The sequence below is a fragment of the Pseudidiomarina sp. WS423 genome, assembly GCF_050750165.1.
GTDB lineage: Bacteria > Pseudomonadota > Gammaproteobacteria > Enterobacterales > Alteromonadaceae > Pseudidiomarina > Pseudidiomarina fusca.
Genome location: NZ_JBOJLN010000002.1, coordinates 173,015 through 230,685 on the forward strand (window position 1 = coordinate 173,015; position 57,671 = coordinate 230,685).

The 57,671-nt window shown below is 48.9% G+C and carries 52 protein-coding genes and 2 tRNA genes (2 of these 54 running past the window's edge); 27 read left to right on the forward strand and 27 right to left on the reverse strand.

Annotated elements, in window-relative coordinates:
- The 5 genes from ACQ661_RS03820 to nadK form a co-directional block, all read right to left on the reverse strand.
- Positions 1-2,125 carry the 5' portion of an EAL domain-containing protein gene (locus ACQ661_RS03820; RefSeq protein ID WP_431667677.1) on the reverse strand. 536 nt of this gene lie to the left of the window's left edge, so only the first 2,125 of its 2,661 coding nucleotides appear in the window; it begins with the start codon at positions 2,123-2,125; its stop codon lies off the left edge, out of view.
- Between the two features lie 73 nt (positions 2,126-2,198).
- Positions 2,199-4,985 carry an insulinase family protein gene (locus tag ACQ661_RS03825; protein WP_431667678.1) on the reverse strand — a complete coding sequence of 929 codons (2,787 nt, stop codon included), beginning with the start codon at positions 4,983-4,985 and terminating at the stop codon, positions 2,199-2,201.
- A 57-nt stretch (positions 4,986-5,042) separates the two neighbouring features.
- Positions 5,043-5,390 (reverse strand): outer membrane protein assembly factor BamE, encoded by a 348-nt coding sequence (locus tag ACQ661_RS03830; RefSeq protein ID WP_110074814.1) that lies wholly within the window; start codon positions 5,388-5,390, stop codon positions 5,043-5,045.
- A 45-nt stretch (positions 5,391-5,435) separates the two neighbouring features.
- The gene (gene recN / locus ACQ661_RS03835; RefSeq protein ID WP_153825793.1) at positions 5,436-7,130 is read right to left on the reverse strand and encodes a DNA repair protein RecN; all 1,695 of its coding nucleotides are present in this window, start codon (positions 7,128-7,130) and stop codon (positions 5,436-5,438) included.
- Between the two features lie 102 nt (positions 7,131-7,232).
- Positions 7,233-8,123, reverse strand: coding sequence for an NAD(+) kinase (nadK, locus tag ACQ661_RS03840; protein WP_431667679.1), 891 nt, complete (start codon positions 8,121-8,123; stop codon positions 7,233-7,235).
- 174 nt (positions 8,124-8,297) lie between these two features.
- On the opposite strand from nadK, the gene grpE reads away from it, so the two are divergent.
- The 9 genes from grpE to greA all read left to right on the forward strand — a co-directional run bounded on the left by grpE (position 8,298) and on the right by greA (position 20,414).
- Positions 8,298-8,909: a nucleotide exchange factor GrpE gene (gene grpE, locus ACQ661_RS03845; protein WP_431667680.1), complete on the forward strand. Its 612-nt coding sequence runs from the start codon at positions 8,298-8,300 to the stop codon at positions 8,907-8,909.
- Between the two features lie 94 nt (positions 8,910-9,003).
- Positions 9,004-10,920, forward strand: coding sequence for a molecular chaperone DnaK (gene dnaK, locus ACQ661_RS03850; RefSeq protein ID WP_110074810.1), 1,917 nt, complete (start codon positions 9,004-9,006; stop codon positions 10,918-10,920).
- Between the two features lie 111 nt (positions 10,921-11,031).
- On the forward strand, positions 11,032-12,171 hold the full coding sequence (gene dnaJ, locus ACQ661_RS03855) for a molecular chaperone DnaJ (protein WP_110074809.1): 1,140 nt from the start codon (positions 11,032-11,034) through the stop codon (positions 12,169-12,171).
- Between the two features lie 70 nt (positions 12,172-12,241).
- The gene (locus ACQ661_RS03860) at positions 12,242-13,039 is read left to right on the forward strand and encodes a M48 family metallopeptidase (RefSeq protein ID WP_110074808.1); all 798 of its coding nucleotides are present in this window, start codon (positions 12,242-12,244) and stop codon (positions 13,037-13,039) included.
- 194 nt (positions 13,040-13,233) lie between these two features.
- Positions 13,234-14,460, forward strand: a complete 1,227-nt coding sequence (locus tag ACQ661_RS03865) for a dicarboxylate/amino acid:cation symporter (RefSeq protein WP_110074807.1) — start codon at positions 13,234-13,236, stop codon at positions 14,458-14,460.
- A gap of 95 nt (positions 14,461-14,555) precedes the next feature.
- Entirely contained in the window at positions 14,556-15,365 is an 810-nt protein-coding gene (gene dapB, locus ACQ661_RS03870; protein ID WP_153825788.1) for a 4-hydroxy-tetrahydrodipicolinate reductase, read from the forward strand.
- Between the two features lie 209 nt (positions 15,366-15,574).
- A complete protein-coding gene (carA, locus tag ACQ661_RS03875) occupies positions 15,575-16,714 on the forward strand; it encodes a glutamine-hydrolyzing carbamoyl-phosphate synthase small subunit (RefSeq protein ID WP_431667681.1) in 1,140 nt (379 codons plus the stop codon).
- Positions 16,715-16,716: 2 nt separating this feature from the next.
- The gene (carB, locus tag ACQ661_RS03880) at positions 16,717-19,941 is read left to right on the forward strand and encodes a carbamoyl-phosphate synthase large subunit (RefSeq protein WP_153825787.1); all 3,225 of its coding nucleotides are present in this window, start codon (positions 16,717-16,719) and stop codon (positions 19,939-19,941) included.
- Positions 19,938-20,414, forward strand: coding sequence for a transcription elongation factor GreA (greA, locus tag ACQ661_RS03885; protein ID WP_110074803.1), 477 nt, complete (start codon positions 19,938-19,940; stop codon positions 20,412-20,414). The genes carB and greA overlap by 4 nt, the downstream gene beginning before the upstream one ends.
- A gap of 81 nt (positions 20,415-20,495) precedes the next feature.
- Here greA and ACQ661_RS03890 read toward each other — a convergent pair whose 3' ends face one another.
- A complete protein-coding gene (locus tag ACQ661_RS03890; RefSeq protein WP_162014444.1) occupies positions 20,496-20,765 on the reverse strand; it encodes a helix-turn-helix domain-containing protein in 270 nt (89 codons plus the stop codon).
- Between the two features lie 109 nt (positions 20,766-20,874).
- On the opposite strand from ACQ661_RS03890, the gene ACQ661_RS03895 reads away from it, so the two are divergent.
- Positions 20,875-21,411 carry a hypothetical protein gene (locus ACQ661_RS03895; protein WP_431667682.1) on the forward strand — a complete coding sequence of 179 codons (537 nt, stop codon included), beginning with the start codon at positions 20,875-20,877 and terminating at the stop codon, positions 21,409-21,411.
- Here ACQ661_RS03895 and yhbY read toward each other — a convergent pair.
- Positions 21,408-21,716 (reverse strand): ribosome assembly RNA-binding protein YhbY, encoded by a 309-nt coding sequence (gene yhbY, locus ACQ661_RS03900; RefSeq protein WP_153825784.1) that lies wholly within the window; start codon positions 21,714-21,716, stop codon positions 21,408-21,410. The two genes, ACQ661_RS03895 and yhbY, sit on opposite strands and share 4 nt — an antisense overlap.
- 82 nt (positions 21,717-21,798) lie before the next feature.
- On the opposite strand from yhbY, the gene rlmE reads away from it, so the two are divergent.
- The 17 genes from rlmE to ACQ661_RS03985 all read left to right on the forward strand — a co-directional run bounded on the left by rlmE (position 21,799) and on the right by ACQ661_RS03985 (position 39,252).
- Complete coding sequence (gene rlmE / locus ACQ661_RS03905; RefSeq protein ID WP_153825783.1) at positions 21,799-22,425, forward strand: 23S rRNA (uridine(2552)-2'-O)-methyltransferase RlmE; 627 nt, start codon at positions 21,799-21,801, stop codon at positions 22,423-22,425.
- Between the two features lie 45 nt (positions 22,426-22,470).
- Positions 22,471-24,393: an ATP-dependent zinc metalloprotease FtsH gene (ftsH, locus tag ACQ661_RS03910; protein ID WP_110074798.1), complete on the forward strand. Its 1,923-nt coding sequence runs from the start codon at positions 22,471-22,473 to the stop codon at positions 24,391-24,393.
- A gap of 75 nt (positions 24,394-24,468) precedes the next feature.
- Complete coding sequence (gene folP / locus ACQ661_RS03915; RefSeq protein WP_313932436.1) at positions 24,469-25,278, forward strand: dihydropteroate synthase; 810 nt, start codon at positions 24,469-24,471, stop codon at positions 25,276-25,278.
- A complete protein-coding gene (glmM, locus tag ACQ661_RS03920) occupies positions 25,275-26,615 on the forward strand; it encodes a phosphoglucosamine mutase (protein WP_153825781.1) in 1,341 nt (446 codons plus the stop codon). The genes folP and glmM overlap by 4 nt, the downstream gene beginning before the upstream one ends.
- 90 nt (positions 26,616-26,705) lie before the next feature.
- The gene (gene tpiA / locus ACQ661_RS03925; RefSeq protein ID WP_431667683.1) at positions 26,706-27,464 is read left to right on the forward strand and encodes a triose-phosphate isomerase; all 759 of its coding nucleotides are present in this window, start codon (positions 26,706-26,708) and stop codon (positions 27,462-27,464) included.
- A gap of 3 nt (positions 27,465-27,467) precedes the next feature.
- A complete protein-coding gene (gene secG, locus ACQ661_RS03930) occupies positions 27,468-27,794 on the forward strand; it encodes a preprotein translocase subunit SecG (RefSeq protein WP_110074795.1) in 327 nt (108 codons plus the stop codon).
- Between the two features lie 47 nt (positions 27,795-27,841).
- Positions 27,842-27,926 (forward strand) — tRNA-Leu (locus tag ACQ661_RS03935).
- Positions 27,927-27,989: 63 nt separating this feature from the next.
- Positions 27,990-28,066 (forward strand) — tRNA-Met (locus ACQ661_RS03940).
- A 182-nt stretch (positions 28,067-28,248) separates the two neighbouring features.
- Positions 28,249-28,707, forward strand: coding sequence for a ribosome maturation factor RimP (rimP, locus tag ACQ661_RS03945; RefSeq protein ID WP_110074794.1), 459 nt, complete (start codon positions 28,249-28,251; stop codon positions 28,705-28,707).
- 24 nt (positions 28,708-28,731) lie between these two features.
- Positions 28,732-30,231, forward strand: coding sequence for a transcription termination factor NusA (nusA, locus tag ACQ661_RS03950; protein ID WP_110074793.1), 1,500 nt, complete (start codon positions 28,732-28,734; stop codon positions 30,229-30,231).
- 23 nt (positions 30,232-30,254) lie between these two features.
- Positions 30,255-32,930, forward strand: a complete 2,676-nt coding sequence (infB, locus tag ACQ661_RS03955; RefSeq protein WP_153825779.1) for a translation initiation factor IF-2 — start codon at positions 30,255-30,257, stop codon at positions 32,928-32,930.
- Positions 32,931-32,936: 6 nt separating this feature from the next.
- Positions 32,937-33,365 (forward strand): 30S ribosome-binding factor RbfA, encoded by a 429-nt coding sequence (rbfA, locus tag ACQ661_RS03960; RefSeq protein ID WP_110074791.1) that lies wholly within the window; start codon positions 32,937-32,939, stop codon positions 33,363-33,365.
- A complete protein-coding gene (gene truB, locus ACQ661_RS03965) occupies positions 33,365-34,345 on the forward strand; it encodes a tRNA pseudouridine(55) synthase TruB (protein ID WP_431667684.1) in 981 nt (326 codons plus the stop codon). The genes rbfA and truB overlap by 1 nt, the downstream gene beginning before the upstream one ends.
- Positions 34,346-34,442: 97 nt before the next feature.
- Positions 34,443-34,712 (forward strand): 30S ribosomal protein S15, encoded by a 270-nt coding sequence (rpsO, locus tag ACQ661_RS03970; RefSeq protein WP_431667685.1) that lies wholly within the window; start codon positions 34,443-34,445, stop codon positions 34,710-34,712.
- Positions 34,713-34,908: 196 nt separating this feature from the next.
- Positions 34,909-37,038 carry a polyribonucleotide nucleotidyltransferase gene (gene pnp, locus ACQ661_RS03975; RefSeq protein ID WP_431667686.1) on the forward strand — a complete coding sequence of 710 codons (2,130 nt, stop codon included), beginning with the start codon at positions 34,909-34,911 and terminating at the stop codon, positions 37,036-37,038.
- 233 nt (positions 37,039-37,271) lie between these two features.
- On the forward strand, positions 37,272-38,183 hold the full coding sequence (gene nlpI / locus ACQ661_RS03980) for a lipoprotein NlpI (protein ID WP_153825777.1): 912 nt from the start codon (positions 37,272-37,274) through the stop codon (positions 38,181-38,183).
- Positions 38,170-39,252, forward strand: coding sequence for a hypothetical protein (locus ACQ661_RS03985; protein ID WP_153825776.1), 1,083 nt, complete (start codon positions 38,170-38,172; stop codon positions 39,250-39,252). The genes nlpI and ACQ661_RS03985 overlap by 14 nt, the downstream gene beginning before the upstream one ends.
- A gap of 47 nt (positions 39,253-39,299) precedes the next feature.
- Here ACQ661_RS03985 and ACQ661_RS03990 read toward each other — a convergent pair whose 3' ends face one another.
- From ACQ661_RS03990 to ACQ661_RS04085, 20 genes are all read right to left on the reverse strand, one after another.
- Positions 39,300-39,701 carry an MAPEG family protein gene (locus tag ACQ661_RS03990; protein WP_153825775.1) on the reverse strand — a complete coding sequence of 134 codons (402 nt, stop codon included), beginning with the start codon at positions 39,699-39,701 and terminating at the stop codon, positions 39,300-39,302.
- Positions 39,698-40,663 carry a lipoyl synthase gene (gene lipA / locus ACQ661_RS03995; RefSeq protein WP_153825774.1) on the reverse strand — a complete coding sequence of 322 codons (966 nt, stop codon included), beginning with the start codon at positions 40,661-40,663 and terminating at the stop codon, positions 39,698-39,700. The genes ACQ661_RS03990 and lipA overlap by 4 nt, the downstream gene beginning before the upstream one ends.
- A 3-nt stretch (positions 40,664-40,666) precedes the next feature.
- A complete protein-coding gene (lipB, locus tag ACQ661_RS04000) occupies positions 40,667-41,338 on the reverse strand; it encodes a lipoyl(octanoyl) transferase LipB (RefSeq protein ID WP_431667687.1) in 672 nt (223 codons plus the stop codon).
- Positions 41,328-41,594, reverse strand: a complete 267-nt coding sequence (gene ybeD / locus ACQ661_RS04005; protein WP_153825772.1) for a DUF493 family protein YbeD — start codon at positions 41,592-41,594, stop codon at positions 41,328-41,330. The genes lipB and ybeD overlap by 11 nt, the downstream gene beginning before the upstream one ends.
- A gap of 250 nt (positions 41,595-41,844) precedes the next feature.
- A complete protein-coding gene (locus ACQ661_RS04010) occupies positions 41,845-43,008 on the reverse strand; it encodes a D-alanyl-D-alanine carboxypeptidase family protein (protein ID WP_110074781.1) in 1,164 nt (387 codons plus the stop codon).
- A gap of 73 nt (positions 43,009-43,081) precedes the next feature.
- A complete protein-coding gene (locus ACQ661_RS04015; protein ID WP_431667688.1) occupies positions 43,082-43,888 on the reverse strand; it encodes a septal ring lytic transglycosylase RlpA family protein in 807 nt (268 codons plus the stop codon).
- A gap of 4 nt (positions 43,889-43,892) precedes the next feature.
- Positions 43,893-44,909 (reverse strand): lytic murein transglycosylase B, encoded by a 1,017-nt coding sequence (gene mltB / locus ACQ661_RS04020; RefSeq protein ID WP_431667690.1) that lies wholly within the window; start codon positions 44,907-44,909, stop codon positions 43,893-43,895.
- 39 nt (positions 44,910-44,948) lie between these two features.
- Positions 44,949-46,064: a rod shape-determining protein RodA gene (rodA, locus tag ACQ661_RS04025; protein WP_431667691.1), complete on the reverse strand. Its 1,116-nt coding sequence runs from the start codon at positions 46,062-46,064 to the stop codon at positions 44,949-44,951.
- Positions 46,054-47,967, reverse strand: a complete 1,914-nt coding sequence (gene mrdA, locus ACQ661_RS04030; protein WP_431667692.1) for a penicillin-binding protein 2 — start codon at positions 47,965-47,967, stop codon at positions 46,054-46,056. Before mrdA ends, rodA begins: the two co-directional genes overlap by 11 nt.
- A gap of 2 nt (positions 47,968-47,969) precedes the next feature.
- Positions 47,970-48,440, reverse strand: a complete 471-nt coding sequence (gene rlmH / locus ACQ661_RS04035) for a 23S rRNA (pseudouridine(1915)-N(3))-methyltransferase RlmH (RefSeq protein ID WP_431667694.1) — start codon at positions 48,438-48,440, stop codon at positions 47,970-47,972.
- The gene (gene rsfS / locus ACQ661_RS04040; protein WP_110074775.1) at positions 48,440-48,763 is read right to left on the reverse strand and encodes a ribosome silencing factor; all 324 of its coding nucleotides are present in this window, start codon (positions 48,761-48,763) and stop codon (positions 48,440-48,442) included. Before rsfS ends, rlmH begins: the two co-directional genes overlap by 1 nt.
- A gap of 106 nt (positions 48,764-48,869) precedes the next feature.
- Positions 48,870-49,496, reverse strand: coding sequence for a nicotinate-nucleotide adenylyltransferase (nadD, locus tag ACQ661_RS04045; RefSeq protein ID WP_431667695.1), 627 nt, complete (start codon positions 49,494-49,496; stop codon positions 48,870-48,872).
- Positions 49,493-50,524 (reverse strand): DNA polymerase III subunit delta, encoded by a 1,032-nt coding sequence (gene holA / locus ACQ661_RS04050; protein WP_431667696.1) that lies wholly within the window; start codon positions 50,522-50,524, stop codon positions 49,493-49,495. The genes nadD and holA overlap by 4 nt, the downstream gene beginning before the upstream one ends.
- 2 nt (positions 50,525-50,526) lie before the next feature.
- Entirely contained in the window at positions 50,527-50,985 is a 459-nt protein-coding gene (lptE, locus tag ACQ661_RS04055) for an LPS assembly lipoprotein LptE (protein WP_431667697.1), read from the reverse strand.
- A gap of 32 nt (positions 50,986-51,017) precedes the next feature.
- Positions 51,018-53,603 carry a leucine--tRNA ligase gene (gene leuS / locus ACQ661_RS04060; protein WP_431667715.1) on the reverse strand — a complete coding sequence of 862 codons (2,586 nt, stop codon included), beginning with the start codon at positions 53,601-53,603 and terminating at the stop codon, positions 51,018-51,020.
- A gap of 88 nt (positions 53,604-53,691) precedes the next feature.
- Positions 53,692-53,886: a hypothetical protein gene (locus ACQ661_RS04065; RefSeq protein ID WP_153825763.1), complete on the reverse strand. Its 195-nt coding sequence runs from the start codon at positions 53,884-53,886 to the stop codon at positions 53,692-53,694.
- A gap of 71 nt (positions 53,887-53,957) precedes the next feature.
- Entirely contained in the window at positions 53,958-55,469 is a 1,512-nt protein-coding gene (gene lnt, locus ACQ661_RS04070) for an apolipoprotein N-acyltransferase (protein WP_431667698.1), read from the reverse strand.
- Positions 55,470-56,348, reverse strand: coding sequence for a CNNM family magnesium/cobalt transport protein CorC (gene corC, locus ACQ661_RS04075; protein WP_153825761.1), 879 nt, complete (start codon positions 56,346-56,348; stop codon positions 55,470-55,472).
- 102 nt (positions 56,349-56,450) lie between these two features.
- Positions 56,451-56,921, reverse strand: coding sequence for an rRNA maturation RNase YbeY (gene ybeY / locus ACQ661_RS04080; RefSeq protein ID WP_431667699.1), 471 nt, complete (start codon positions 56,919-56,921; stop codon positions 56,451-56,453).
- Positions 56,918-57,671, reverse strand: partial view of a PhoH family protein gene (locus ACQ661_RS04085; protein ID WP_313932424.1) — the 3' portion only. The gene runs 251 nt beyond the window's last position; 754 of the gene's 1,005 nt are visible here — the last part of the coding sequence; its start codon lies off the right edge, out of view — the gene reads right to left on this strand; it ends in the stop codon at positions 56,918-56,920. Before ACQ661_RS04085 ends, ybeY begins: the two co-directional genes overlap by 4 nt.

A 57,671-nucleotide genomic window follows, 5' to 3' on the forward strand; every position in this document is an offset into this window, starting at 1 on the left:
GTCGCATATCACGACAGGTTTGTCGCAGCACTTGCTCACCCATCTCAATGATAAGGCCGGTTTCTTCGGCTAACGGAATGAACTCGCTAGGGCTAAGGGGACCATGGCCAGGGATGTTCATGCGGACTAAGGCTTCTAATCCTACAAATTGATAATCCACTAACGACACTTTAGGCTGATACAGCACTTGCAAATGCTTATGGCGCAGCGCAAACCGCAGTTGGTTTTCTACTTGCAGACGCCGAACCGCAGTTTTGTTCATGGATTCGTTAAAGAACTGATAGTTATGGCCGCCGCGACTCTTGGCATGGTACATGGCGGTATCGGCATTCTGTAGTAACTCTTGCGAGGAGTTACCATCGCTTGGATAAACCACAATACCAATGGACGTGCCCACCACGATATCTTGCTGTTGAATATGAAAGGGCTGGCTCATGGCATGCAGGATCTGATTGGCGATATCGGTGGTGGTGCTCATGTTCCAGGTGTCTTCTAGCAATAGCACAAATTCGTCACCACCGAGGCGATAGAAAGTATCTTGCGGGCGTCCCACTTGCGCTATGCGCTCAGCTACTTGCAGCAGCAGTTCGTCACCTAGATCGTGACCTAGCGAATCGTTAATCTTCTTAAAATCATCGAGATCGAAAAGCACTAAAGCGTGACCAATACGTTTACGCACTAAATTGGCATGGCTGACTTGAAAATAGGAGCGATTAGGCAGCCCGGTGAGGGTATCGGTGTTAGACAGCCGGCGCAACTCGCGCTCGGTTTGTTTGCGTTCGCTGATGTCTGCAAAGGTCGCCACGTAATGGGAAATCTGACTGCTATCGTCGTAGATGGCATCAATAGTTAATTCAATCTGATACAAACTGCCGTCACTGCGCAGATCTTCAACTTCACCGTGCCAACTACCATACTGTTGCAAGGTGCGTTTTATTTGGTTGACGTAATCGTCGCTATAGAGCTGCAGTTGTAGTGGTCGGCCGAGCATTTGTTGGCGACTAAAGCCGGTGATCTTGGTCACCGATTGGTTGGCCTCAACGACGGCAAAGGTATGATCATAAATACACACGCCATCGGAAATATTGGTGATGGAGGTGGCTAGCATTTTTAAGCGTTCTTCAGCTAGTACTAACGGGGTGATATCTTTCATGGTACCGGTCATCCGCAGAGCCTGCTGATGCTCATCGCGCTCCACCACTTTACCTCGATCTAGTACGGACACCCAGCCATCTTCAGCCTGAACTCGGTAAGTGACTTCAAAAAATTGGGTGTGTCCATCTAAGTGCTGATTCAACGCCTGCTGTAAATTTGCGAGGTCTTGTGGATGAATATTGCTGGGGCTGCCCGGTTCACCGGTACGAATATAATCAATCGGGAACGCACTGACTTGGCGCCAGGTGTTATGTCGATGAATCACTCCAGCTGCAATATCCCAGTCCCATAATTGATCACCGCTACCCCACAAACTTAACTTCAGCCGTTCTTCACTTTGTTGCAGTTGGCGCATAGCACGATGGCGCGCCCGCACGATGAAGAATAGGGTGATAATACCGGCACCACCTAACAGCGCATACATGCTTAGCGCCCAGGGTGAAAGCCAAGCCGGGGCGGCAACTTCAACCGCTAACTGGCGCTGCCCCAGCCAGGTGCTGCCATCGTAGGAGGCCTCAATCATAAACAGATAATGACCAAAGGCTAGATTGGTGTAGGTGGCACGACGATATTGATGGTCGGTGTAAATCCAGTCAAGATCGGCTCCTTGCATTTTATAGCGGTAATACAATTGCCGAGCATTAGGTGCATAGGGCGCCCCAAACTCAATGCTGATGGGGCTCTCGAGCACAGGTAGGAATAGCGTTTGGGTATTGTAAAGTTGAGCGCGGTTACGACTATCTAATTGTTCAGCTTGAATGGGTTGATTGGCAATGCGCAGGCTGATGAGCTCAACTTGCCAATCACTGCTGGTCGGTGACTGGGCTGCATAAGTTGCTATATAAGTTGCTGCATGAGTTTTGGCAAATAATGACGGTAGCATCAGCAGCGCAGCCGTACAGGTTAACGTTATAACAAACGCTAACAGAGCATTGCCACCAGTAGCACCACCTTGACCCCGAAAATGCACGTTATTCCCCAATGGGTTGGCTGTTTTATAAAGCAGCTCTTCTTGTTCTTAAGAGATAAACAAATTAAACAATTTATGCCGAGCTGTCAAAGCTCTGTGGATGGCTAACTAGAAACATCTGTTGTGTTGGATTGTTGATTAACTGTTGGTATTCCGCGTGGATGTCATTCAAGGTCAAGCTCGCTAAACTCGTTGCTATGACTTGTAATCTCGAGAAATTTTCATCTTGTTGAGTAATAGAGCTCCACAACCTTTGACTCCGCGCACGCAGAGATGCGTCATTCTCAGTAAGTTGTTGGGTAATAGCCCGCTGCGCCTTGCTGAATTCAGTGCTATCAATGTGTGCTAATTGCTCAGCAAACACCTTTAAGTAATCATTCATGGCTTGTTGTAAGTGCTGATGCGGATACTTGGTGGATTGTACGTAGAGCATCAAATGCGGTACCTGTTGCAGCGGCATGTAACTGCTGCCCACCAGATAACCTAGCTGTTGCTCGGTACGCAAGGCACTAAACAAGCGCGGGTTCAGAAAATACTGCAACAGCATAAAGCTGGCTTGAGCTTGGGTGGTGTTTGAGCTACTTTGCAGCACCGCCAGCAGCGCATGGTCTTGATGCTGAGTGACTAGCGCTGGCGCGGGGTCTAGCTGGGCAAACCGGTAGGGCGTTAAATTTGCGCGCTGCATCTGTGCCGCTAGGGGGAGCTGTTGCAATTGTTGCAGTACCGCTTGCAATTGGTCAGGACGCAGATCACCATGACTAAAGAGTTCGACGCTGGCTTGGCTAAACATTTGCTGGCCGGCATCGATGAAGGTCGCAAAATCGCTAGCTTCTAATTGTTTGGCTAGATCTTGCACCGAAAAAGTATGGGGCTGTAACTGCACGTTCAGATGGGTGAAGAGTAAATTCAGTGGTTTATGCAGCAAGGCTTGGCGCCAGTTGGTGATTAGACGTTGGCGCAAATTAGCCCAGCGTTGCGGCACGAGTAATTGTGCATTCGAGCTGCTGGTTGCTTGGTGCAAATACCCTAGAATATCCTGCAGTAATTGAGGCACGTACTGTGCGGGCCCTGATACATGCAAGGTTAACCCTTGCTGTTGCGGGTATAAATTAAAATTAAGCCCAGCAATTTCCGCATCGTAGCATTCTTCATTGAGCACATCGAGCATCAGCTCACACCATAAGCGGGCGTTCGCAAAATGCTGCGCAGACTGAATCACTTGGGGCAGATAAAAGCCACAATAAACATGAGCTTTGGGTTGCTTAAAACTGGTATCGGTTAAATGCCAATGCTGCAATGCCGACGTAACTTGCTTACAATCAGGCTGCAGCGGCCGCTTAGAGTCGGTCTCAGTTGGAGGATGTTGTAACTGCCAAGGCGTGCTCAAATAGGGATTCGCTTGCGGTAATTGCGCTGCTATCGGCGCCGGCTGAGCGAAGCGTTGATGTTGTGCGGGCGTCAACGCAGAGACGCGGTAATGAGTTCCGTAAATAGGTTCAACCTGATCGGTCTCAAGCTGCTGATGAATCAAGGTTACCCGCATGTTGTGCGAGTTCATCAAGGCCAGAAAGCTGCGGATTTTCGGTAAAAACAAACCATCCATGCGGTAGTCACCAAAAATAATATCTTCAGCGCAGTAGTGATGTAGATTAATGGCTAGCTGAGGTGCAATATCGCTTAACTTCGCTGGCTCTTGGTAATTGAAGGCGTTCATGACGCTCACTCGGCGTTCGTTGTAGCGCCAAGCTTGTAATCCGTCGTTGGCAATCAGCTGCAGATAACTGAACACAGCTGCAATAATATCATCAATGTGGGTTAACCCTTGGTTGGTTAGCTGCATGTTGATATTAAAATCTTTGAAATTACCGCCACTAATCCCACCGCCGGCGGCTAACGTGTTCACCCAATTGTGTTCGCGCAAATAACTCAGCAGACTTTGTTGCCCTTCATAGCCCAGTAGATGAGCCAAAAAGCTGGTGGTTTTATTAGCATAATCGTCATCGATACCCGGCAGGGCAAAGGTTAAAATCAGCCGTTGGGCTTCTTTAAGTGGTTTCACTTGAACCATCAGCCCCAGCTGTTCTGCTTCATAGAGCGGCTCGTCTAGTAATAAGGCATCGGCGCACCCACTTGGAATGCGGCTACCGTGAAGCTCAGCAAGCTGTTGTAATTCAGCTAAGGATTGTGGCCCACACAGCACTAGGGTCATACGTTTGGCACAATACCAGCGTTTAAAAAATTGCTGCAAAGCAGCGCTGAGCGGCCGCTCTTTGGTGTTGGTAAGGGTACTTAGGTTGCCTACTGAAAATTTGGTAAAAGGATGCTTAGGGTTGGCCGTGGCTTTGTGCACTTGATACAAACGGCGCAATTCATCGTTTCGTTTTAGGTGAAATTCAGCTTCAATCGATTGCAGTTCTTTTTCGACCCAATCTTGCTGTAACAAGGGTTCATAGAAAAAGCGGATGAAACGATCTAACGCGGGGGCAAAATACTGCTGATTGATGCTGAAGTAATAATTGCTGTATTCGGTGCCAGTCCAAGCATTATGGCTACCGCCGTGAGCGCTGATATAGGACTGAAAACCTTGGGCATCAGGATAGCCCTCAGTCCCTAAAAATAACATGTGCTCAAGTAAGTGGGCTAGGCCTTGCGTGGCCTGAGGATCGTGAAAATGACCTACCCCTACGGCTAGTGCCGCACTGCTTTGGTTGGCTGTCTGATCGTGCACCAACACACAACGTAATTGGTTGGGTAGTTCAATGATCTGATAGCTACGAGTATCTGCCGGACTTTTGATGATAGCACTATCATCTAAAATAAGGCGTGTCTCAGTGGTTGTAGGCTGCAATGGTGTTGTCATCCCTCACCTTAAATTGTCGGCCCAGTGTTGCTTGATAACCCTGGGCCCACAGAGGGTCTATTGTTCCAGCGGCGTATCGAAGTCTTTCGGGCGGTCATAATCGCCTTCATAAGATACCAACAGGTTATCTTCGAAGCGTAAAATCATTTTTTGTTGATAACTGGTTCCGTTACCTGCATTCATATCAAAGACGTAAAACCACACATCGTTATTGTAGGGGTTATCTGCTACTGGTTTGCCAACCACGTAAACCACTTGTTCTTTCGACATCCCCACGCGAAGCTGGTCAATGTCTCGTTGTTCTAAGTAATTACCCTGTGGAATGTCAATTCGATAAACCAATTTATCTAATACTGAACAGCCACTTAAAAAGATTATAGTCCCTGCAATAATTAATGCTTTCATAACACCTGCTATTAAAATTTTAGTCTAGGGCGATAATAAACAAAGCTAGCTGCCAACCGCAAGTAATTCAGCTGCATTAGCTTTCGTTGCTGCGGTTATTTCATCACCACCAAGTAAGCGTGCTAGTTCAATGACACGCGCTTCAGAGTCTAATCGTACCATGTGTGTCTCGGTACTGGCACCATCTGTTACCTTATCTACCCGTAATTGTTGGTGAGCTTTTGCGGCCACCTGAGGTAAATGTGTGACACAGATAACCTGATTTGATTCCCCTAACTGGCGTAATAATTTACCTACCGTGGCTGCGGTAGCGCCGCTAACACCTACATCCACTTCGTCGAACATCAAGGTCGGGGTGGTTAGTTGGCTGGCAGTAATTACCTGAATAGCTAAGCTAATTCGCGATAATTCACCGCCTGAAGCAATTTTTGCTAGGGCTTGTAACGGTTGGCCTGGGTTCGTGGTCACCATAAAGCAAACCTCATCGGTACCTAGTTTTGTTGCTGGCGCTTGCGCCTGATGAGTCACTTGAATGACGAATCGACCATGGGGCATATTAAGTTGCTGCATGCTGGTGGCGATACGCTGACTAAGTTCAGTGGCGGCTTGCTCACGGCTTGCCGACAAAGTGGCAGCCGCTTGTCGGTAGCTTTTAGCTGCTTGCTCCACTTGCTCATCGATGTGTTCAGATGCGCTCTGCATGGACTCGAGATCGGCTAACTCTTGCGCTAATTGTTGATGGTGCTGATAAAGTTGAGTTGGGTCGAGCTGATGCTTGCGAGCCAACTGTAGCGTTTGGGTAACCCGTTGTTCAGCGTTAGCTAATTGCTCATCGTCAAGTTCAATGTGGTCTTGATAATCACGCAGTTCACGTGCTGCTTCTTCCACTTGCACACTGGCATCGCGGAGCAAACGTACCGCTTGTTGCAAATTAGCATCGGTCTCTAGTTGTTGCTCTAACCGGGTTAGGGCGTTTTGCAACAAACTGTAGGCGTTATTATGTTCACCATCAAAGATGGCATTGAGGGCGAAGCCAGAATCTTCAATGAGGCTGGCACTATTGGCCAAACGCTTATGTTGCGCCTCTAGTTCTGCGTATTCGTCTTCGCCTAGAGCAAACTCGTTCAGCTCACTGACTTGGTAGCGCAACAGCTGACTGCGTGCGGCAATATCTTGTTGCTGCTGTTGTAGCTGCTTTTGTTGTTTGCGCAGTTGGTACCACTGCTGATAGGCCTGCTGCACCGCATCTAGATGTTGTTGGTGACGGGCGTAAGCATCAAGCAATTGCAACTGATGCTCCGGTCGGGTCAATAATTGGTGTTCGTGCTGACCATGAATGTTGACTAACAGTGGCGCCAGTTGCTTGAGTTGGCCCACGGTAGCAGGGCGGCCGTTGATCCAAGCTTTGGAGCGGCCCTCGCGGGTAATCACGCGGCGAATGACACAACTTATGTGGCTGGCATCGGCATCAGCTTCTTCGTTTAGCTCTTGTTCTGCTAGCCACTGGATGGCAGGGCTAGCGCTGGCACCGAGTTGAAAGCTTGCACTTACTTCAGCTTTATCAGCGCTTGTGCGAATGAGTTCAACGTCAGCACGGTCGCCCAAACATAAACCTAAGGCATCGAGGGCAATGGATTTTCCGGCGCCAGTTTCGCCAGTAATGGCAGACATGCCAGCAGCAAAGTCTATGTCTAAATGACGTACAACAGCTAAATTACGAATATGCAAATGGAGCAACATAGGTCACCTCAGATACTGTGATAATATACAGTAGTTATACAGTATTTATACAGTAATGCAAGTGCTGCCTAAAAATTCTGCAGCAGCGCCTAAGCCAAGCCACTAGAACAGTCGGCTACCCCAGCCTAGCTTGTTGCGCAACACTCTAAAATAACTGTGGTCGTGCGGGTGCACTAAGCATAATTTATGGGGGTGCTGCTGAATAATGACTTCGTCGCCGGCAGCAACTTTCATGCGCACATGGCCGTCGCAGGATAATTGTAGATCATCATTATCTGTCGCTGCCCGCAGCTTGATGGTACTGGTAGCATCGACCACAATCGGGCGACTGCTTAAGGTATGTGGAAACATCGGCACTAAACTAACGGCATGGAGGTTAGGAACGACGATAGGGCCGCCGCCAGATAACGAATAGGCAGTAGAGCCGGTGGGGGTGCTAATAATCAAACCATCCGAGCGTTGTGAATAGACAAACTGATTATCCACGTACACTTCAAATTCGATCATGTGAGCCACTTTGTCTGAGTGCAGTACTACTTCGTTAATAGCGCGTCCTACGGCCTTAGTTTGGCCATGGTGGATGACTTCGGTTTGTAGCAAAAAGCGCTGTTCAGTTTGGTAGTCGCCAGCTAATACTGCTTTGAGTTGCTCAAGCACGTGGTCAGGATCAAGGTCCGTTAGAAAACCTAAGTTGCCGCGATTTACGCCAATCACCCCGATATCGAAATCACAAAGAATCCGTGCCGCACCAAGCATGTTGCCATCCCCCCCCACAACAATTGCTAGATCAGCGTGTTGGCCCAGCTCTAACAGCGACATCACGCGCGCTTGAGTACCACTTAGCTGCTCGGCAGTGCGACTCTCAATAATCACTTGATAACCCAGCTTGAGTAGGCTTTGTTCTAGAGTGAATAAGGTGGTACGAGTAGCTTCGTGATTAACTTTGCCCAGCAAGGCGATGGTTTGAAACGGTTGATGGTCACGCTGCGACATAAATTTCCCTGTAATTCTGCGGTTTTTTGTAACGCAACTCTTGAATCGAGGTTAGATGCCCCCATTAACAGCTGCAAGTTAAGTTATATCACACCAACTAACATTTTGGTTGTGAATTGATGATAGTGCCACGTAAGTGTCACGCAAGTGCCATGACAGTGAGAGTAGCCAAACATGACTAAAAATGATGCAGCACAGAACCCACAGCAGCCAGAGCTAGAGCAAGAGCAAGAGCAAGAGCTAGAGCAAGCGGCTGAACAGGAGCAAGACGTGGAGCAAGAGCAAGCCGCAGATGCCACGAGCAACGCTAGCGATCGGCTCGGTGAGTTGGAGCTGGCCTTGAGCCAAGCTGAGCAACGTGTGACTGATGCCAATGATCGTGCCGTGCGTGCGGTAGCTGAGATGGAGAATATTCGGCGCCGGGCAGCCCAAGATGTTGAGAAGGCGCATAAGTTTGCTCTGGAAAAGTTTGCCAACGAAATCATTACCACGGTAGACAACTTAGAGCGCGCTCTCGAGATTGCAGCCCAGGCAGAAAGTATTAATCAAAACTTTTTAGAAGGGATTGAGTTAACCCACAAGGGGCTACTCAGCACTTTAAACAAATTTGGGGTAGAAGCGGTGGGTGTAATTGGCGAAGCTTTTAACCCTGAACTGCACCAAGCCATGGCGATGCAGCCATCGGCAGACCAAGACAACAACACCATTTTGGCGGTGATGCAAAAAGGCTACACCCTAAGTGGCCGCTTACTGCGTCCAGCCATGGTGATGGTGGTAAAAAATTAACAATAAGCTTTTTAGGGGTATTGAAAAGGCTTAAAGCCGCCCCATATTAAAGTTATCAAACCTGTTTTTTAAGATTTAGTTGGAGAAGAAAATTATGGGTAAAATTATCGGCATCGATTTAGGTACTACTAACTCTTGTGTTGCAGTACTTGATGGTGACAAAGCACGCGTCATTGAAAACGCGGAAGGCGATCGTACCACGCCATCAGTAGTAGCTTTTACTGATGATGGTGAAGTGTTAGTAGGTGCGCCGGCAAAACGCCAAGCGGTCACTAATGCGAACAAAACCTTATTCGCAATTAAGCGCCTGATTGGTCGTCGTTTTAAAGACGAAGAAGTACAACGTGATATCGGCATCATGCCATTCAAAATCGTTGAAGCAGAAAACGGCGATGCGTGGGTACAAATTAACGACGACAAAAAAGCGCCACCACAAATCTCAGCAGAAATTCTGAAGAAGATGAAGAAAACTGCCGAAGATTTCTTGGGTGAGAAAGTAACCGAAGCAGTTATTACCGTGCCGGCTTACTTTAACGATGCACAGCGTCAAGCAACCAAAGATGCTGGTCGTATCGCGGGCTTAGAAGTGAAGCGTATTATCAACGAGCCAACCGCAGCAGCATTAGCCTACGGTATGGACAAGAAGCAAGGCGATAACGTTATCGCAGTGTACGACTTAGGTGGTGGTACTTTCGATATCTCAATCATTGAGATTGACCAAGTAGAAGGCGAAATGACCTTTGAAGTATTAGCGACCAATGGTGATACCCACCTTGGTGGTGAAGACTTTGATAACCGTTTGATCAACTACTTGGTTGAGCAGTTCAACAAAGATCAAGGCATTGATTTACGTAAAGATCCGCTGGCGATGCAGCGTCTTAAAGAAGCTGCTGAAAAAGCTAAAATTGAGTTGTCATCAGCACAGCAAACGGAAGTTAACTTGCCGTACATTACTGCTGATGCCACTGGGCCTAAGCACTTAGCCATTAAAGTAACTCGCGCTAAATTGGAATCTTTGGTTGAAGACATGATTGCCAAGTCGTTAGAGCCAGTGAAACAAGCGCTAAAAGATGCTGATTTGTCAGTAAGCGACATCAACGACATTATTTTGGTGGGCGGTCAAACCCGGATGCCAAAAGTACAGCAAGCAGTGACCGACTTCTTTGGTAAAGAGCCGCGTCGTGATGTCAACCCTGACGAAGCGGTAGCCGTAGGTGCTGCGGTACAAGCGGGCGTATTGCAAGGCGATGTGAAAGATGTGTTGTTGTTAGACGTAACGCCATTATCACTGGGTATTGAAACCATGGGTGGTGTGATGACTAAGCTGATTGAGAAGAACACCACGATTCCGACCAAGCAATCACAGACCTTCTCAACGGCTGAAGATAATCAGCAGGCAGTAACGATTCATGTGTTGCAGGGTGAGCGTAAGCGTGCGGCTGACAACAAATCGTTGGGGCAATTTAATCTGGAAGGTATTCGTGCAGCGATGCGCGGCCAGCCACAGATTGAAGTCACCTTTGATATTGATGCGGACGGTATCCTGCATGTGTCAGCGAAAGATAAAGACACAGGTAAAGAGCAGAAAATCACCATCAAAGCTTCTTCTGGCTTAAGTGATGAAGAAGTAGAAAAAATGGTACGTGACGCTGAAGCTAACGCTGAAGAAGATCGTAAATTTGAAGAAATGGTGCAGGTTCGTAACCAAGCTGATGCGCTGGTACATGCTACCCGTAAGCAGTTAGAAGAAGTTGGTGCGGAGTTGGCTGCGGCAGATAAAGAAGCGGTTGAAACTGCCTTGAGCGAGCTGGAAACAGCCATCAAAGGTACCGACAAAGCTGAGATTGAAGCCAAGCAGCAAGCTTTGATTGAAGCTTCTGGTAAGTTGATGGAAGCAGCACAAGCGAAAGCTCAGCAGCAAGGTGGCGATGCCGACGCTGGTAACAGCCAGAAAGATGCTGATGATGTTGTCGACGCTGAATTTGAAGAAGTGAAAGACGACAAGAAATAATAACCCGCCCACCGGGTGTTGGTGATAGAAAGCACACGGGGGTTGCCGCTAGGTGGCCTCCGTGTACTTGTATCAGGCAGGATATAAAAGGAACGTGGAAATCACACCATTATGTCGAAAATAGATTTATATGAAGTGCTGGAAGTAAGTAAAGATGCCAGCGAACGCGACATCAAAAAGGCCTATAAGCGGTTAGCGATGAAGTATCACCCGGATCGTACCAAAGGTGATAAAGACCTCGAAACCAAGTTTAAAGAAGTTAAAGCGGCCTACGAAATTCTCAGTGATCCGCAAAAGCGCGCGGCTTACGATCAGTATGGTCATGCAGCTTTTGAACAAGGTCAAGGTGGCTTTGGCGGCGGCGGTGGCGGTGCTGATTTTGGGGATATTTTTGGTGATGTGTTCGGTGACATTTTTGGCGGTGGTGGTCGACGTGGCCATGCGCAACCGCAACGGGGAGCCGACTTACGCTACAACCTAGAGCTAAGCTTAGAAGAGGCGGTACGCGGTAAAGAAGTTGAGCTGAAAATTCCTAAATTAAGTACCTGTGACGACTGTCATGGTAGCGGCGCGCGAGCTGGCTCTAGCGCTGAAACCTGTGGTCATTGCCATGGCAGTGGCCATATTCAAATGCGCCAAGGCTTTTTTGCCGTGCAACAACCTTGTCCCCATTGTCGTGGCCGCGGTAAGGTGATTAAAGATCCATGCCGCACCTGTCATGGTGAAGGCCGAGTGGAACGCACCAAGACCTTGTCGGTGAAAATTCCAGCTGGCGTTGATACCGGTGACCGGATCCGCTTAAGTGGTGAGGGTGAAGCCGGCGAAATGGGCGCTCCGGCGGGTGATTTGTACGTGCAAGTGCATGTGCGTGAACACAAGATTTTTGCGCGTGACGGCAATAATCTGTACTGCGAAGTGCCGATTAGCTTTACTCGAGCTGCCTTAGGTGGTGACATCGAGGTGCCGACGCTAGAAGGCAAAGTAAAACTGAAAGTACCGGCCGAAACCCAAACAGGTAAGTTATTACGCCTGCGTGGTAAGGGCGTTAAGTCCGTGCGCACCGGTGCTGTTGGCGATTTGATTTGTAAGGTGGTTATCGAAACCCCAGTGAATTTGTCAGAGCGTCAACGTGAGTTACTAGCCGAGTTAGAAGAGTCGATGGGTAGTGGCGACGAAGCTGCTAAGTATCGTCCCAAAGAAAAAGGCTTTTTTGACGGCGTGCGTAAATTCTTTGATGACTTGCGCGGCTAGTACAACTGCGGTTAAGCTGATGCTAGCAGCAGATTTCTGAGCCATTCAGAATAGTCAGGGAGCACCTCTTATGCGCTGGATGAAAATAGCACTAAGCTTAACCGTAGTGATTAGTTTGTTGGTTGCCTGCACGCAATCGCCGACCGGACGTAAGCAATTGATTATGTTCTCGAGCGGCGAAATTGCCTCGTTAGGCGACCAAAGTTATGCCGAGCTGAAACAACAGCAGCCACTTAGCACGAACACCCGTGAGGTTAATTACGTACGCTGTGTGGCTAATGACTTGTTGGCCGTGCTACCTGAACCTTGGCGCAGTAAAACCTGGGAAGTGAATCTATTTGCCAGTGATGATGTGAATGCGTTTGCCCTACCGGGCGAAAACATTGGCGTATACACGGGCTTACTGAAAGTTGCCGAAACTCCAGATCAATTGGCGGCGGTGATCGGGCACGAAATTGCGCACGTGATCGCTGACCATGGTAACGAGCGCATGTCGAATCAGTTTGCCGTGGGGCTAGGCTTGCAAATAGGTGCCGTGGTAGCGTCAACTAAGCTAGAAGACAAAGATGCTGCTTTAGTGATGGCGGCCTTAGGTATTGGCACCCAGCTAGGGGTGCTGTTGCCTTACTCACGGGTACATGAAAGCGAAGCCGACCAGTTGGGCCTGGATTACATGGCTGCAGCTGGCTACAATCCCGCAGCGGCGGCGGATCTATGGCGAAACATGGCGCGTGTAAGCGGCGCCGGCGGGCCTGAATTTTTATCGACACACCCTTCACCCCAATCTCGCATTGATGCTATTGAAGCCTATGCTCCTGAGGTGATGGGCGTCTATCAAAGTGCCCCTAAAGCCAACTGCAAACTCTAATTCTAGTAGCCACGGAAGGCTCATCGTCTAACGGCATTCTCTTAACCTTATCTCGGTACATCTCATTTCGGTTATATGTAAGTCGAGATTGGACTAAAGCTTTGCTCACAGCGTTAGTAGAATATCAGCATGCAAAGTACTTTTTGGCGGCGGCTGGCTGGTTGCTGGTAGCTGCGATGAACTAATGAGGTGTTATGATTAAGGCTTGGTTTGCAATTCCCTTCTGGCAACGCGTGCTGGGTGCTTTTGCACTGGGCGTGCTGATTGGTGTGATTCATCCTGACATTGCGCAAGCGTTGCGGCCGCTGGGAACGCTCTTTATCAATGCGTTAAAGATGTTGGTGGCGCCACTGATTTTCTTTGCCATTGTGAGTGCTATTTTACAGTTAGGTAGTGGCGAAAAGGCTGGTAAAATTGGGATGCAAACCATAGGTTTGTTCTTACTTACAGCTGTTATTGCCAGTGTCATTGGGCTATCGGTAGCACAGTTATTGGATATTACTCCGTCACCTGATTTAGTCGCCGATAGTAACTATGAACCGAAAGTAGTGCCTGGGCCCATTGAGGTACTGTTGAGTTTTATTCCGACCAATCCGTTTGCTGCTTTGGCTGAGGGTAACGTGATTCAAATCGTGGTGTTTGCCGCGTTGGTGGGGGTAGCCATCAATCAGTTGGGTGAGGTCGCTAAGCCGGTAGCCGCGGTGATGAGCGCCGGTGCACAGGTGATGTATCGGATCACCAAAATGGTGTTAGAACTGACCCCGTTTGGGGTCTTAGGGTTAATGGCGTGGGTGGTGGGCCACTACGGATTAGCCAGCTTAACCCCTTTGGCCGCTTTTATTGGAGCCATTTATCTCGCCTGTTTACTGCATATTCTGTTGGTGTACGGCACCATGGTACGGTTAGCAGGGATGTCGCCTTGGTTCTTTTTTAAATCGGTGTTTTCGGCGCAATTGGTGGCCTTCACAACCTGTAGTAGTTTTGGCACGATTCCGGCCGCACACCAAGCTATCACTGAAAAACTAGGTGTCCAAAAAGAGTATGCAAGTTTTGTGTTACCTCTTGGTGCCACCATTAACATGGACGGTTGTGGCGGGATTTATCCGGCCATTGCTGCGGTCTTTATCGCACAGATTTATGGCATTCCGTTGGATTGGGCAGACTATATGCTGATCACCTTAACTGCCACGCTTGCGTCGGTAGGAACGGCTGGTGTACCAGGTACGGCGATGGTGATGTTAACCGTCACCCTCAATGCGATTGGGTTGCCGTTAGAGGGGATTGCATTTATCGCGGCCATCGACAGAATCATAGATATGGCGCGTACCGCAACCAATGTGACCGGTGATATGGCGGTGGCAGTGGTGTTGGGGCGCAAGCAACAGAGCGCAGATGATGACGCTAAGGCCCAACTAGGCTAGTATTGATGGCATTTAGTCTAAGCTCGGCAAGTTAAGCTAAGCAAGTTAAGCTCAGCAAGTTAAGGCTGTGGCGACAGCGCATGAAGGATTATCGGATGGGTTTGAAAGTAGGTATTTTAGGTGCCAGTGGGCGCATGGGGCAGGCGGTGATCGTGGCGGCAAAACGTCTCGAGGTCGCCGTAACCGCCGCTGTGGTAAGTCAGCAGTCGTCCCGTTATGGACAACCTATTCGCGCTAATGATGCTGATGGCGGTGTCTGCTTTCAGCACGCCGATGAACTGCAAGCCGGCCAAGTTGAGGTGCTTATTGACTTCTCTTTACCGCAAGCGCTGTCGGCTAATTTAGCGTTAGCGCAGCGATTACAAGTTCCCATTGTGGTGTGTACGACGGGTTTGGGCGAATCCCATCAGCAGGCGCTCGATCAAGCAGCGACAAAGATTCCGGTATTGTATGCAGCTAACACCAGTGTTGGTATCACGTTACTGCGACAGCTGGTGCAGCTCGCTGCGGCAGCTCTGCCGCACACGGATATTGAAATCATTGAAGCGCATCATAGTGCCAAGCGCGATGGTCCGTCGGGTACCGCACTGGCCTTAGGTGCTAGTGCAGCTGCAGGGCGCGGGGTGGAGCTAACTGATGTTAGTGCTGGTGTACGTGGCGATGGCTTACGTCAACCTGGGTCGATTGGTTTTGCGGTGGTACGAGCGGCCGATATTATTGGTGAGCACACGGTCTTATTTGCGCAGCCGGGCGAGCGCTTAGAGCTAACTCACCGGGTTGGTGACCGGCATATTTTTGCCCAAGGTGCAGTGCAAGCAGCACAGTGGCTGCAGCAGCAGTCGGCCGGCCGTTATAGCATGGCGGATATGTTGCAATTAAAAGCCTTATTACAAGACCTTCTGTAAGCTTACTGAAAGAGTAATTTCTGGTTTACGTTAAGCTAATATTTCTGTAGAATACCGCCAATTTGCCAGTAAGTTTTCGGGCAAGCTGAAACGCGCACTCCAGAGGTGTTTGGCTGGTTAAAAATCCAAATACCAGACGCTGGTGCAAGGTAATCAACGGGGAAGTCAAATTATTGATTCACCCGTTTTTTTATGTACGGAGGTTAACCTTGAGTATTCTAGCGAGCCACTCAGCAAGTAAAGCCATTTTGGTACTTGCCGATGGAACTGTTTTTCACGGCACGGCAATAGGAGCCGGCGGAACCGCGGTTGGTGAAGTTGTTTTTAATACCGCCATGACCGGTTATCAAGAAATCCTTACTGACCCCTCTTATTCTGAACAAATTGTTACCCTCACTTATCCCCACATCGGCAATTACGGCACTAATCACGAAGACGAAGAATCCAATCGAGTTTGGGCTAAAGGCCTAGTTATCCGAGATTTATCGCTTAAAGCCAGTAATTTCCGTCGCGAGCAATCGTTAGCTGATTATCTACGGCAACGCAATGTGGTGGGTATTGCTGATATCGATACGCGCAAACTAACTCGTATCCTCCGTGAGAAAGGTGCGCAAAATGGCTGCATCATGGCTGGCGATATCAACGTAGCCAAGGCGTTAGAACTAGCACAAGGTTTTGCTGGATTAAAAGGCTTAGATTTAGCCAAAGAAGTGACCATTCGTACGCCAGTGGAGTGGACCAGCGGCAGCTGGCGCTTAGGTGAAGGTTTTAAAGAATTAACTGAGCAACGGTTTCATGTGGTCGCCTACGACTATGGCTGCAAACGCAATATTTTGCGCTTGTTAGTGGATCGTGGCTGTAAAGTGACTTTGGTACCTGCGCAAACGCCGGCGGCAGACGTGTTAGCGCTGCAACCGGACGGAGTATTTTTATCAAATGGCCCCGGCGACCCTGAGCCGTGCGATTACGCCATCAAGGCTATTCAGGAAATTATTGCGGCACAAGTGCCGATTTTTGGTATCTGTTTGGGCCATCAATTGTTGGCGTTAGCCAGTGGTGCTACCACCATTAAAATGAAGTTAGGACATCATGGTGCCAACCATCCAGTACAAGATTTAGCGACTGGTCGAGTGACGATAACCAGCCAGAACCATGGGTTTGCGGTAGATGAGGCAACCTTGCCTGCGCATCTTAAAGCGACTCACAAATCGTTGTTTGATGGCACCTTACAAGGTATTGCGCGCACCGATGTGAAAGCCTTCAGTTTTCAGGGGCATCCCGAGGCAAGTCCGGGCCCGAATGACGCCGCACCCTTGTTTGATCACTTTATCGAATTGATGAGCCAATAATTATGCCAAAACGTACCGACCTCAAAAGTATTCTGATTTTAGGCGCTGGGCCGATTGTTATTGGCCAGGCCTGCGAGTTTGATTATTCTGGCGCGCAAGCCTGTAAGGCGCTGCGTGAAGAGGGTTACCGAGTTATCCTGGTCAACTCTAATCCAGCGACTATCATGACCGATCCAGAAATGGCTGATGTCACTTACATCGAGCCGATTCATTGGGAAGTGGTTGCCAAAATCATCGAAGTAGAACGGCCAGATGCCATCTTGCCAACCATGGGCGGACAAACTGCGCTCAATTGTGCGCTAGATTTAGACAAGCACGGCGTGTTAGAGCGTTATAACGTAGAAATGATTGGCGCTAACGCAGATGCCATCGACAAAGCGGAAGACCGTGATCGTTTTGATAAAGCGATGAAAAAAATCGGCCTAGCAACGCCAAATGCTGAAATTGCGCATAACCTCCAAGAAGCCTTTGAAATTCAAGAACGGTTAGGTTTTCCGGTGATTATTCGCCCAAGCTTTACCATGGGCGGCAGCGGTGGTGGTATCGCTTATAACCGCGATGAGTTTGAAGAAATTTGTCGGCGCGGCTTAGATTTATCACCGACTAAAGAATTGCTCATTGATGAGTCATTGATTGGTTGGAAAGAATATGAAATGGAAGTGGTGCGCGACAAAAAAGACAATTGCATTATTGTCTGCGCCATCGAAAACTTCGACCCGATGGGCATCCACACTGGTGACTCTATTACCGTTGCCCCAGCGCAAACCCTGACGGACAAAGAATATCAGCTGATGCGTGATGCGGCGATGGCGGTATTGCGTGAAATTGGCGTGGAAACCGGGGGCTCAAACGTGCAGTTTGGGATCGATCCAGATACCGGACGTATGGTTATTATCGAAATGAACCCACGGGTATCGCGCTCATCTGCATTAGCCTCGAAAGCAACAGGGTTCCCGATTGCTAAAGTAGCCGCTAAATTGGCGGTAGGTTATACCCTGGATGAATTAGAAAATGAAATCACCGGCGGCGTAACGCCAGCCTCGTTTGAGCCAGCGTTGGATTACGTCGTGACTAAGATCCCACGCTTTAACTTTGAGAAATTTGCCGGTTGTAACGACCGTCTCACCACCCAGATGAAATCGGTGGGCGAAGTGATGGCGATTGGTCGTAACCAGCAAGAATCTCTACAGAAGGCGTTGCGCGGACTCGAAATTGGTGTGTCTGGCTTTGATCCTATGGTGGATGTCAACGACCCTGCGGCCCGCGGTAAAGTGATTCGTGAACTTAAAGAGCCAGGCGCCGAGCGGATTTTCTATATTGCCGATGCGTTCCGTTTAGGTATGACAGTGCGCGAAGTGTTTGAGCTGACCCGCATTGACGAATGGTATCTGATTCAGATTGAAGAGTTAGTGCTGCTGGAAGCTGAGATTCAAACGCTAGGTATGGCTGGCTTAGATGAACGCACGTTACGTTTGCTTAAGCGCAAAGGCTTTGCCGATAAGCGTATTGCAGATTTATTGGATGTTGCTGAAGCTGAAATCCGTCGCCGACGTTGGGATTTAGCAGTGCATCCGGTGTATAAGCGGGTGGATACTTGTGCGGCGGAGTTTAAGTCTGATACTGCCTACATGTATTCTAGCTACGACGAGGAATGCGAGGCAGCGCCTACCAATAACAAGAAAATCATGGTGATTGGTGGCGGCCCTAACCGTATCGGCCAAGGCATCGAGTTTGATTACTGTTGTGTGCACGCAGCGCTAGCCATGCGTGAAGATGGTTACGAAACCATTATGGTCAACTGTAATCCAGAAACCGTATCCACGGACTATGACACCTCAGATCGCTTGTATTTTGAATCTATCACCCTAGAAGACGTCCTTGAGATTGTTCGGGTAGAACAACCAGAAGGCGTGATTGTGCAGTATGGCGGTCAAACTCCGTTAAAGTTAGCGCGTGAGCTTGAGGCTAACGGCGTGCCTATTATTGGTACATCGCCAGATGCCATTGACCGTGCAGAAGACCGGGAACGGTTCCAAAACGCGGTGCGTCGATTAGGTCTGCAGCAGCCAGAAAACTCAACCGTCACCAAGGTAGACGAAGCCCTTCGCGAAGCCGATCGGATTGGTTATCCGTTGGTAGTGCGGCCGTCTTATGTGTTAGGCGGACGAGCGATGGAAATCGTTTATGATGAAACTGATTTACTGCGCTATTTAACTGACGCGGTGAAAGTCTCTAACTCTGCGCCGGTGCTGCTGGATCGCTTCCTTGATAATGCCATTGAAGTAGATGTTGATGCCATTTGTGACGGTCAAGATGTGTTAATCGGCGGCATCATGCAGCACATCGAACAAGCGGGTGTTCACTCGGGTGACTCAGCCTGTTCGTTACCGCCTTATTCGTTAAGTGACAAGATTCAAGACGAGCTGCGTGAGCAAATGCGCAAGTTGGCGTTTGAATTAGGCGTAAATGGCCTTATGAATGCCCAGTTTGCGATTAAAGACGACGAAGTTTATTTGATTGAAGTTAACCCGCGAGCAGCCCGCACGGTACCGTTTGTATCTAAAGCGACTGGCTTGCAGTTAGCAAAAATCGCAGCGCGGGTGATGGTTGGACAATCTCTGGCTAGCCAAGGTTTTACCAAAGAAGTGATTCCACCCTACTACTCGGTTAAAGAAGTGGTGATACCTTTTGCTAAGTTCCAAGGGGTAGACCCCATTCGTGGGCCAGAAATGCGCTCTACCGGCGAGGTTATGGGGGTTGGCGAAAGCTTTGAAGAAGCCTATGCCAAAGCTAACTTAGGTGCTGGCGAAGCCTTAGCTAAAGCGGGTAAAGCTTTACTTTCAGTGCGAGATAGTGATAAAAGTCGTTTGTTCGAGTTGGCGCGCGGCCTTATTGGGCTTGGGTTTTCTCTAGAAGCCACCCGCGGCACCGCCAAACTACTCAACGACGAGGGCTTAGCTTGCTCCGTTGTGAACAAGCTACAAGAGGGCCGGCCGAATATTGTCGATGCTATCAAGAACGGTGAATACAGCTACATTATTAATACCGTCGAAGGTCGCCAAGCGATTCAAGATTCGGTTTATATTCGTCGCGAAGCCCTCTTGAATAAAGTTATTTATACCACCACATTAAATGCAGCGTTTGCCACAGTTAAGGCTAATACCGCGGACGACCGCGCCCGCGTTAATTCGTTACAAGCATTGCACAAAAGGGTTTTAGCACAATGAGTCAAATACCAATGACCACCCGCGGCGCAGAGATGCTGCGGGAGGAACTACAGCGTTTAAAATCAGAAGACCGGCCACGGATCATTCAGGCGATTGCCGATGCTCGTGAACACGGTGATTTGAAAGAAAACGCTGAATATCACGCGGCGCGAGAGCAGCAGGGCTTCTGTGAGGGACGCATTCAAGAAATTGAAGCAAAACTTTCCAATGCTCAAGTGATTGATGTAACCAAGGTTCCTAACCAAGGTAAGGTGATTTTCGGGGCTACTGTGACCATCTATAACACCAGCACCGATAAAGAAGTGACCTATCGCATCGTTGGTGATGATGAAGCTGACATTAAGCAAAATTTGATTTCAGTGAACTCACCGATTGCTCGCGCCTTGATTGGCAAGCAAGTTGATGATGCCGTGATGGTCACTACGCCAAGTGGTGATGTTGAATACGAAGTTGTTGATGTGAAATACCTTTAATAGCTGAGTAAAATTTACAAAAAAACCTAGCGCGAGCTAGGTTTTTTTGTTTGGGCAAAGGTTTGCAGTCTCTCTGCCTGACTATTTATTTAGCAAGGCTTTTAATTCTTGTTGTTTCTGTTCGCGCTCAGCGGGCGTTAGTGGCTTATGGTGATAAGCCTCAACATCGGGAAATACTTCCTCAATCTCAAGTTCTAACGCTTTGGCGATGGCCAGTGCCACAGGCTGTGACTTGGCCTTGCGGGCAACCACTTTTGAAATAAGAGAAGGACTTTTATTAAGAGCTTCGGCCAGCATCGAATAATCGAAGCCGCGACGTCTTAATTCCTTTTTGATTTTTGCGCTATCCATCAGTATATTGAGTCTTTTCCTGGGCGGTGCACTTGGCGTGCGCCGCGAGTTCAAAAATAATTCATAAGAAGGTCTTTCTGTGTCAAATGACATAGATAAAAGCAATTAAATGCCAAATGACTCAAACGAAAATAGACCACAGAACCCTATTAAAAGCAACTTGGAAATACCTGATGTGGATACCGTAATGGAGCGTCTGGCGCTGATCTCTGGTGAGCGTTCAGCAAGTGGTATCATGCGCTGGCTGGGGATTAAGCCAAGCTCCATAGCTAACTGGAAGCGGCGCGGGTCGGTTAACTTCGATCCTATCATTGCAGGTTTGTTACGACACAGGGTGTCGCTAGATTGGTTATTCGCGCCTTATGAAGATTTATTTTACCCAACCGTGGGACAGTTGGGGGAACTGAATGAGTCAACCCCGCTGTATCAACAGAATCAGGCCATGAATTTAGCGATAGAAGCTATTAATCGAATTGACCCGGTGCTTGAGCGCTACAATTTACCTAAGACCGAAACCAATCGGCAATTGATGTCAGAAACTTATTTTAAGAAGCGAGGCGAGGCATTAATTTTGTCGGCTGCACTGAACCAGGTAGCGAAAGCACTGGCAACGGCGCAGCCGAACGAGGCAAGTCAAGCGGATTAAGCTTTAGGTAAGCTGATCTTTTTGGCTTGGCTTGGTTTGTACAGGGTTAAGATTTTACCAACCACCTGCACCCGATAAGCCTGGGTGTGAGCAACGATGGTGGTATAAATTTGTTCACGTACTTCGCGTTCTTCTTCTGGCACTTTAATTTTAATCAACTCGTGGTGTTCAAGGGCCAGTTCGATCTCTGCCATCACGCCTTCGGTAAGGCCATTACCACCTAATAAAACGACAGGTTTGAGTGAATGAGCTAAACTTTTCAGGTGTTGTTTTTGCTTATTGCTTAAGGTTAAAGCCGTTGCCATGTAATATATATCCTACGTATGACTTGAATTTACGCTATTCTACCGCCATCTGGGTAGAATAAGCCAGTTTGGTGGAAAAGAAATGGGTAAAAAACGTTCGGCCAGCAGTACGCGTTGGCTGCAAGAGCACTTTAGTGATCATTATGTACAAAAAGCGCAAAAGCAGGGTTTGCGCTCGCGTGCTGTGTTTAAAATAGACGAAATACAAAAACGCGATAACTTATTGCGCCAAGGTATGACGGTAGTAGACTTAGGAGCGGCCCCTGGGGGCTGGTCACAATATGTCGTGGATACCCTGCAAGGTAACTGTCAAGTTATTGCTTGTGATATTTTACCGATGGACGCAATCGCCGGAGTCGACTTTTTAGAGGGTGACTTTCGTGAAGAAGCAGTTTTAAATGCGTTATTGGACCGAATCGGCGGTAAGAACGTAGATGTAGTATTGTCGGATATGGCGCCTAACATGAGCGGCAACGACAACGTGGACCAGCCGCGCGCCATCTATTTGGTAGAGTTGGCCTTAGAAATGTGCCATCAAGTACTCAAACCAAATGGTAGCTTTGTGGTCAAAGTTTTTCATGGGCAAGGCTTTGAAGAATATCTAAAAGCAGTTAGAGCAGCATTTAAAGTTGTGCGCACGCGTAAACCAGATTCTTCTCGGGCACGTTCTAGAGAAGTGTATCTGGTAGCGACAGGTTATAAACTGTAGTACCCTGTAGGGCGTGCTACAAATGCAAACAAGAGGTAGTCGGCTTTGAGCGATATGGCAAAAAATCTGATTTTATGGCTGGTAATCGCCGTCGTACTTATGACGGTATTTAACAGTTTTAGTCCTGGTGGCGCAAGTAACTCGAATGTTGCTTACAGCCAATTTATCACGCAAGTGCATAACGGTGGGGTGCGCAAAGTTGACATCGACGGCCGCGTTATCAAAGCGCAGTCGCGTACGGGTGAAAATTTTACCACGGTCATCCCAACCGCATCGGATCCTGACTTATTGAATGACTTGTTGGATAACAACGTAGAAGTTAACGGCAAGCTACCTGAAGAGCCAAGCATTTTGGCTTCGATCTTCATTTCATGGTTCCCGATGTTATTGCTGATTGGCGTGTGGATTTTCTTCATGCGACAAATGCAAGGTGGCGGTGGCAAGGGCGCTATGTCGTTTGGCAAAAGCAAAGCGCGCTTGATGAGTGAAGACCAGATTAAAACGACCTTTGCAGACGTGGCCGGTTGTGACGAAGCCAAAGAAGAAGTCAGCGAGCTGGTGGATTATTTGAAAGATCCGACTCGGTTCCAACACCTAGGTGGCAAAATTCCTAAAGGCGTGTTGATGGTGGGGCCACCAGGTACAGGTAAAACCTTGCTAGCCAAAGCTATTGCCGGTGAAGCACGGGTGCCTTTCTTCTCTATCTCAGGTTCTGATTTCGTAGAAATGTTCGTTGGTGTGGGTGCCTCGCGGGTACGTGACATGTTCGAACAAGCGAAGAAGTCAGCACCTTGCATCATCTTTATCGATGAGATTGATGCGGTAGGTCGCCAGCGTGGCGCCGGCTTAGGTGGTGGTCATGACGAGCGTGAACAGACTCTTAACCAAATGCTGGTAGAGATGGACGGTTTTGAAGGCAACGAAGGTATTATCGTGATTGCCGCAACCAACCGCCCTGATGTCTTGGACCCGGCGCTGTTACGTCCAGGTCGGTTCGACCGCCAAGTAGTGGTTGGTTTACCGGATGTGCGCGGACGCGAGCAGATATTGAAAGTACACATGCGTAAAGTACCACTGGGCAAAGATGTAGATGCCTCGTTAATTGCGCGCGGTACGCCAGGATTTTCTGGTGCAGATTTAGCTAACTTAGTGAACGAAGCAGCGTTATTTGCTGCCCGTACCAACAAGAAAGTTGTTGCTATGGAAGAGTTTGAAAAGGCTAAAGACAAGATCATGATGGGGGCAGAGCGCCGCTCGATGGTGATGACCGAAGATGAGAAGGCTATGACGGCCTATCATGAAGCGGGTCACGCGATTGTCGGACGTTTGGTGCCAGAGCATGATCCTGTTTATAAGGTGTCGATTATCCCGCGTGGACGAGCGCTTGGGGTGACCATGTACCTGCCCGAACAAGATCGCGTAAGTCACTCTAAGCAGTACCTAGAAAGTATGATTTCTAGTTTGTTTGGGGGCCGCTTGGCAGAAGAAATCATCTATGGATTTGAGAAAGTCACGACCGGTGCTTCGAACGACATTGAGCGGGCTACACAAATTGCACGTAAGATGGTGACGCAATGGGGCTTGTCAGAAAAAATGGGGCCGTTGCTCTATGCTGATGATGAAAACGAAGTCTTTTTGGGCCGCTCGGTTACTCAGCACAAACATATGTCTGACGATACCGCACGTGCCATCGACCAAGAAGTGAAGCTGCTTATTGATCGTAACTACGATCGAGCTAAACGTATTTTGGAAGAAAACGTAGATATTCTACACACCATGAAAGACGCATTAATGAAATATGAAACCATTGATGCGGATCAAATCGATGATTTGATGAATCGCCGTGATGTGCGTGAGCCACGTGATTGGCAGCAACGCTCTAACAGCAACAAAGATGGTGACAGTTCAGCCAAAGCAGATGATGTTTCGCCTGGTGCAGAACCAGCAGATAATTCATCGGCGAGCTAAGCAGATAAAGCCCCGCAAGTCGGGGCTTTTTTTATCCAGTTTGATCTGAATGAACAGCGATAAGGAACCCAATTGATGAGTGCGCCAATCGAGGTGATGGGCATTTTAAATGTCACGCCTGACTCGTTTTCTGATGGTGGTCGTTTTAACAATTTAGATGCGGCTTTACGCCAGGCTGAGCAGATGCTTGCGGCTGGTGCCAGTTGGTTAGATATTGGCGGCGAATCTACCCGTCCTGGCAGCGCTGCGGTGGCGGTAGAGGCCGAACTGGAACGAGTCATTCCGGTAGTGACAGCGCTGCGCCAACGGTTTGACGTGAAGTTATCCGTAGACACTACTAAACCGGCGGTGATGCGCGAAGCCATCGCGGCTGGCGTGACCATGGTCAACGACGTCAATGCCTTGCGCGAAGAGGGTGCAGTGGAGCTGTTAGCACAACATCCCGCGGTATTAGTCTGCTTGATGCACATGCAAGGCCAGCCGCGAACGATGCAGCAGCAACCCCAATACGATGACGTGGTAGCTGAGGTGAGTGAGTTTTTACAGCAGCGTGTTAACCTTTGCACACAAGCTGGAATACAAAAACAAAACATTTATTTGGATCCAGGCTTTGGTTTTGGCAAGAGCCTAGGGCATAATTACCAACTGTTGCAGCGACTTGAAGCGCTGCATAAATTGCAATTGCCATTACTAATCGGTTTATCGCGTAAATCCATGTTAGGTCAGGTGACCGGACGAGCGGTAGCAGAGCGCCTAGCAGCCAGTATTGCTGGGGCAACGATAGCGGCAATGAAGGGCGCACGGATTATCCGTGTTCATGATGTCAAGGAAACGGTTGATGCAATGCAGGTGGTTGCAGCAACCTTGGCAGGAGAAAACTGTTGAGTCAGCGTAAATATTTTGGCACCGACGGGGTGCGTGGTCGAGTAGGTGATTTCCCTATCACTCCGGATTTCGCGGTGAAACTGGGTTGGGCAGCTGGTACCGTGCTGTCGGCCAGTGGCAATCAGCGTGTATTGGTAGGTAAAGATACCCGTTTATCTGGGTATATGTTGGAATCTGCCCTCGAGGCGGGGTTGTTATCAGCCGGCGTCAGTGTTGAATTTTTGGGGCCAATGCCAACGCCAGCGGTAGCCTATCTCACGCGAAATTTCCGTGCTGCTGCGGGCATTGTTATCAGTGCCTCACATAATCCTTATTACGATAACGGGATTAAATTTTTCTCCGACTCAGGTAGTAAACTGCCAGACCATGTCGAAGCAGAAATTGAGCGTCTGTTAGATGAGCCGCTTGTTTGTGTGCCGTCTGAGCACATGGGACGAGCTAGCCGCATTGATGATGCGCCTGGGCGTTATATTGAGTTTTGCAAGAGCGTGTTTCCTTCTGATTTATCGCTCAAAGGGATGCGGATTGTGGTGGACTGTGCCCATGGCGCAACCTACCACATAGCGCCCGATGTGTTGCGTGAGCTAGGTGCAGATATTTGGGAAATTGGCACTGAACCGAACGGCATCAATATTAATGAAAAATGTGGCGCCACTCATTTAGATGCACTACGCGACGAAGTGTTAGCACGTAAAGCTGACTTGGGCTTTGCGCTTGATGGCGACGGTGATCGGATCATGATGGTGACGGCTACTGGGCGCATTGTTGACGGCGATGATGTGTTATTTATTCTGGCCCGAGCGGCGCAGCAAGATGGTTTGTTGCAAGGCGGTATTGTCGGAACCTTGATGAGTAATTTCGCCCTAGAAAAATTCTTTACTGACCGTCGGATTCCGTTTGTGCGTGCCAAAGTAGGCGACCGCTACGTGATGGAAGAGTTGGTCAAACGTGATTGGCGCATTGGCGGTGAAAATTCTGGCCATATTATTAATCGCCAATTTCATAGTACCGGTGATGGTATTATTGCTGGATTGCAGGTCTTGACGGCGATGCAGCGTGAGCAACGCAGCTTGGACGAGTTGCTGGCACCCTTGGTAAAAGCGCCGCAAGCCTTGATCAACGTACGCTTTACCGCCGGTACCGATCCGTTAGCTGCGGCTAATGTGCAAGCGGTAGTAAGTGAAGTAGAGCAAGCGCTGGGTAATAACGGCCGGGTGTTATTGCGTAAGTCTGGTACCGAGCCGCTCATTCGAGTCATGGTCGAAGGTCAGGATGGCAATAAAGTGCGCGCGTATGCTGAAGAAATTGCTAGCGAAGTAGAAGCGGCTAGTAATTAATCAGTTCGTTAACAAATCGTCATTCACCGCTTGTAAGTTTCGGCGAGGTTATGTAATATCTCGCCGCTCTCAATGAAGTCAGAGGTTCCGATGCAACGCCAACCGTTAGTGATAGCTAACTGGAAAATGAACGGCAACCGCGCATTAGTTGCTGAATTAAGTGAGGCCCTGCAACAACAGCAGGCGCACTACGCGGACGTGACTGTGGTCGTCTGTCCACCTGCAGTATTATTGCCGGTGTGGCAAGCGCAACCGGGTGTGGTTGCGTTAGGTGCGCAGGATGTGAATGAACATGCTGATGGTGCGCACACTGGTGAGCATAGTTTAGCGCTAGTGCATGAAGCTGGCGCGAAATGGGTACTGATTGGTCATTCTGAACGCCGCCAGTGTTACGGTGATTCGGAAGCTCGGATCGCTCAGAAACTAGGTCAAGTGCTAGCTGATTCACGTTTTACCGCTGTGCTGTGTGTGGGTGAAAGTGCCGAACAACGTGAACAAGGGGCAACCTTTGCCGTGGTCGAGGCGCAGCTTAGTGAAGCCTTAGCGCAAGTGTCTGCATGCGAACGCCTCGTGGTAGCTTATGAGCCAGTTTGGGCGATTGGCACGGGATTAACAGCGTCGCCAGCGCAAGCGCAAGAAGTGCATGGTTTTATACGGCACTGGCTGCAAGAAAAATTTGGGTCGGCAGGCGCCGCAGTACAGCTTTTGTACGGTGGCAGCGTGAAGGCTGATAATGCTTCAGAACTGTTTGCTGAAGCTGATATTGATGGTGGTTTGATTGGCGGTGCAAGTTTACAGCCCGAACAATTCGTGGCGATTTGTACTGCAGCTCAGGCCCGGAGTAATTAAATTATGTACGAGATTTTTCTAATCGTTTATCTCATCGTAGCCTTGATGTTGATCGGCTTTGTGATGATTCAACATGGTAAAGGTGCCGATATGGGCGCTTCTTTTGGTGCCGGCGCATCAAATACTGTGTTTGGCTCAAGCGGTTCGGGTAACTTTTTAACTCGTACCACAGCTATTTTAGCGGTTATCTTTTTTGTGTTGAGTCTGGTTCTTGGTAACCTAGCCGCCGGTAATGGCGATGCAGGCAGCCAGTTTGATGACTTAGACATGATGCAAGAAGAAGTGCCGACAGTACCAAGCAACGATAGCGACGTGCCAGGGTCAAACTAAGACCTCTGAGTTGGGTTCGTTAGTGGTGCTGAGTTAGTAACAGATTTGCGGATGTGGTGGAATTGGTAGACACGCTATCTTGAGGGGGTAGTGCTTTAGGGCGTGCGGGTTCAAGTCCCGCCATCCGCACCAAATTTACAACGGCTACGGTTGCGTTTGTAGCCAAAATCTTTATAATATGGATTCGTTTTCGGACGCGGGGTGGAGCAGTCTGGTAGCTCGTCGGGCTCATAACCCGAAGGTCGTAGGTTCAAATCCTGCCCCCGCAACCAATTACAAAGGGTCCAGTGTTCTAAAAGCCCCGCAGCAGTTCGGGGCTTTTTACTATGTGACCTCTGCTGCAGCATCTGTGTTAAGCGTAAGACGTTAGTAATAAACGCCCTTAATACAATGAATTGGCAGTCAATAACACTGGGCGATGACGCCCTTTTTTTGTTTTTAGGAGTTGGCAAACTTGGCTCGAGTTGAAGATCGTTTATTTGAGATGTTAGAACCTGCAGTAGCAGCTTTAGATTTCACCCTTTGGGGCGTGGAATTTGTGCGGGCAGGTAAACATTCAACCTTACGTGTTTATATTGATCATGCCGATGGCGTGAGCGTTGATAACTGTGCGGCGGTAAGCCATCAGGTAAGCGCAATTTTAGACGTAGAAGACCCTATCAGCACGGAATACTTTTTAGAAGTGTCCTCGCCAGGTATGGAACGTCCGTTTTTCAACGCGAGTCAGTATGCAGACTACCTTGGCGAGACCGCTGCGGTAGAATTAACTGTAGCACAGCAAGGTAAACGCAAATTTAAAGGTGTAATTGCTGCTGTTGATGGCGATTACGTAGAATTTAACGTTGATGGTGAAGCCCTGAAAGTAGCGCAGTCATCCATTAAGAAAGCTCATTTAGTTCCTCAGTTTAACTAAGGATTGCGTAGGCGAGGCAGAACAATGGCAAAAGAAATTTTATTGGTTGCAGAAGCAGTTTCTAACGAAAAAGATGTATCGAAAGAAAAGATTTTCGAAGCATTAGAATCAGCACTTGCGCACGCAACAAAGAAAAAATACGAAGGCGATATCGAAGTACGCGTCAGCATTAATCGCCAAACTGGCGAATTTGATACGTTTCGCCGCTGGTTAGTGGTGGATGATAGCGAACAACCGCTAGAGCACCCTTATCGCGAAATCAGCTTAGCTGCGGCCCAGTACGAGGACGACTCAGTACAAGCCGGCGATTATGTTGAAGAGCAAATCGACTCGATTGAGTTTGATCGCATTACCACTCAAACCGCCAAGCAGGTGATCGTACAGAAAGTACGCGAAGCTGAGCGCGCTAAAGTAGTTGAAGAATATCAAGATCAAGTGGGTGAGCTGGTGACAGGTACGGTCAAACGCGCCAATCGTGAGCATGTGATTTTGGATCTTGGTAACAACGCTGAAGCGATTATTTATCGTGAAGATATGTTGCCACGCGAATCAGTTCGCGCCGGCGACCGAGTTCGTGGCGTGCTGTTTGACGTGCGTCCTGAAGCACGCGGTGCGCAATTATTTGTTAGCCGTACCCATCCGGACTTCTTAATCGAACTTTTCCGCATTGAAGTGCCAGAAATTGGCGAAGAAATGATTGAGATTCGTGGTGCCGCTCGTGACCCTGGTTCACGCGCAAAAATCGCCGTGAAGAGCAATGACCGTCGGATTGACCCTGTTGGCGCTTGTGTTGGTATGCGTGGCGCGCGGGTTCAAGCAGTTTCCGGTGAGTTAGGTGGCGAACGCGTTGATATCGTGTTGTGGGATGATAATCCAGCCCAATTCGTTATCAACGCAATGGCACCGGCCGAAGTCGCAGCGATTGTGGTTGACGAAGAAGCACACACCATGGATATCGCGGTAGAAGAAGGCAATCTTGCCCAAGCCATTGGTAAAGCTGGGCAAAACGTGCGTTTAGCCAGTCAGCTAACGGGTTGGCAGTTGAACGTGATGTCAGTTGCTGACTTTACTGAGAAGAACGAAGCTGAAGCACAGAAAGTACTTGATTTGTTCACTAAGAACCTTGGCATTGACGAAGATTTTGCCAGCGTATTAGTTGACGAAGGCTTCTCCTCGTTAGAAGAAATCGCTTATGTTCCAGTAGATGAATTACTGGAAATTGAGGGGATGGACGAAGATATTGTTGAAGAGCTACGCAGCCGCGCGAAAGCGGTACTAACAACTCGTGCATTAGCCACAGAAGAGTCGTTAGAGAGTGCAGAGCCAGATGAATCATTGCTTAACTTAGAGGGCTTAGATCGTCATTTAGCCTTTGTGTTAGCAAGCAAAGGTGTGACTAGTCTCGAGCTATTAGCCGAGCAGGGCATTGATGATTTGGCTGGAATTGAAGAGTTAAGCGAACAACGAGCCGGAGAATTGATTATGCAAGCGCGTAATATCTGCTGGTTCGGTGACGAAGAATAAGATCAACGGGGGTACAACTGACTATGGAAGAAGTAACGCTGGATAAGCTAGCCAAAGATGTCGGTACGACAGTTGATCGTTTGGTGCAACAGTTTGCCGAGGCTGGTATGAAAAAACAGCCTGGCGACGCTGTTACCGAAGACGAGAAACAAGCATTACTAACGCATTTGAACAAGGCCCATGGCGGCAACGGCCCTACTGAGCCGGCTAAAATGACGTTGAAGCGGAAAGAAAAAAGCACCTTAAGTATCGGCGGCGGCCCAGGTCGTAGTAAGTCGGTGCAAGTTGAAGTGCGGAAGAAACGTACGTACGTGAAGCGTTCGGCCTTAGAAGATCAGCAAAAAGCTGAGCAAGAGCGCCTTGAACAAGAACGTGCAGCAGCTGAAGCGAAGCGTTTAGAAGAAGAAGCGCAAGCAGCGGCCGCAGCCAAAGCTCAAGCGGAAGCAAAAGCAGCTGAAGAAAAAGCTAAGCAAGAAGCAGCTCGCAAAGAGAAAGAAAAAGCGAAAGCGAAAGCAGAAGCTGATAAGCGCGCAGCAATGACGCCAGAAGAACGTCAGAAAGCTGACGAAGCGAAAGCGGAAGCAGAGCGGTTACGTAAGGCGCAAGAAGAAGAAGCCCGTAAAAAGGCCGAAGCAGAAGCTGCGCGTCAAGCTGAAGAAGCGCGTCGTTTAGCTGAAGAAAATGAAGCTCGTTGGCAAGAAGAAGAAGCCAAGCGTAAAAAAGCTGAACAAGAAGATGTTCACTTTACCACCTCATCTACAGCGCAAGCTGCTGAAGACGAGCAAGACGTGGATGAAGAGCGTCGCAGCCGTCGTAAAGTAAGTAAGCAACGCCGTCATAAAGATGACGAACGTGATGATAGCCCGCGTCGTGAAAAACGCCGTAAAGGTGCTAAGCGTTCAACCTTGCAGCATGGTTTTAATAAACCTGCCGCGCCGGTAGAGCGTGACGTTAAGCTAGGCGAAACCATTACTGTTGGTGAGTTAGCTAACCGGATGGCGGTCAAAGCTAGCGAAGTTATCAAGACCATGATGAAAATGGGCGAAATGGTGACCATTAACCAAGTACTAGACCAAGAAACGGCCTCGTTGGTCGTTGAAGAAATGGGTCATAAAGTGGTGTTGGTTAGTGAAAACGCACTAGAGCAAGAAGTGTTGGCGGATCGTGGTGCAGATACAGCCGATGATGCCACTACACGTGCTCCGGTAGTGACTGTAATGGGGCACGTTGACCATGGTAAAACCTCGTTACTTGACTACATTCGTAAAGCGAAAGTGGCGAAAGGTGAAGCTGGCGGTATTACCCAGCATATTGGTGCGTATCACGTAGAAACGGATCATGGCATGATCACTTTCCTCGATACCCCAGGCCACGCTGCGTTTACGTCGATGCGTGCGCGTGGTGCAAGTGCGACTGATATCGTCATCTTGGTGGTAGCTGCTGATGATGGTGTGATGCCACAAACGCTTGAAGCGATTCAGCATGCTCGCGCCGCCCAAGTACCAATCGTGGTTGCCATCAACAAGATGGATAAACCAACGGCGGACCCAGATCGAGTTAAGAACGAACTAGCCCAACGCGATGTTATCCCTGAAGATTGGGGTGGCGATGTGATGTTTGTACCAGTATCGGCGCATACCGGTGACGGTATTGAACAGTTGCTAGAGTCGGTCTTGTTACAAGCTGAAGTGCTGGACCTGAAAGCTGTTGCGACCGGCATGGCCAAAGGCATAGTTATTGAATCACGGTTGGATAAAGGACGCGGTCCGGTAGCCTCGGTGTTGGTTCAAGAAGGTACCTTACGCCAAGGTGATATCGTACTTTGTGGCCTAGAATATGGCCGAGTTCGTGCGATGCGCGATGAAACAGGTAAAGAAGTGAAAGAAGCTGGTCCATCAATTCCGGTCGAGATTCTTGGCTTGTCAGGTGTGCCACAGTCTGGTGATGAAGCTACCGTAGTTAAAGACGAGCGTAAGGCCCGTGAAGTAGCTAACTATCGTCAAGGCAAATACCGTGAAGTTAAATTAGCTAAGCAGCAGAAAGCTAAGCTAGAAAACATGTTCGCGAACATGCAAGAAGGCGAAGTGCAAGAACTGAACATCGTGCTTAAATCGGATGTACAGGGTTCACTAGAAGCTATTTCTGATTCATTGCAGAAGCTTTCTACAAACGAAGTGAAAGTGAACATCATTGGTAGCGGTGTAGGCGGTATTACTGAAACCGACGCATCTTTGGCCAGTGCATCAAACGCGATTGTGATTGGTTTTAACGTGCGTGCTGATGCTTCAGCCAAGCGTTTGATTGAGCAAGACGCGGTAGATTTACGCTATTACAGTGTTATCTATGATTTGATTGACGAAGTTAAAGCAGCTATGGGCGGTATGTTAGCGCCTGAGTTCAAGCAGCAGATCATTGGCTTGGCTGAAGTTCGTGATGTATTTAAATCACCGAAGATTGGCGCTATTGCAGGTTGTATGGTTACCGAAGGTGTGGTGAAACGTTCAGCTCCAATTCGGGTACTACGTGATAACGTAGTTATCTACGAAGGCGAGTTAGAGTCATTACGCCGCTTTAAAGACGACGTACAAGAAGTTCGCAACGGTATGGAATGTGGTATCGGCGTGAAGAACTACAACGACGTTCGTGTTGGTGACCAAATTGAAGTCTTTGAAACAGTTCAAGTAGAACGGAGCTTATAAGCGCCTATGGCGAAAGATTATAGTCGGACCGACAGAGTAGGGCAGCAGTATCAGCGTGAGATAGCGATGATACTGCAGCGCGAAATAAAAGATCCGCGGGTGAGTATGGTGACGGTATCTGAAGTAGAAGTGTCACGGGATTTGGCTTACACCAAAGTATTTGTGACTTTCTTCAACGATGAGCCAGAGCAAATCAAAACCGCGCTGAAAGTACTGAATGATGCCGCAGGCTTTATTCGTTCATTACTTGGCAAGCGTATTCGGGCGCGTATTATTCCCGAACTACGATTTGTACATGACCCGTCCTTGAACGAAGGTATTCGGATGTCGCGCTTAGTTGATGAGGCCATTAAACGTGACGAAAGTCGCGGCAATGCTGCCCCCACTGCAAAGCCGGCCGATACCGCAGCCACAGACGACCACGGAGACGATTAATGGGACGAAGAAAGTCAGGTCGCGATGTCAGCGGCGTGATTTTGCTTGATAAGCCCCGTGATATCAGTTCAAACGCCGCACTCCAACAAGTGCGGCGTTTTTTAAATGCCAACAAAGCAGGCCATACTGGCGCTTTAGACCCGGCTGCAACCGGGCTACTGCCGTTGTGTTTTGGCGAAGCCACGAAAGTATCTCATTACTCCTTAGAAGCGGATAAAGCCTATCGGGTAGAAGCTTGTTTAGGGATTCGCACCACCACCAGTGACAGCGAAGGTGAGATAGTAGCGCAGGCCGATGCTGCTTTGCTTGAGCGTTTAACCCAAGCGGATATCGATCGAGTTATTAAGCAATTCACGGGCCCGCAACAGCAATCCCCATCGATGTATTCGGCGTTAAAACACGAAGGTAGGCCGTTGTATTACTATGCCCGTTTAGGCATAGAAGTGCCGCGCAAAACACGTGCTATTACCATTCGCGAGATTAACTTAGTGGAGTGGCACGGAGCGCGCTTGGTGTTAGACGTGACCTGTTCAAAAGGCACTTACATTCGTACGCTTATCGACGACATGGGCGCGGCTTTAGGATGCGGAGCTCATGTTGCTGAGTTGCACCGCAGCTGGATAGAAGGTGTGGTCGGCCCCGTCTACAGTGCTGAAGAGTTGGCAGCGGTCGCCGCACAGACGGATCCAGAACAAGGGGATTACGCTGCGATTGACGCTTTATTGCTAGCCAATGATACGGTTATCCAGCAAGTGCCTACGGTAACGGTTGAGGCCGCTGAGGCCGCCAAGTTTTTATTGGGCAATCCAGCTCAGTTAACGCAGCCACCTGAAGTTGTCGCAGATCATTATCGAGTACTGCGTAGCTCTGATGGGGTGTTTATTGGGATGGGTTTACTGCAAGCACCGGCGCTTGCAACTGGGCCAGCGGAAGCAGGCCTTTGGGTGAAACCCAAGCGGGTATTGAATTTGCGAGATTGATTGCGCTGCGGGCATAAAGTGCGTATAATTTGCAGCGATTTCGTTGGTGCTGAATTAGTGATCGGCACTGACATTTTTCACTTATCAGGAGTAATATATGTCACTAACTGCGGCACAAAAAGCTGAAATCGTTAAAGAATATGGTCAAGGCGAAAATGACACCGGTTCTACCGAAGTTCAAGTAGCACTATTGACTGCAAACATTAACGAACTGCAAGGCCACTTCAAAGAACACGCAAAAGATCACCACTCACGTCGTGGTCTATTACGGATGGTTAGCCAACGTCGTAAATTGTTGGACTACTTAAAGCGTAAAGACAATCAGCGTTATGCAACCCTGATTGAGCGCTTAGGTTTACGTCGCTAAGCATTGTTCATTGGAAGGGGCCCTGTTGTGGCCCCTTTTTTATTTATCGAAGGACAAAGGCGTTATTGGGTATTAGATATTAGATATTAGATATTAGATATTCATTAGAGCAAGAACACTGGGTTGAGTTAGTGTCTAATATCTAGTAACTAATAGCGCTTAAGAATTTAAAAGAGAAAGACAAAGGAAAAATAACGTGAATCCTATTACTAAGAAATTCCAGTATGGTCAGCATACTGTCACATTAGAAACTGGTGCAATGGCGCGCCAAGCAACTGCAGCCGTATTGGCAAGCATGGATGACACCACCGTGTTGGTGACCGTGGTGGCTAAGAAAGATGCCAAAGAAGGCCAAGATTTCTTTCCATTAACTGTAAATTATCAAGAACGTACTTACGCTGCCGGTAAAATCCCTGGTGGTTTCTTCAAGCGTGAAGGACGTCCATCAGAAAACGAAACCTTAACCTCGCGCTTAATCGACCGTCCGATTCGTCCATTATTCCCAGAAGGGTTTAATAACGAAGTGCAAGTGATTGCGACTGTGGTATCAGTAAACCCACAAATTTCTCCAGATATCGTTGCTTTGATCGGTACCTCAGCTGCTTTAGCTATTTCTGGCGTGCCTTTTGCTGGCCCAATTGGTGCAGCACGCGTAGGCGTTATCAATGATGAGTACGTGTTAAACCCAACCTTGGAAGAGTTGACCACTTCTAAGCTAGATTTAGTGGTTGCTGGTACTGCTGGTGCGGTATTGATGGTTGAGTCAGAAGCGCAACTATTGTCAGAAGATGCCATGTTAGGCGCTGTGGTCTATGGCCATGAGCAAATGCAAACTGTGATTAACGCCATCAATGAATTTGCTGCTGAAGCAGGTAAAGAAGCCTGGGATTGGCAAGCTCCTGCGAAAAATGTTGAGCTGCTAAACAAAATCAAAGCATTAGCAGAGCAAGGCATTGGCGATGCGTACCGTATCACTGAAAAAGCGGCACGTTATGAGCAAGTAGCGGCATTGAAAGCCCAAGTTACTGAGCAGTTACTGGCAGAAGATGAAACTTTAGATGCCAAAGAAATCGGCGATTTGTTCCATTCACTGGAAAGTGACGTAGTACGTAGCCGTATTATTGCCGGCGAGAAGCGTATTGATGGTCGTGAACCAGATATGGTGCGCGCCCTGCATATGGCTACTGGCGTGTTACCACGCACGCACGGTTCAGCGGTATTCACCCGTGGTGAAACGCAAGCCTTGGTTACTGCAACCTTAGGTACTGAGCGCGATGCACAAATGATCGACGACCTTACTGGTCGCAGCGACAATCGCTTTATGTTGCATTATAACTTCCCTCCATACTGTGTGGGTGAGACCGGCATGGTGGGTTCACCTAAGCGTCGCGAAATCGGCCACGGCCGTTTAGCTAAGCGCGGTGTACAAGCGGTGATGCCGTCACAAGACGAATTCCCGTACACCATCCGCGTGGTATCTGAGATCACTGAATCAAACGGTTCAAGCTCAATGGCGTCAGTATGTGGTGCATCATTAGCATTGATGGACGCAGGCGTACCAATCAAGTCATCAGTCGCTGGTATCGCCATGGGCTTGGTGAAAGAAGGTGACAAATTTGTCGTCTTGTCTGATATCTTAGGTGATGAAGATCACTTGGGCGACATGGACTTTAAAGTTGCCGGTAGCGTTGACGGCGTAACCGCCTTACAAATGGACATCAAGATTGACGGTATCACCCGTGAAATCATGGAAATTGCCTTAGCTCAAGCTAAAGCAGCTCGTTTGCACATCTTGCAAGTGATGGATCAGGCGTTAGCCGGTGCTCGTACTGAGTTATCAAACTACGCTCCGCGTTACACCACCATCAAAATCAATCCTGATAAGATCCGTGACGTGATTGGTAAAGGTGGCGCAGTTATTCGTGAATTAACTGAAAGCACCAACACCAACATCGAAATCAATGATGATGGTACTGTGCGTATCGCTGCAACTGACCAAGAATCAGCGGATGCAGCTATCGCTCGCATTGAAGAGCTGACTGCAGAAGTTGAAGTTGGTCGCATTTACCAAGGTAAAGTGGCGCGTATTGTAGACTTCGGTGCATTCGTTACTATTTTGCCAGGTAAAGATGGTTTAGTGCACATCTCACAAATCGCTGAAGAGCGTGTGAACGATGTTAACGAATATCTGAAAGTTGGTGATTTAGTGCCAGTTAAAGTGCTTGAAATTGACCGTCAAGGTCGTGTTCGTTTGAGCATGAAAGACGCTGCTGATAAAGCTGAAGCAGCAGCTCCAGCTAGCACTGACAGCAGCGATAGCGAATAAGCAAAAATAAGTCCTACCCGCAAACCCGGTCGATTATCTGACCTGCGGTGAGCAAAGCATTCATGCCAAGGTTTTGGTTAAACCCAAAGCCTTGGTGTGAATTCATCAGCTGTTTTCAGCTCCCCCGTGTTACCTTGTTAATCCTCATCAGCTTGCTCAAGCACCTGTTCAGAACTTTATTTTTGTTGCAACTAAGGTATGATGAGTTGAACCATAACGAAAGGTTGTCCTTTATGAAAAGTCGTATCGCGGTGCTGGCTTCGGTGCTGTTGCTGGGTGCTTGTGCCCAATTGCCCGATCCCTCTGAATCGGCCGTCATGAATTTATTTGTAGTAACGCCGCAAGCGCCAGACATGCGTTATCAAATTGAAATCGCCAAACTCACAGACCTCGCTAATCACCAGAATCAATTGGATGATGCCAGTATGGCGCAATTGCTGTATCGACGCGGCAGTCTCTATGATGCGCTCGGTTTGAGTGGGTTAGCTCGTATTGATTTAAATCGTGCTTTAGAGCGCGATCCACGTTTAGCCGATGCCTATAATTTTCTGGGTATCCAGTACACTGAAATTGAACAGTACAATTATGCTTATGAGATGTTCGACTCGGCCTTAGAGCTTGAGCCTGAGCACCCCTATGCCTTGCTTAATCGCGGTATGACAGCCTATTATGATGGCCGGATTGACCTCGCCAGCAAAGATTATCAACGCTATTTTGAAAGCCAACCCGACGACCCGTATCGGGTGCTGTGGCTGTATTTAGCTGAAGTAGAAACAGATGCCGAGGCGGCCCGTCGCAATCTAGCCGAACGCCGAATCAAGTACGCCAATGGCGCTTGGGGCTGGGTGCTGAATGATCTGTTGTTGGGTGTGGTGGATGAGCAAAGCTTTTTAAATGACTATGCTCCTAAACACTTAGGCGAAGATGAAACCCTAGCAGAGCGCATGTGTGAGAGTTACTTTTATTTGGGTAAGCTGAAGCAATTGGAAGGCAACAACCAAGCTGCAGCGGTGTATTTTCGACTAGCGCTCACAACCAATGTGTACCGTTTTTTAGAACACCGTTATGCTGGGATTGAGCTGCAACGCAGTCAGCAAGCACTGGAGCAGCAAGCGGATTCAACTAAGCTTGATGCGCAAGAGTGATCGACCGCGCAAACCGCCATACTGGAGCAATCGCTTGCAACGGATGGTGCAGTTAGGGATCCTGTTGATAGCGCTGGTGAGTTGTCAGCAAGTACTCGCCAATCCGCTCTCCCATCGCAGCGAGGGCAGCGAGGGCAAGTATCCGAAGGCAGTGAGTACCGCGCAGTTAGCGACCTTGCTTGATCTATTAGCCATGCCGCCTAATGGGTGGCTAATAGCCGTCCCTGTACGACCTACACGTGTTGAATTTTCTCCTCAATCACCCATGCATGTCATGCAGTCACCATCGGCTACTGCTTGCCGTTATCCCATTCAGTTGCAAGTGCCTGAGGGCAGTGGTGAACTCAAAGCGTACCAGTTATTACATCAGTGGCAGCAACAGCCACTGGCGGAGCCGATGCGCCAATTAGGCTTTTGTTGGCAGTTGCAACCTTATCCGAAAGCTGTCAACGAATGCCAGCAGGTAACTGCGCGCGGTCGCCTACAATGTCATCTCCAAGGTCCGTTAGGTGGCGGCAACCACCACGCTGATCCTACTCAGGCGCGGTATCGAGTGTTACTGGTAGAGCAGTTTGGCATAGCTTCGGCATCGCAGCAGCGACAAGATTTTAGCATGGTACTTAGTTTAGCTGCGCCGGTGGAGCTCTTAGCTCACGAACTTGGGCATTGGTTGGGGCTAGCTGATGAATACGCGATGAGCGCGCCTTTAGCTGCTGCTTTTTGTCGCGGTGATTACCAGCATCCTAGTTTAAATATTGTGGTGACTGACAGTCGCCAACTCAGTGCTGAGCAACTGCAACAGCTGTGGCAAACCTTGCCATGGCGAACTGCGGTAGAGGATTGGCGCTTGCTAGCGCAGCCTACCTCACTAACCAATAGCCAAGGAGAGCCGTTGTGGGAATTAGGGAGTGCGCCCGAGCAGATTGGTTTACATGCGGTAGATACGTGTCAAAACAGCGACTATTTTGCTTGGCGACCACTAGCTGAGATCACGGCGATGCAATATTTCGATAGTGCGCGTTGGCCATCGCTGTATCTAGAACTTATTCAGCAACAGTATGCTCATTAAGAGGAGTCACGATTAGGTAAACTCCTCCCAATGATAGCCTTACAGTGCTAAGCGGCAGCCACTGCCAACGCCGTTTGTGCCAGCATAATCACTGGGCAGGCGATTGCGAAAAACCAGACCAAGCTGCGTAGTTTGTCGTAATTAGCTAAATACAAAACATGATACGCAATGCGTAAACCAAGATAACTTACTGCTAACGTAATGTTGGTATCAGAAACGCTATTGGTGGCTAATACGGCAAGGATAGCGGTGGCATACAGTGGAAACGCCTCGTACGCATTGTAATGACCCGCCACAGCACGAGCACCAGCACCTGTTAAGCGTTGTTGCTGAGCTCGCGGATGACGGTTATCGTAACCAGCATCGCGATTCTGGAAATACACCACAGGTGCTTTGGCCGCAATCGGTAGCAACCCAGCAATCAATAAACACCAGATCAGAATACTCATTTCACTTCCTTACCGGCAGCTTGCATATCGGCATGATACGACGAGCGAACTAAGGGGCCCGAGGCTATATGGGTAAAGCCCATCTTCTCGCCCTCAGCGCGGAACATATCAAACTCATCTGGCGTCACATAACGAGTGACGGGCAAATGATGACGACTCGGCTGTAGATATTGACCAATGGTGAGCATATCAACATCGTGCGCACGCAAATCACGCATCACCTCTAGAATCTCTTCATTGGTTTCGCCTAAGCCAACCATAAGACCAGACTTAGTACGGACATCAGGTCGAGCTACTTTGTAATTTTTGAGCAGGTCTAACGACCACTGGTAATTCGCTCCAGGCCGCGCGGCTTTGTACATGCGTGGCACGGTTTCAAGATTGTGGTTGAACACATCCGGAGCCTCATCGGTTAGGATATCTAACGCGACTTGCATCCGCCCACGAAAATCAGGCACTAACACTTCTACCTGAATGCCGGGGCTTTGCGCTCGGATTTCACGAATACAGTCCGCAAAATGTTGTGCACCACCGTCACGTAAATCATCGCGGTCAACGGAAGTAACCACCACATACTTAACTTTCATGTCACGAATAGTAGCACCTAATTTGACGGCTTCTTCAGGGTCAACGGGCAGCGGACGACCGTGCGCAACGTCACAAAACGGACAACGGCGGGTACAAATGGCACCCAGAATCATGAAGGTTGCGGTACCGTGGTTGAAGCATTCTGCCAAGTTAGGGCAGGAGGCTTCTTCACAGACAGAGTGCAGCCCATGCTTACGCATGGCTTGCTTAATTTCGTCAATACGCTGAGTAGAGCTAGGTAGCTTCACTTTTAGCCACGCGGGCTTGCGCAGCATCTGCTCACGCTCAGTAGGCATGATTTTAACGGGGATCAATGCCATTTTATCGGCATCACGAAGTTTCACGCCAGGTTCAATTCTTACCGGTTTTGACATAGCCTATGCGAATCCTGTTGTTTCGGTGATTTCTTGATAACCCATCAATTCAGCGAAGATTTGGGTTACCTGCGTGGCCGCATCAGTGACATCCTGCGGCCCATTCAGTGATTTTGTTTGTACCATTTGCATGCCGGCATACCCGCAAGGATTGATTCTTGCGAACGGGCTTAAATCCATATCCACGTTCAGTGCCAGACCATGAAACGAACAGCCTTTTCTAATACGCAACCCTAGCGAGCAAAGTTTATCGCCTTGCACATAAACGCCAGGGGCATCGGCTTTGGCGGCAGCAACCACGCCATAATTGGCCATCAGCGCCACTATGGTGTCTTCAATGGTATTGACTAGTTGGCGCACGCCTACTTTGCGGCGCCTAATATCCAGTAAAAAATACACCACCAGTTGACCGGGACCATGGTAGGTGACTTGACCACCGCGGTCTACTTGGACCACTGGAATATCGCCCGGAGCCAAAATATGTTCTGCTTTACCGGCTTGGCCTTGGGTAAAGACCGGCTCATGCTCAAGCACCCAAAGTTCGTCACGGGTTTGCTCATCGCGCTTATCGGTAAAGTCTTGCATGGCTTGCCATACCGGCTGGTAGGGCTGCCTACCCAGCTGTCTGATCAGCAGTTGTTGAGCGATCTCTGCCGTGGCCAACTTAGAGCACATATTTCACTTCTTCGATTGCCGCCAGCTCACGATAGAGGGTTTCTATGTGTTGCTGGCTTTCTACTTTAATTTGAATAGATACCGAGTGGTAGGTTCCTTTGCTGCTAGGCTTTAGGGTCGGGTTATAATCGCCCGGCGCATGTTGCTGAGCAACGGCGACAACTAAATCTGCTAACTGTGGAACCGCCAAGCCCATCACTTTAAAGGTGAAGTGACAAGGAAACTCAACCAACTCATCAAAGCGTGTTTTTTGCATGCTTTACTCCCAAATGAATGGCTTAACTAACACCATTGCTTTATACCACTGCATGATGAGGGCAAAAATAACGATAACAAGGTGTCGTAACTGTTGCGGCCGATTATATCATTATTTTAGGGCAAGGTTGGAATTTGAATGTGCTTTGCGCGTTTGCACTAGGCAGAGGTTGTGGTTGTGGTTGTGGTTGAGGGGGAGAGAGCAAGGCCGCTGACTCAACGGCCTTGCTGGAACTAACATCAAGGCTGGGTTATTCTTCGCTAAAAGATTGCTTAGCCCAGTCACTTAAACGTTTAAACCAACCGCCTTGTTCAACACTATGAAGGGTAACAAGTGGGTAGCTGGCAATATCTTCGCCGTCCAGTTGCAAATACACAGTGCCTACTTGAGTGCCCTTAGCGATAGGCGCTTGCAAGTTTTGCGTTAACTCAAAGTTTGCTTTCAGGTTGCCGCGTTGGCCCTTAGGTAAAGTAATCACCACATCTTCAGTGACTCCAAGCTGCACGGTATCTTGTTCACCACCCCAAATACGGTGATCGACAAAGCTCTCGCCAGCGCTGTAGGCAGTGACGGTTTCGTAATAACGAAAGCCGTAGTTCAATAATTTTTTACTTTCTACTTTACGTGCTTGCTCGCTGTCCGTACCCATCACCACAGCAATGAGGCGGGTGTCACCTTCGGTGGCTGACGAGACTAGGCTATAACCGGCTTCTTCGGTGTGGCCGGTTTTAATCCCATCGACATTCATGCTGCGATCCCACAACAGCGAGTTACGGTTGTACTGTTTGATGTTGTTGTAGGTAAAAGATTTTTCGGCATACAACGAATATTCTTCCGGCACATCGCGAATTAATGCACGGCCTAAAACAGCCATGTCACGCGGCGAGGTGTATTGGTCTGGGTCTGGTAAACCGTGGCTGTTGGCGAAGTTAGAGTTACTTAATTGCAGCTCTGCGGCATAGGTATTCATCAGATCAGCAAAGGCGTCTTCACTGCCGGCAATGTGCTCAGCCATAGCGACACAAGCATCATTACCTGAAGAAATCACGATGCCTTTGTTGAGTTCAGCAACCGATACTTGTTTACCGACTTCAATGAACATCTTGGATGATTCAGGAAAGTTCTTGGCCCAAGCGTTCTCACTGATGGTGACCATGTCGTCATTATTGATGCGGCCGGCTTGCAGTTCACGGCCAATAATATAGCTGGTCATCATTTTGGTTAAACTAGCCGGCGCTAATTGCTCATCTTCATTACCACCGACAATGACATGGCCCGTGGTGTAATCCATCAAAATGTACCCTTTGGCATTAATGGAGGGCGCTGGCGGAACGATAGCAGCATGAGCTATGGTTACGGAGGCGGCAGCAACAATGGTTAAGCTGCGAACAAAGTGACGAAACACATTGGGCATAAGGATGATTCTCTATGTTACTAGTTCTAAAAAGGGTTCGAATAGTACCACGTTCTACCAGAAAACGCAGGCTTTAGGGCACGGCTACCCGAAACGCGTCGGGATAACCAGCTTGCCGAAGTTGTTCTAACAATTCATTGGTCTGTGGTTCGGCAAACGGACCTAACATGACTTTGTATAGACCATTATTCGGTTGAGTAGTTGCAGGGACAGCGTAGATTTGTTGAAGTTTTTCAGCTTCAAGGGCTAACCGCTGAGGATCTGCCCCAGCATGCACTTGAATATAAAACTGCGGCACAGAGGTAGGTGCGATGGGGGGGGTCACAGCGATTGCCGTATTCGGCTCCGGCGGTTGCAGTACTTCAATCCGAACCGGCGCCGTTCCGGTTTTAAGCATGCCTATTTTATAGGCGGCAACGTAGGATAAATCGATGATTCTATTGCCGTGAAAAGGCCCTCGGTCGTTAACTCGCACCACCACCGATTGCTGATTATTTAAATTAGTTACTCTCACATAGGAGGGTAATGGCAGGGTTTTGTGGGCGGCACTCATGGCATACATGTCGTAGGTTTCGCCATTTGAGGTTAAATGACCATGAAATTTTTCGCCATACCACGAGGCGGTTCCTTCTTGGGTGTAACCCTCGACATTATCTAAAATATGCCAAGTACGCCCGAACAGTTGATAAGTTCGATTGCCTTGCCGGCTGTAAGGCTCAAATGAGGGCTCGGGCTCTATCAGTTCATCGGCACTAGGTAGTCGTGCGGGGATAGAGTCATGCTTTTGGCTATAGCGAGACGGGGCTTCGGGCGCACTCGAGCACGCTACTAGCAGCAACGTAAGCAGGGCTAACCAGACTAGGTAGAGTGGCCTTAGCATGGTGCTACCTCGCTTGCCGCAACTGTTGGCTAAATTGATACACAGCCATGGCGTACAGCGGGCTGTGATTGTAGCGGGTAATCACATAAAAGTTATTGAACCCTAGCCAATACTCATGGCCCTCAGCTAACTCAAACGCAAACACTTTGGCTTTCTGATCAGCGTTGACGGTGCTGGTAAGGCTAAGGCCTTGTTCAGTGAGCTCGGCCACAGTTGCACTTGGCTTCAAGCCTTTTTCTACGAGGTTAGCTACGGAATCGCTCGCCGCTAGCAGCTGCGCAACGGGAGCATCGGCCTGCCAACCGTGGCGAGCAAAATAATGAGCGACACTGCCAATTGCATCGACTGGATTACCTAGTAAGTCACGTACGCCATCGGCATCAAAATCTACCGCGTAATGACGGTAAGAAGAGGAGATGAATTGGCCATAGCCCATGGCTCCGGCGTAGGAGCCCTTCAGCTCAGTAGCAGGTAAACCTTCTTCGTTGGCCAACAGCATAAACTGGGCGAGCTCAGAGCGGAAGAATTTAGCTCGAGGCGGATAGTGAAAGCCTAAGGTAAAGAGTGAATCTAAAACCGAATAGTTACCTAGGTATTCGCCGTAAAAGGTTTCTACGCCAATGATTGCGACAATAATTTCAGCTGGTACGCCATATTCTTGTTCGGCTTTGGCGAGCGTTTGTTGATGAGTTTGCCAAAACTTTAGGCCGGCTTGCAGGCGTTTTTCGGTCAAAAAAATGGGATAGTATTGATGCCAAGGCTTGGCTTCCCACGGGCGTTGAATGGCGTCAAATACGTCTTGATTGAAACTGGCTTGCTGCAACAGTTGTTGCACTTGGCTGGTACTAAAACCATGCTCGTTGACCATGGTTTCAATAAATTCTTGCTGCAATTGCGCTACGGTAGCAGCATCTGCTGGCTCTACTTTGGCACTAGCAGGCTGGCTGAGGACCACAGCTAAGCTCGCGGTGATTAGGAGCTTGGTACTAAGCTGGTTGAGCAGACGAATGTAGTTGCGCATGGTTATTCCTTACCGCTTGTTATTATTGTGCTGATGGCGCTAATCGTGCATAACCAAACGTTTATGCGTAGCGATAGCCATCAGTAAACCAAATCCTGTCATTAATGTCACCATAGATGTGCCACCATAACTTACTAGCGGCAAGGGTACACCAACCACGGGTAAGAGTCCTGAGACCATGCCAATATTTACCAAAACATAAACAAAAAAGGTAAGAGTTAAGCTGCCAGCTAACAATTTGTGATACACCTTTTGCGCCCGCATGGCCAGAATCATGCCACGAAAAACAATGAAACCATAAAGCAAAAATAAGCCAATCACGCCAATTAAGCCAAACTCTTCGCTAAATACCGAGAAGATAAAATCCGTGTGGCGCTCAGGGAGAAACTCCAGCTGCGACTGGGTGCCTTGTAACCAGCCTTTACCTTCAATACCGCCGGAACCGATCGCGATTTTCGATTGAATGATTTGATAACCTGATCCTAAGGGGTCGCGCTCAGGGTCAAGGAAGGTTAACACGCGCTGACGTTGATAGCCGTGCATGAGAAAGAACCAAAGCACCGGGATAAAAGCGCCTATGGCAACTCCAAAGAGGGTAATGAGACGCCAACTCATACCGGCTAAAAACAGCACAAAGATGCCGGCGCTAGCAATCAGTAATGAGGTACCTAAATCAGGCTGTTTGGCAATCATCAGAGTAGGGATGAGCAGCAGCAAAAAGGCCCCAGCCAAACGCGTTTTGGTGGGCGGTAGGCCTTGTTGTGCTATGAACCAAGCTACGGCCATCGGTACCGCTAGCTTCATGATCTCCGATGGCTGAATGGTTGCCACGCCAAGATTTAGCCAACGTTGCGCCCCTTTACTGGATTCACCAAAGAGCAACACTCCTAACAGCAACACGATGCCGACGGCAAATATCGGTAGTGACCAGCGCTCAACTAAACTTAAGGGAACTTGTGCTACGACCAACATGGCCACAAAGGCCAAGCCAATACGCACCACTTGGCGTTCGGTCATGGCGAGGTCTTGGCCACTGGCTGAATAAACCGTGACGAGACTAAGCAGGGCTAGTACCAGCAGCGCTAAAAAGAGTGGGCCATCAATATGAAATCTACTGAGCCATTTATGACGTTGGCGTTCTTGGCTAGTTTGCATCGGCTGGCTCCTCTAAAATCGCTAACACAGACTCTAAGCCTCCCGTCGGGGCCGGATCAGCAAAGTAGGCATCGAGTAATTGGCGCGCCATGGGCGCCGCAATACTACTACCGCCACCGGCGTTTTCGACGGCAATAACCACCACAACTTCCGGGTTTTCAGCGGGTGCGTAACCCACGTACATCGCATTATCACGGTATTTTTCAGCAATTTCTTCAGCGTTATATTCTTCGTCTTGGCCGATACTACGTACTTGCGCGGTTCCGGTTTTACCGGCGGAGGTGTAACTGGCCCCTTGAAACGCCCGCCGTGCGGTACCTTTGGGCGAGGTGATCACTTTGGTGAGCGCTTGGTGGGCGACTTCCCAGTTGTTGGCATTTTTCAATACCACCGGCTCACGTTGTTCCACCACAGCGGGAATCCGCACCGGGCCTTCAGCGATACTTTCTAAAAGACGTGGGACCGGGCGCTCCCCGCGGTTTGCCAGCACTGATGTGGCTACGGCGAGTTGCATCGGGGTGGTGGTCCAGAAACTTTGACCGATGCCAATCGATACCGTTTCGCCAGCATACCAAGGCTGGTTAAAACGCGCGCGTTTCCAGCCTGGTGACGGCATTACAGCGGCTGATTCTTCGGCGATATCGATGCCAGTACGCTCGCCAAAACCATAGCGAACCATATCATCATGAATGACATTGATGCCCATTTTTAAGGCAATGTCGTAATAAAAGGTATCACAACTTTCGACTATGGCGTCGGTGACGTTAACCCAGCCATGCCCCCACGCTAGCCAATCTCGATAGCGGTGATCAACCCCCTCAATCATGAACCAACCTGGGTCCCAAATACGGCTGTTTGGCGTGATGATATCCTGCTCTAACGCGGTGATGGCTAAATGTGCTTTAATGGTGGATGCTGGCGGATAGCCACCTTGGGTACTACGATTAAGGAGCGGCGAGTGGGTCGAGTTGAGTAAGCTTTGATATTGAGCGTAGCTGATGCCCTGAGCAAACCAGTTGGGATCATAGCTCGGCTTACTCACCATAGCTAATATGGCCCCATCGCGCGGGTCCATGAGAATGATAGAGCCACGATCTTGGCCGAGTAGATCGTAGGCAAATTGTTGCAGTTCAGCATCCAGTTCTAAGTGTAAATCTTGGCCGGGTACCGGCGGTTGAACGGATAGCGTGCGAATGTTACGTCCACGAATGTCAACTTCAACTTGTTGATAGCCAATACTGCCATGCAGTTGCTCTTCATAAAAACGTTCAACACCGAGTTTGCCAATCACTCGAGTGGCTGCATAATTGGCAGCTAAACCTTGTTCGGTCAGTTTATTAAGATCGGTACGGTTAATTTTAGCGACATAGCCCAGTGCATGGGTGATGGCCTCGCCGTAGGGATAATGCCGCACTAATCGTGCCTCAATACTTACCCCCGGGAAGTCATGTTGACGTACCGCTACTCGAGCTGCTTGTTGCTCGGTTAAACGGTCTAATAAAATGACCTGATTAAAACGTCGTTCGCGCCGCCTGGTCTCATGAAAATCCTCAATCACGCTAGCATCAAACTCAAGCAACTGTTGTAATCTGGCCAGGGTTGCATCCAAGTCTTCGACTTGTTCAGGAGTGATTTCTAGACTCAGAACCGGGCGGTTTTCGGCTAGTATGCGGCCATCACGGTCGTAAATAATGCCACGATTAGGGGCTAGTGGGACTACTTTAATGCGGTTATCGTTTGAGCGGGTTTGAAACTGTTGATGCTCAACCACTTGTAAATGATACATGTTGAGCAACAGCACCCCAAAGGTGACCACGACCACCAGCAAACTAACAAAAACGCGCCGGGCAAATAGCGCAGCTTCAGCGTAATTGTCTCGGATGGTAATGCGTTTGTGCTTCATGCTTACTCACGGTGGTAGGGGTGGTTATTGGTGACACTCCAAGCGCGATACAAGGCTTCGGCGATAATCACCCGTACCAGTGGATGCGGTAAGGTGAGGGCCGATAAAGACCAGCGTTCATCGGCTGCGGCAATACATTCAGGGGCTAACCCTTCGGGGCCACCCACCAATAAGCTAATGTCACGCCCGTCCATCAGCCAGTGCTCTAAACGTCCAGCTAACTGGGGGGTTGTCCAAGGTTTACCGGTCACCTCTAAGGTAACAATCCGATCACCTTTACCAACGGCCGCCAGCATAGCTTCGCCTTCTTGCTTAAGAATACGGGCAATATCGGCATTTTTACCACGTTTACCAGCCGCAATCTCCACCAATTGTAATTGGCAGTCGGCTGGAAAACGTTTGGCATAGGTGTGATAGCCAGTGCTGATCCAATCAGGCATTTTTTGCCCAACAGCTATCAGCTGAATCCGCATTATTTGCGGCTCCAAAGTTTTTCAAGTTCGTAGAAATCACGGATGGCTTCTTGCATCACGTGTACGACTACGTCACCTAGGTCTACTAGCACCCATTCAGAATGTTCATGACCTTCAACGCCTAACGGGGCTACGCCGTGGTGTTTCGCTTCGGCGGCCACATAGTTCGCAATACTGCGCACGTGGGTTTTTGAGCTACCTGAACATATCACCATATATTCAGCAACATCGGTTTGCTCGTGTACGTCTAATACTTTAACGTCGCGGCCTTTCATATCATCAATTTTAGCTACGACAAAGTCGCGTAATTGTTCAGCTTGCAAAAGGGTCTTACTCCAGTTTTTGGCGCGTTCAAGAATGACGGCGGCCAAGGTTTAACATGTCAAAAAAAGATGCGCTAGTTTAGCATGAAGCAACACAAAAAAGCAGCTAACGATAAAGCTGCTGTTGTTCGATGTAGTGAGCAACACTTGCCGGCACCCAATGTTGCCATGCTTGTTGTTGTTTGATAGCTGTTCGAATGGCGGTTGCAGAGATATCGACAGCTGTGGTTGCGGCCAGATAAATCGCCCCCTGAGGCTGTTGTTTGAACTGGTCCAATTGGGTGATTTGGCGTTCGGTGAGCACCTTGGTAACGGTGGCGTTGAACGTAACCTGGCTATGGGGGCGTTGCATGACGACCCAATTAGCATGATCAAAAAGGTGCTGCCATTGATGCCAACGATGCAGTGATGCAAAGGCATCAGCGCCGCATAAAAAGACCAATGTGTCCTGTGGCCAGCGTTGCTTCAGTTCGGCAAGAGTTTGCGCAGTATAACTTGGCCGAGCTTGGTTGAGCTCCCAGTCTTCGGCAACGCAATGGTCTAACGCCGTGGCTGCGAGTTGCGCCATGGTTAAGCGCTGGGTGGCGGTAGCGCCGGGATAATCGCGATGGGGTGGTTGCGCACTGGGCATTAAATGCAGTTGCGCCTGCAGTAGCTGTTGCACTTGTTGCGCCGGCCGCAAGTGGCCCCAATGAATAGGGTCAAAAGTACCGCCAAGAATAGCACGAATCATAACGGGAGCTGCTGCAACTGTTGTGGGCGGCAATACAGGGCTACTAATTGCGTGACTAAGGTGGGATAGTGGTCACCGGAATCACCTTTAAAAGCGTATTCTAAGCGGCTTAACAATTGTCCCGCGACTTGCATCGCGGAGGCATCCATACGCTGCACAAACTGGCGATAAGCTGGTTCTTGCGAGCGCCACAGACGTTGTTGCTTGGCTGCCGAACTAAAACTTTGTCCCGCCGCCAGAGCTTGTTGCAGACTGAATACTAGGGTCCATTCGCGTTGCAGGGCCCAATTTAAAATAGCCGGCTCAACATCCCCTTCAAACAGGCGTTGCAACTTGTGCAAAGCTTGGTCGAGATCCGCCGCCAAAATAGCTTCTTGTAACGCAAACACATTGAAACGGCTTTGATCTTCACTATGCGAGGTAATCAGGGCTGCGGTTACTGGGAGAGGTAACTCGCTTAAGGCTAGTTTTTGTAATTCTTGATCCAGTGCTAACAGGTTACCTTCGTACCAATCTGCTAGTAATTGCACGGCCGAGGGGTCTAGTTGTAACTGATAGCGTTGCGCCCGTTGCTGAATAAAGCGTGGCAGCTGCTGGCGCTCAGGATTGTTAGCGCTGACCATGGTGGCGACTTTGCTGAGTTGCTGAAACCACTTGGCTTTTTGTTGTTCTTGCTTGAGTTTAGGGCCAATAATGACCAGAATTTGGTCTTGGCTGGGCTGCTCGGCATAGCTGCGCAAGGCTTCGCCACCTTCACGCCCTGGTTTACCCTCGGGTAATTCTAGTTCAAGTAAACGCTGACTCGAAAACAGGCTTAAATTAGCACTGGCGGTATGCAAGATGCTCCAATCAAGCTGAGCATCTTGGAGCAACCGTTGGCGCTCATCAATGCCTTGCTGGCGCGCAAAACGGCGTAATTGCTGAACGCTTTCATCCACTAATAGCGGCGCATCACCAAACACACAGACGATAGGCGCTAGCCCATGTTGTTGTAAATGCTGGGTGAGTTGGCTGCTATAAAGCTGCATGATTACTCCGCTAACTGGGCAAGAATCTGCCGGAGCATGCGGCGGGCTGCTTCTTCACGCATTTCTGCCACCAGCAGTTCGCGTTCACGGGTCTTGGCTAGCGCAAAGTTGGGGTCGTCTTGATAATCACGATAGACCTCAATTCGTAGGTCGATCGGATCTTTATTGGCTTCGTTGATGCTGTAGTCCACGCTATAGATCAACTCGTATTCCGCTACTTGGCCTGAACCCGATAAGGATAAGGTACGGCGACTTAATTCATCGCGGTTGATGGCAATCACCAAGCCAGGATCGGCATCTACGAGTTCAACCCCGGCTAAGTTTAAGCGCTGTTCAAACACATTAGCAAATTCACTGAACTTAGGTGCTTGTAAGTACACTTGTTGCAAACTCGGCGGCAATTGATACTGATCACGTAACTGAAAGCCACAACCCATGATTAGGGTTGTGGCTAACAGCACAGTTATCCATTGGAGCAAGCCGTGGCGCATGATTAGTTGGCCACTATATTGAATAACTTACCGGGCACATAAATCTGCTTCCGAATGGTTTTTCCATCCACAAAGCGCGCCACATTGTCGTCTGCCATCGCTAGAGCAGTGACGGTTGCTTCATCGGCATCGGCGGCTACGGTCAATTTACTCCGTACCTTACCGTTAACTTGCACCACAATCAGCACCGAGGTTTCGACTAAAGCTGTCTCATCAAAGCTTGGCCAAGCGGCAAAGTTGATATCACTGCTATGACCTAAGGCCTGCCACAGGGCTTCTGCTAAATGCGGGGTTACCGGCGCTAACATCAGCACTACGGCATCCAAGGCTTCGGCCATTAAGCCACGATCAAGAGCTGTATCTAGAGGAGCTTTTTGCAGCCGGTTCAATAATTCCATGATGGCCGCAATGGCTGTATTGAAGTTCTGGCGACGGCCCATGTCATCGCTAACTTTTTGAATAGCACGATGCAACTCACGGCGTAATTGCTGTTGTGACTCAGACAGTTGCTGCCAATCTTGGCTACGCGGCTGGTCTGCTACCGCGGTAAAGTCCGCGGCCAGGCGCCAGACTCGACGTAAGAAACGTTGCGCGCCATCTACACCAGAGTCAGACCACTCGAGCGTGGCTTCTGGCGGTGCGGCAAACATCATAAACAGGCGCACGGTATCGGCACCGTATTTATCAATCATGACCTGCGGATCGATGCCGTTATTTTTGGATTTCGACATTTTGGTCATGCCGCCATGAGTTACCGGCTGACCATCACTGCGCAAGATGGCTTCAATGATGCGACCTTTGTCATCACGACGAATATCCACCTCTAGGGGCGAATACCAGGTGATTTTCCCTGAGGCATCCTCACGGAAATAACTATCCGCAAGCACCATACCTTGGGTTAACAGGCGCTTAAATGGCTCATCAGATTCCACTAACCCAGTGTCGCGTAACAATTTGTGGAAGAAACGCGCATAGAGCAAATGCAGGATAGCGTGTTCAATACCGCCGATGTATTGGTCTACGGGCAACCAATAGTTAGCCTGCTCAGGGTTCAGCATACCGTCTTGGTAGTTGGCGCTACAATAGCGCGCGTAATACCAAGATGATTCCATAAAGGTATCAAAAGTATCGGTTTCGTGTTCCGCTGGCTGCCCTTGGTAAGTGGTTTGGCGCCATTGTGGATCTTCTTTGATAGGGGATGAGTTACCTGACATCACCACATCTTCAGGGAGTTTTACTGGCAGTTGATCTGCCGGTACCGGCACCGATTCACCATTCGCTAAATTCAGCATAGGAATAGGAGCGCCCCAGTAGCGTTGCCGCGATACGCCCCAATCACGCAGGCGGAAGTTCACCTGACGGCGGCCAATGCCACGTTGTTCGAGGGTATCAGCAATGGCTTGGAACGCTTCATCACTGCTTAAACCTGTGTAGGGACCAGAGGCAATGGTGGTGCCTTTTTCAGTAATAGCAGCTTGGCTAATATCGGCCTCACCGCTGGCCGGATCGATCACCACAGTGATAGGCAATTGATAAGTGGTGGCGAATTCCCAGTCACGTTGGTCGTGGGCCGGAACGGCCATCACTGCACCTGAGCCGTAATCCATCAACACAAAGTTAGCGACCCAGATTGGAATAAGCTCGCCCGTTAGCGGATGAACGCCACGGAAACCCGTATCCATACCTTTTTTGTCAATGGTAGCCAAATCAGCTTCAGCCATTTTGACGTTTTTAATAGTTTCGATAAAGGCCGCAAGCTCAGGATTCTGTTCAGCTGCTTGTTGCGCCAACGGGTGTTGTGCCGCCACTGCCATATAAGTCACCCCGTACAGGGTATCTGGGCGAGTGGTGTAAACGGTTAAATGCGCGTCACTGTCAGCAATGGCAAAATCAATTTCAACCCCTTCAGAACGACCAATCCAATTGCGCTGCATGGTTTTTACTTGCTCTGGCCAATCTTCAAGTTGGTCTAAATCGTCGAGCAGTTCTTGAGCGTAGTCAGTGATTTTTATAAACCACTGCGGAATTTCTTTTTGCTCAACTTTCGCGCCGGAACGCCAGCCACGACCGTCGATAACTTGCTCGTTAGCAAGTACGGTTTGGTCGACCGGATCCCAGTTTACCGTGGCATTCTTTTTGTACACTAGGCCCTTTTCATAAAGCTTAGTGAAGAACCATTGTTCCCACCGATAATAGTCTGGCTGACAGGTGGCTAATTCACGCGACCAATCATAACCAAAGCCTAAAGACTTGAGCTGGTTACGCATGTAATCAATGTTTTGGTAGGTCCATTTAGCTGGTGCCGTTTGGTTCTGAATAGCGGCGTTTTCGGCCGGCAAGCCAAAAGCATCCCAACCCATAGGTTGCAGTACGTTTTTGCCTTGCATCCGCTGAAACCGAGCGACCACATCACCGAGCGTGTAGTTACGTACGTGCCCCATATGGAGCTTGCCACTTGGGTAGGGAAACATCGACAAGCAATAGAATTTTTCTTTGCTAGGGTCTTCGCTAACTTGAAACACGTTATCGCGTTCCCAACGCTGTTGTACCTGGGGTTCAACAAGGGCTGGATCGTACTGCTCCGGCATCTGCTTTAACATCTGGACTTCCGTTTATTGATTAACTGGTGGCAATTAAAAGTAATAGCTGAGGCTGCCTAGAAAGGCAGGAACACGCTTACAGCGCGTACCACATCATCAGCATGATAACGATGCCGAATAGGCCAAAGAAGGCATACTCAAGCCGCTCGCGCTGTTGTGCATCAACGCTTTCTGGGTTGCGATGAAAGGCAAAGAAACCCAAGCTAGTAACACCTAAGGTGCCAGCGCCAACAAGAATAGCAAAGATAATTGCCGCTACGATGTTTTCCATGATTAACTCGCTTCTCAAAAGTAGGGTAAAAAAGACGAATAACCCGAAGGTTAGTTAAACTTGCGCTTATATTACTGATTTTGGCGGCGCTTGACCATGCCGAAAATACCACATATCGCAATCATCAGTGCAATTATCCATGCATTTAGTAGGCCATTACGATAAAACGGCGTGGTGCCTTGAACTAGCGGGACTTGGGCACTGAGTGTGGCGGCAACAAACTGCGGCGCACGCGCGAGTTCTTGGCCGTATTCGTTAACTACTGCGGTGATGCCATTGTTGGTAGCTCGCAATAACGGACGGCCAAGTTCTATCGAGCGCATGCGAGCGATTTGCATGTGTTGAGCTGGGCCATGGGAGGCACCAAACCAGGTATCGTTGCTGACCGTGATTAAAAAATCTGAGTTAGGCTTAAGATTGGCGCGTACTTGATTAGGAAACGCGATTTCATAACAAATCGCTGCAGTTAAGTGCTGTCCTTTGGCGCGTAAGTCTGGCTGTACGTAATCCCCCCGGCTAAATGAGCTCATAGGTAGATCAAACAAAGGGGCTAGCGGGCGCAGTAAATTTTCAAAGGGAACAAACTCACCAATGGGCAATAATTGATGCTTCGCATAGCGGTTACTATGGCCATGATAATAGGCTTCCATCGGTTGATAGGGCGCATCCATACCGAGGGTAATCAAACTATTAAAATATTCGCGATTGCTGTAATCAATAATGCCGGTGATTAAACTAGTATCAGCAGCCACTAAATCTTGATGGATGTTCGCCAAAATATCATCGGTATAGGGCTCTGGCATAGTCACCGCAGATTCGGGCCAAACAATGATGTCATGACTGCTATAGAAAGGCTTACTGAGTTCTAAATAGGTTGTAAGCGAGCGCCAATGTTGATCAGGATTCCACTTGATCGATTGAGAAATATTGCCTTGTACTAACAGCACTCGTTTGGTTTCGCCAGTGCGTTCTAATTGACTCCATTGTGGCAAAGCAAAGCTAACTAGTAGCAGTGCTGTGGCCAGCGCAGTAGGCAACAAACACCGCTGCTGCCAGCCACGATAAAGGCTAATCGCAATCAGCCAGACGATCACACTGACGCCACTAACACCCACCCAAGCAGCGTATTGTCCAAGGCTGGCATCGGTCTGGCTATATCCTAACTCTAACCAAGGGAATCCGGTTAACAGCCAGCCGCGCAAGCTTTCAGTGAGTAACCAAATGACTGGCAGTAACCAGATGGCGCTCGGGCCAAATTTGTGTTCGCTCCATTTCCACAGCCATAAAGCCACTGCGGGAAACAAACTTAAGTAGGCATAGAGCACCAGTAAGATGGCAATGGAGGCGAGCGGATGCAGCCCACCAAACTGATCGATACTGACGTAGATCCAGCTTAAGCCGGCACCAAACCAACCCAGCCCAAACCAAAACCCATGCGCAAAAGCTTGCTTGGGGCTACTGTTGCGTAATAGCAGCAACAGAAGCGTCAGCACTGCAAGGGGCAACCAAGCCTGTTCAAAAGGGGAGTAGCTAAAGACTAAACTGCCACCTAGCAGCAATGCCATCAGTTTGGTTTTATTCATTTAGTCTGCATCTGTTACACGAGGTGCTTCAGCTAAAGTCACTTGTAACTGCTGAATCCGACGTTTATCGGCACCAGTCACTTTGAAGATCATGCCATGCAAGGTCACTTCTTCACCAACTTGCGGTAAGTGGCCAAAACCATGAGCTACCATACCACCAATGGTGTCGTATTCTTCATCATCTAACTCGAGATTAAAATATTCGTTAAAGTCTTCGATGGTGGTGAGAGCTTTTACTGAATAACGCGACTTGTTGATGCGCCGAATATCAGCTTTGCTATCTTCATTGAAGTCGGTTTCATCTTCAATTTCACCAACAATCTCTTCAAGAATATCTTCGATGGTTACTAACCCTGACACACCGCCGTATTCATCGACGACGATAGCCATATGATAACGCTGCTCGCGAAACTCTTTCAGTAACACATCAACGCGTTTGCTTTCGGGCACAATCACCGCTGGGCGAATCACTTTAGCCAACGAAAATTCTTCGTCGGTCATGCCAAAACCATAGGCGAGTAAATCTTTGGCAAGCAGAATGCCTTCGATGTGGTCTTTGTTTTCGCTCACTACCGGATAGCGGCTGTGCTGCGAATCAATCACGATAGGTAAAAACGACTCGACGCTTTGATGAATATCAATGGTGACCATTTGCGAACGTGGCACCATAATATCGCGCACTTTAAGCTCGGCGACATCTAACACCCCTTCGATCATTTCTTTGGTGTCATTGTCAATCAAGTCTCGTTCTTCGGCGTCCTGGATGAGGTCGACTAACTCTTCTCGACTATTCGGTTCTCCGGTAAACAGTTGCAGCAATTTGCTAGCCCAAGTTTTACGCGCAGAACCGCTCGTAGAGTGGGGATTATCATCGCTCATGATGTCGGTTGTGCTCCATGTGTGCTTCTAAATAATGCTGCTAAGCAGCGTAGGTTATCGAAAAAAGTCAGTTGTATCTATGCTATTTTTCTAGGTAAATGTCTAGGTATTAGCATCAGTATCCGCATAGGGATCAGCATAGCCCAAGCCGGCTAGGATGTCTCTTTCAAGTTGTTCCATCTGCTCAGCTTGTTGGTCTTCTATATGGTCATACCCCAGCAAATGCAAGGTACCATGCACCACTAAATGAGCCCAATGAGCTACCAAGGGTTTGTTTTGTTCAGTTGCTTCGCGGCTAACCACAGGTGCACAAATGACCAAATCACCGAGCAGTTGCAAAGGCAAAGGCACCGGCGATTCAAACGGAAACGACAGCACATTAGTGGCGTAGTCTTTACCGCGATAATCGTGATTAAGCTGCAAACCTTCGTCGCTGTCAACCACCCTGATGGTCATTTCGCTATCAGGTTGGGCTAGGTGCTGGAGCACGCTGGTCACCCATTGGCTAAATTGCTGGTGGCTGGGAATGTCGCTGGCAGTACTGGCAATTTGGATATCTAAAGTAGCGGTCATGAGTTACTCGAAGGAGCTTGTTCAAAGCTTTCGTAAGCTTGCACAATACGTTGCACCACGGGATGGCGGACCACATCAGAAGCCTGAAAGAAGGTAAAACTGATGTCATCAATGTCTTTGAGTACTTCAATGACATGACGTAGCCCAGATTTTTGGCCGCGCGGTAAGTCAACCTGAGTAATATCTCCGGTGATAACAGCACGAGAATTAAAGCCAATCCGAGTCAGGAACATTTTCATTTGTTCGCAGGTGGTATTCTGGCTTTCATCCAAAATAATAAAAGCATCGTTGAGGGTACGGCCGCGCATGTAGGCAAGCGGGGCTACCTCAATCACATTGCGCTCAATGAGCTTTTCTACTTTTTCAAACCCGAGCATTTCAAACAGGGCATCGTAGAGCGGGCGTAAATAAGGATCGACCTTTTGTGCTAAATCACCGGGTAAAAAGCCTAGTTTCTCGCCAGCTTCAACTGCTGGGCGAGTTAATAGAATGCGACGAATCTCTTGGCGCTCGAGTGCATCTACGGCACAGGCCACGGCCAGGTAGGTTTTACCGGTACCGGCAGGACCTACGCCAAAGTTAACATCGTGAGTTAAGATGGCGCGAACGTATTCGGCTTGATTCGGGTTACGGGGTTTGATCAGCCCACGTTTGGTTTTAATGTGAGTCATTTTCGCAAACGCGGGGTCATCGTCATGGTGTTGCTGTTCAAGCACTTGCGCTTGCTGCACCGCTAGGTGCACCATTTGT

What these genes read in the sequence shown, in the direction of transcription:
- rlmH (WP_431667694.1), bottom strand. Translation starts at nt 48,440, where the DNA reads ATGCGGATTCAGCTGATAGCTGTTGGGCAAAAAATGCCTGATTGGATC.
- lnt (WP_431667698.1), bottom strand. Translation starts at nt 55,469, where the DNA reads ATGAATAAAACCAAACTGATGGCATTGCTGCTAGGTGGCAGTTTAGTC.
- nlpI (WP_153825777.1), top strand. Translation starts at nt 37,272, where the DNA reads ATGAAAAGTCGTATCGCGGTGCTGGCTTCGGTGCTGTTGCTGGGTGCT.
- rpsO (WP_431667685.1), top strand. Translation starts at nt 34,443, where the DNA reads ATGTCACTAACTGCGGCACAAAAAGCTGAAATCGTTAAAGAATATGGT.
- ACQ661_RS03895 (WP_431667682.1), top strand. Translation starts at nt 20,875, where the DNA reads ATGCCAAATGACTCAAACGAAAATAGACCACAGAACCCTATTAAAAGC.
- ACQ661_RS04015 (WP_431667688.1), bottom strand. Translation starts at nt 43,888, where the DNA reads ATGCTAAGGCCACTCTACCTAGTCTGGTTAGCCCTGCTTACGTTGCTG.
- yhbY (WP_153825784.1), bottom strand. Translation starts at nt 21,716, where the DNA reads ATGGCAACGGCTTTAACCTTAAGCAATAAGCAAAAACAACACCTGAAA.
- grpE (WP_431667680.1), top strand. Translation starts at nt 8,298, where the DNA reads ATGACTAAAAATGATGCAGCACAGAACCCACAGCAGCCAGAGCTAGAG.
- ACQ661_RS03890 (WP_162014444.1), bottom strand. Translation starts at nt 20,765, where the DNA reads ATGGATAGCGCAAAAATCAAAAAGGAATTAAGACGTCGCGGCTTCGAT.
- nusA (WP_110074793.1), top strand. Translation starts at nt 28,732, where the DNA reads ATGGCAAAAGAAATTTTATTGGTTGCAGAAGCAGTTTCTAACGAAAAA.
- rbfA (WP_110074791.1), top strand. Translation starts at nt 32,937, where the DNA reads ATGGCGAAAGATTATAGTCGGACCGACAGAGTAGGGCAGCAGTATCAG.
- ACQ661_RS03985 (WP_153825776.1), top strand. Translation starts at nt 38,170, where the DNA reads ATGCGCAAGAGTGATCGACCGCGCAAACCGCCATACTGGAGCAATCGC.
- truB (WP_431667684.1), top strand. Translation starts at nt 33,365, where the DNA reads ATGGGACGAAGAAAGTCAGGTCGCGATGTCAGCGGCGTGATTTTGCTT.
- dnaJ (WP_110074809.1), top strand. Translation starts at nt 11,032, where the DNA reads ATGTCGAAAATAGATTTATATGAAGTGCTGGAAGTAAGTAAAGATGCC.
- ACQ661_RS03865 (WP_110074807.1), top strand. Translation starts at nt 13,234, where the DNA reads ATGATTAAGGCTTGGTTTGCAATTCCCTTCTGGCAACGCGTGCTGGGT.
- secG (WP_110074795.1), top strand. Translation starts at nt 27,468, where the DNA reads ATGTACGAGATTTTTCTAATCGTTTATCTCATCGTAGCCTTGATGTTG.
- mrdA (WP_431667692.1), bottom strand. Translation starts at nt 47,967, where the DNA reads ATGAAGCACAAACGCATTACCATCCGAGACAATTACGCTGAAGCTGCG.
- nadK (WP_431667679.1), bottom strand. Translation starts at nt 8,123, where the DNA reads ATGTCGCAGCGTGACCATCAACCGTTTCAAACCATCGCCTTGCTGGGC.
- greA (WP_110074803.1), top strand. Translation starts at nt 19,938, where the DNA reads ATGAGTCAAATACCAATGACCACCCGCGGCGCAGAGATGCTGCGGGAG.
- folP (WP_313932436.1), top strand. Translation starts at nt 24,469, where the DNA reads ATGAGTGCGCCAATCGAGGTGATGGGCATTTTAAATGTCACGCCTGAC.
- leuS (WP_431667715.1), bottom strand. Translation starts at nt 53,603, where the DNA reads ATGCCGGAGCAGTACGATCCAGCCCTTGTTGAACCCCAGGTACAACAG.
- ACQ661_RS03825 (WP_431667678.1), bottom strand. Translation starts at nt 4,985, where the DNA reads ATGACAACACCATTGCAGCCTACAACCACTGAGACACGCCTTATTTTA.
- holA (WP_431667696.1), bottom strand. Translation starts at nt 50,524, where the DNA reads ATGCAGCTTTATAGCAGCCAACTCACCCAGCATTTACAACAACATGGG.
- ybeD (WP_153825772.1), bottom strand. Translation starts at nt 41,594, where the DNA reads ATGCAAAAAACACGCTTTGATGAGTTGGTTGAGTTTCCTTGTCACTTC.
- ACQ661_RS04010 (WP_110074781.1), bottom strand. Translation starts at nt 43,008, where the DNA reads ATGCCCAATGTGTTTCGTCACTTTGTTCGCAGCTTAACCATTGTTGCT.
- lipA (WP_153825774.1), bottom strand. Translation starts at nt 40,663, where the DNA reads ATGTCAAAACCGGTAAGAATTGAACCTGGCGTGAAACTTCGTGATGCC.
- rodA (WP_431667691.1), bottom strand. Translation starts at nt 46,064, where the DNA reads ATGCAAACTAGCCAAGAACGCCAACGTCATAAATGGCTCAGTAGATTT.
- tpiA (WP_431667683.1), top strand. Translation starts at nt 26,706, where the DNA reads ATGCAACGCCAACCGTTAGTGATAGCTAACTGGAAAATGAACGGCAAC.
- recN (WP_153825793.1), bottom strand. Translation starts at nt 7,130, where the DNA reads ATGTTGCTCCATTTGCATATTCGTAATTTAGCTGTTGTACGTCATTTA.
- lipB (WP_431667687.1), bottom strand. Translation starts at nt 41,338, where the DNA reads ATGTGCTCTAAGTTGGCCACGGCAGAGATCGCTCAACAACTGCTGATC.
- infB (WP_153825779.1), top strand. Translation starts at nt 30,255, where the DNA reads ATGGAAGAAGTAACGCTGGATAAGCTAGCCAAAGATGTCGGTACGACA.
- ACQ661_RS03860 (WP_110074808.1), top strand. Translation starts at nt 12,242, where the DNA reads ATGCGCTGGATGAAAATAGCACTAAGCTTAACCGTAGTGATTAGTTTG.
- mltB (WP_431667690.1), bottom strand. Translation starts at nt 44,909, where the DNA reads ATGCGCAACTACATTCGTCTGCTCAACCAGCTTAGTACCAAGCTCCTA.
- nadD (WP_431667695.1), bottom strand. Translation starts at nt 49,496, where the DNA reads ATGATTCGTGCTATTCTTGGCGGTACTTTTGACCCTATTCATTGGGGC.
- ybeY (WP_431667699.1), bottom strand. Translation starts at nt 56,921, where the DNA reads ATGACCGCTACTTTAGATATCCAAATTGCCAGTACTGCCAGCGACATT.
- corC (WP_153825761.1), bottom strand. Translation starts at nt 56,348, where the DNA reads ATGAGCGATGATAATCCCCACTCTACGAGCGGTTCTGCGCGTAAAACT.
- dnaK (WP_110074810.1), top strand. Translation starts at nt 9,004, where the DNA reads ATGGGTAAAATTATCGGCATCGATTTAGGTACTACTAACTCTTGTGTT.
- dapB (WP_153825788.1), top strand. Translation starts at nt 14,556, where the DNA reads ATGGGTTTGAAAGTAGGTATTTTAGGTGCCAGTGGGCGCATGGGGCAG.
- ACQ661_RS03990 (WP_153825775.1), bottom strand. Translation starts at nt 39,701, where the DNA reads ATGAGTATTCTGATCTGGTGTTTATTGATTGCTGGGTTGCTACCGATT.
- rlmE (WP_153825783.1), top strand. Translation starts at nt 21,799, where the DNA reads ATGGGTAAAAAACGTTCGGCCAGCAGTACGCGTTGGCTGCAAGAGCAC.
- ACQ661_RS04065 (WP_153825763.1), bottom strand. Translation starts at nt 53,886, where the DNA reads ATGGAAAACATCGTAGCGGCAATTATCTTTGCTATTCTTGTTGGCGCT.
- carB (WP_153825787.1), top strand. Translation starts at nt 16,717, where the DNA reads ATGCCAAAACGTACCGACCTCAAAAGTATTCTGATTTTAGGCGCTGGG.
- ACQ661_RS03830 (WP_110074814.1), bottom strand. Translation starts at nt 5,390, where the DNA reads ATGAAAGCATTAATTATTGCAGGGACTATAATCTTTTTAAGTGGCTGT.